The 55,077-nt window shown below is 69.3% G+C and carries 28 protein-coding genes; 12 read left to right on the top strand and 16 right to left on the bottom strand.

All coding sequences use genetic code 11. The features are described 5' to 3' along the window. From ACSVDM_RS28150 to ACSVDM_RS28140, 3 genes are all read right to left on the bottom strand, one after another. Positions 1-5,558: amino acid adenylation domain-containing protein (locus tag ACSVDM_RS28150; protein WP_439268802.1), on the bottom strand; the 5,558-nt coding region annotated here is incomplete at its 3' end. 406 nt (positions 5,559-5,964) lie between these two features. Further along, the gene (cobM, locus tag ACSVDM_RS28145; RefSeq protein WP_439268801.1) at positions 5,965-6,714 is read right to left on the bottom strand and encodes a precorrin-4 C(11)-methyltransferase; all 750 of its coding nucleotides are present in this window, start codon (positions 6,712-6,714) and stop codon (positions 5,965-5,967) included. A 28-nt stretch (positions 6,715-6,742) separates the two neighbouring features. Next, positions 6,743-10,210, bottom strand: a complete 3,468-nt coding sequence (locus ACSVDM_RS28140; RefSeq protein ID WP_439268800.1) for an Ig-like domain-containing protein — start codon at positions 10,208-10,210, stop codon at positions 6,743-6,745. A gap of 242 nt (positions 10,211-10,452) precedes the next feature. Between ACSVDM_RS28140 and ACSVDM_RS28135 the strand changes: the two genes are divergently transcribed. Both ACSVDM_RS28135 and ACSVDM_RS28130 read left to right on the top strand, forming a co-directional pair. Beyond that, positions 10,453-11,634, top strand: a complete 1,182-nt coding sequence (locus tag ACSVDM_RS28135; RefSeq protein ID WP_439268799.1) for a TerD family protein — start codon at positions 10,453-10,455, stop codon at positions 11,632-11,634. A gap of 167 nt (positions 11,635-11,801) precedes the next feature. Beyond that, positions 11,802-12,518, top strand: a complete 717-nt coding sequence (locus ACSVDM_RS28130; RefSeq protein ID WP_439268798.1) for a DUF3105 domain-containing protein — start codon at positions 11,802-11,804, stop codon at positions 12,516-12,518. Between the two features lies 1 nt (position 12,519). On the opposite strand, the gene ACSVDM_RS28125 is transcribed toward ACSVDM_RS28130, so the two are convergent. Further along, positions 12,520-12,945, bottom strand: a complete 426-nt coding sequence (locus ACSVDM_RS28125; RefSeq protein ID WP_439268797.1) for a PPOX class F420-dependent oxidoreductase — start codon at positions 12,943-12,945, stop codon at positions 12,520-12,522. Between the two features lie 84 nt (positions 12,946-13,029). Here ACSVDM_RS28125 and ACSVDM_RS28120 point away from each other — a divergent pair, with 84 nt between their 5' ends. Next, a complete protein-coding gene (locus ACSVDM_RS28120) occupies positions 13,030-13,392 on the top strand; it encodes a hypothetical protein (RefSeq protein ID WP_439268796.1) in 363 nt (120 codons plus the stop codon). A gap of 90 nt (positions 13,393-13,482) precedes the next feature. On the opposite strand, the gene ACSVDM_RS28115 is transcribed toward ACSVDM_RS28120, so the two are convergent. Further along, a complete protein-coding gene (locus tag ACSVDM_RS28115; protein ID WP_439268795.1) occupies positions 13,483-14,085 on the bottom strand; it encodes an SACE_7040 family transcriptional regulator in 603 nt (200 codons plus the stop codon). A gap of 90 nt (positions 14,086-14,175) precedes the next feature. Here ACSVDM_RS28115 and ACSVDM_RS28110 point away from each other — a divergent pair, with 90 nt between their 5' ends. From ACSVDM_RS28110 to ACSVDM_RS28080, 7 genes are read left to right on the top strand one after another with little or no spacing between them, the layout of a single operon-like run. Beyond that, entirely contained in the window at positions 14,176-15,783 is a 1,608-nt protein-coding gene (locus tag ACSVDM_RS28110; protein WP_439268794.1) for a carboxyl transferase domain-containing protein, read from the top strand. A 5-nt stretch (positions 15,784-15,788) separates the two neighbouring features. Further along, complete coding sequence (locus ACSVDM_RS28105; protein WP_439268793.1) at positions 15,789-17,981, top strand: acetyl/propionyl/methylcrotonyl-CoA carboxylase subunit alpha; 2,193 nt, start codon at positions 15,789-15,791, stop codon at positions 17,979-17,981. Beyond that, positions 17,978-19,138 carry an acyl-CoA dehydrogenase family protein gene (locus ACSVDM_RS28100; RefSeq protein ID WP_439268792.1) on the top strand — a complete coding sequence of 387 codons (1,161 nt, stop codon included), beginning with the start codon at positions 17,978-17,980 and terminating at the stop codon, positions 19,136-19,138. The genes ACSVDM_RS28105 and ACSVDM_RS28100 overlap by 4 nt, the downstream gene beginning before the upstream one ends. Beyond that, on the top strand, positions 19,135-19,614 hold the full coding sequence (locus ACSVDM_RS28095) for a MaoC family dehydratase (protein ID WP_067485249.1): 480 nt from the start codon (positions 19,135-19,137) through the stop codon (positions 19,612-19,614). The genes ACSVDM_RS28100 and ACSVDM_RS28095 overlap by 4 nt, the downstream gene beginning before the upstream one ends. Continuing rightward, positions 19,611-20,426 carry an HpcH/HpaI aldolase/citrate lyase family protein gene (locus ACSVDM_RS28090; RefSeq protein ID WP_439268791.1) on the top strand — a complete coding sequence of 272 codons (816 nt, stop codon included), beginning with the start codon at positions 19,611-19,613 and terminating at the stop codon, positions 20,424-20,426. The genes ACSVDM_RS28095 and ACSVDM_RS28090 overlap by 4 nt, the downstream gene beginning before the upstream one ends. A 19-nt stretch (positions 20,427-20,445) precedes the next feature. Further along, on the top strand, positions 20,446-22,389 hold the full coding sequence (locus ACSVDM_RS28085; protein ID WP_439268790.1) for an acetoacetate--CoA ligase: 1,944 nt from the start codon (positions 20,446-20,448) through the stop codon (positions 22,387-22,389). Positions 22,390-22,401: 12 nt separating this feature from the next. Then, positions 22,402-23,613, top strand: coding sequence for a TetR/AcrR family transcriptional regulator (locus tag ACSVDM_RS28080; RefSeq protein WP_439268789.1), 1,212 nt, complete (start codon positions 22,402-22,404; stop codon positions 23,611-23,613). A 35-nt stretch (positions 23,614-23,648) separates the two neighbouring features. Here ACSVDM_RS28080 and ACSVDM_RS28075 read toward each other — a convergent pair whose 3' ends face one another. The 8 genes from ACSVDM_RS28075 to mftA all read right to left on the bottom strand — a co-directional run bounded on the left by ACSVDM_RS28075 (position 23,649) and on the right by mftA (position 51,140). Further along, positions 23,649-23,873, bottom strand: a complete 225-nt coding sequence (locus ACSVDM_RS28075) for an MbtH family protein (protein ID WP_439268788.1) — start codon at positions 23,871-23,873, stop codon at positions 23,649-23,651. Further along, positions 23,870-26,413, bottom strand: a complete 2,544-nt coding sequence (locus ACSVDM_RS28070; protein WP_439268787.1) for an AMP-binding protein — start codon at positions 26,411-26,413, stop codon at positions 23,870-23,872. Before ACSVDM_RS28070 ends, ACSVDM_RS28075 begins: the two co-directional genes overlap by 4 nt. After that, entirely contained in the window at positions 26,413-44,703 is an 18,291-nt protein-coding gene (locus ACSVDM_RS28065) for a non-ribosomal peptide synthase/polyketide synthase (protein WP_439268786.1), read from the bottom strand. The genes ACSVDM_RS28070 and ACSVDM_RS28065 overlap by 1 nt, the downstream gene beginning before the upstream one ends. 433 nt (positions 44,704-45,136) lie before the next feature. Then, a complete protein-coding gene (locus ACSVDM_RS28060) occupies positions 45,137-46,507 on the bottom strand; it encodes a GAF domain-containing protein (protein ID WP_067485228.1) in 1,371 nt (456 codons plus the stop codon). 105 nt (positions 46,508-46,612) lie between these two features. Then, a complete protein-coding gene (gene mftG, locus ACSVDM_RS28055; RefSeq protein ID WP_439268785.1) occupies positions 46,613-47,992 on the bottom strand; it encodes a mycofactocin dehydrogenase MftG in 1,380 nt (459 codons plus the stop codon). 10 nt (positions 47,993-48,002) lie between these two features. Then, a complete protein-coding gene (gene mftF / locus ACSVDM_RS28050) occupies positions 48,003-49,400 on the bottom strand; it encodes a mycofactocin biosynthesis glycosyltransferase MftF (protein WP_357148357.1) in 1,398 nt (465 codons plus the stop codon). A 142-nt stretch (positions 49,401-49,542) separates the two neighbouring features. Continuing rightward, positions 49,543-51,033 (bottom strand): mycofactocin radical SAM maturase, encoded by a 1,491-nt coding sequence (gene mftC / locus ACSVDM_RS28045; RefSeq protein ID WP_084457342.1) that lies wholly within the window; start codon positions 51,031-51,033, stop codon positions 49,543-49,545. A 2-nt stretch (positions 51,034-51,035) separates the two neighbouring features. Further along, entirely contained in the window at positions 51,036-51,140 is a 105-nt protein-coding gene (gene mftA / locus ACSVDM_RS28040; protein WP_067641832.1) for a mycofactocin precursor MftA, read from the bottom strand. A 163-nt stretch (positions 51,141-51,303) separates the two neighbouring features. Here mftA and mftR2 point away from each other — a divergent pair, with 163 nt between their 5' ends. After that, entirely contained in the window at positions 51,304-51,942 is a 639-nt protein-coding gene (mftR2, locus tag ACSVDM_RS28035; protein ID WP_067485219.1) for a mycofactocin system transcriptional regulator MftR2, read from the top strand. Positions 51,943-51,979: 37 nt separating this feature from the next. Continuing rightward, positions 51,980-53,035 (top strand): 2Fe-2S iron-sulfur cluster-binding protein, encoded by a 1,056-nt coding sequence (locus ACSVDM_RS28030; protein ID WP_439268784.1) that lies wholly within the window; start codon positions 51,980-51,982, stop codon positions 53,033-53,035. On the opposite strand, the gene ACSVDM_RS28025 is transcribed toward ACSVDM_RS28030, so the two are convergent. From ACSVDM_RS28025 to ACSVDM_RS28015, 3 genes are all read right to left on the bottom strand, one after another. Continuing rightward, positions 53,032-53,772, bottom strand: coding sequence for a DNA alkylation repair protein (locus ACSVDM_RS28025; protein WP_439268783.1), 741 nt, complete (start codon positions 53,770-53,772; stop codon positions 53,032-53,034). The genes ACSVDM_RS28030 and ACSVDM_RS28025 overlap by 4 nt on opposite strands. 80 nt (positions 53,773-53,852) lie before the next feature. Beyond that, positions 53,853-54,617: a glutamate racemase gene (locus ACSVDM_RS28020; RefSeq protein WP_439268782.1), complete on the bottom strand. Its 765-nt coding sequence runs from the start codon at positions 54,615-54,617 to the stop codon at positions 53,853-53,855. A 41-nt stretch (positions 54,618-54,658) separates the two neighbouring features. Continuing rightward, positions 54,659-54,838 (bottom strand): hypothetical protein, encoded by a 180-nt coding sequence (locus ACSVDM_RS28015; RefSeq protein ID WP_439268781.1) that lies wholly within the window; start codon positions 54,836-54,838, stop codon positions 54,659-54,661. Positions 54,839-55,077 lie beyond the last annotated feature (239 nt).

The raw sequence follows: 55,077 nt of genomic DNA, 5'->3' as shown, positions 1-55,077 counted from the left end.
ACCGTGGTCTCGGTGATGCCGTACATGTTCACCAGCGTCGGCGACGAATCACCGTGGCGGGCAACCCAATCCGACAGGCGACGCAGCTCGAGCGCCTCACCGCCGAACACCACGTAGCGCAGGCTCAGCGGCTCGACGCCGGGACCGGCATTGCGGTCGGCCTCGGCCAGCTGATAGAAGGCCGACGGGGTCTGGTTGAGTACCGTCACACGCTCGGTGCGCAGCAGATCGAGGAACTGCTCCGGGGAGCGTGAGGTGAAGTAGTCGACGACCACCACGGTGCCGCCGAACAGCAGCGGGCCCCACAGCTCCCAGACGGAGAAGTCGAAGGCGTAGGAGTGGAACAGCGTCCACACGTCGTCGGGACCGAAACCGAAATCACGATCGGTGTTCGCGAACAGCCGCACCACATTCCGGTGCGCGACGGCGACACCCTTGGGGCGACCGGTCGAGCCGGAGGTGTAGATGACGTAGGCGACATTGTCCGGCGACAGCGGCGCCAGCCGGTCGGCGTCGGTGAGCGGCGCGCCATCGGCGTCGTCGAGCTCGCCGAGCACCAGCACGGGCAGGTCGTCGGCCAGCTCCACCTCGGAGTCGGCATCGATCACCACGCTGGTCGGGCGCGAATCCTCCAGCACATAGGCGATGCGCTCGGCCGGGTAGGTCGGGTCGACCGGCACATAACCGGCACCGGTCTTGACCACCGCGAGCAGGGCGACGACCAGATCCAGCGAACGCGGCAGGATCACCGCGACCAACGATTCCGGGCCCGCGCCGTCGGCGATCAGCTTGCGCGCCAACGCATTCGCGCGGCGGTCCAGCTCGGCATAGGTCAGCGACTCCGCGCCGTAGCGGGCCGCGACATTGTCCGGATGCGCCGCGACGGCGGATTCGAACAGGTCGACCAGGGTGGTCGACCGGTCGGCGAACTGCCCGGTGCCACCGTCGGGGGCCAAACTGACCCACTCGCGCGACACATCGAGGCGTTCCTGCTCACCGAGCAGATCGATGTCACCGACGGCCACCGACGGGTCGACGGTGATCGCGCGCAGGATCGACAGCAGCCGGTCGATGAACGACTGCACGGTCTCGGCGTCGAACAGATCGGTCGCGAACTGCGCGACCGCCGCGAGACCCTGCGGGGCACCACCGCTGCTGTGCTGTTCGGTGATGGTCCACTGCAGGTCGAACTTGGCGATCGCGACCTCGAGCTCGTCGGCGCTCACCGTGAGACCGGGCAGCTCCAGCTCGCCGTGCGCCATCTCCTGGAACGACAGCATCACCTGGAACAGCGGGTGGCGCGCCTGGGAGCGGGTCGGGTTGAGCACGTCGACGAGACGCTCGAACGGCACATCGGCATTGCCGAACGAGGCCAGGTCGGTGTCGCGGGTACGCGCCAGGAAATCGGCGAACGACAGGCCGGGATCCACGTCGGAACGCAACACCAGGGTGTTGACGAACATGCCGATCAGGTCGTCGAGCGCCTGCTCACCACGACCGGCGATGGGGGTACCCACCGCGATGTCGCGAGTGTTGGACAGCCGCGACAGCAGCACCGCGAGCGCGGCGTGCAGCACCATGAACAGCGTGACGCCCTTGGCACGGGCCAGGGCGATCAGGTCCGCGTGCAGGTCGGGGTCGATGTCGAAGGCCAGCTGCGCGCCACGGAAACTCTGCTGCTGCGGGCGGATCCGGTCGGCGGGCAGGTCGAGCTGGTCGGGCAGGCCGTCCAGCGCCCGGCGCCAGTAATCGATCTGGCGGGCCGCGATGGACTCCGGGTCCGACTCCGCACCGAGCAACTCACGCTGCCACAGCGTGTAGTCGCGGTACTGCACCGGCAGCGGTTCCCACGCGGGAGCCAGGCCCGCCGCGCGGGCGAGGTAGGCGGTGGCGACATCGCGGGCCAGCGGGCCGAAGGAGAAACCGTCGGCGGCGATGTGATGGACGACGAAGGCGACCGCGTATTCCGGTGTGCCATTGGTGGTTCCGCCGGTGACCCGGTAGATCCGCACCCGAATCGGCAGTTCGAGGGTGACGTCGAAACCCCTCGAAGCGAAGTCGACCAGCTCGGCGGCCAGCTCGGCCTGATCGATCGAGGACACGGTGATGCCGAGATCGAACTCGTCGGCGCCGAGCACCTGCTGGAAGCCGCCGTCGGCGTCGGGGAAGATCGTGCGCAGCGACTCCTGGCGCACCACGACGTCATTGAGCGCCGCGATGAGCGCGTCGACCTCGACACGGCCCTTCATCTGCACCACGAAGGGCAGGTTGTAGGTGGGCGCGGCGGGGTCGAACTGGTTGATGAACCACATCCGCTGCTGAGCCAGCGACAGCGGCACCCGATCCGGATGCTCCTGGGCGACCAGCGGCGGGCGAGACGAGATCTCGGCGGGTGCAACGGCTTCCGCCCGCGCGGCCAGGCCGGCGACGGTCGGGGTCTCGAACAGGGCGCGCACGCCGAGCTGGATCCCGAACGCGGCGCCGATGCGAGCCACGACCTGGGTGGCGACCAGCGAGTTGCCGCCGAGTTCGAAGAAGTTGTCGTCGGCGCCGACCCGTTCCTGGCTCAGCACATCGGCGAAGATGCCCGCCACGATCTGCTCGGCCGCGGTGCGCGGCGCGCGGAAATCGCCTGCGGCCGCGGTGAATACCGGCTCGGGCAGGGCCTTGCGGTCGAGCTTGCCGCTGGTGTTGAGCGGGAACGCGTCGAGCACCATGATCGACGCGGGCACCATGTAGCTCGGCAGCTTCTCGGCGACGAACCTGGTCAGGGTCGCCGGGTCGGCGGACTGACCGGGCGCGGGCACCACGTAGGCCACCAGCTGCTGACCGGTCGCGGTGTCGACCACGAGCACCGCCGCCTGGCTGACGCTCGGGTGCGCGAGCAGGTCGGTCTCGATCTCGCCGAGCTCGATGCGCTGACCACGGAACTTCACCTGGAAGTCGGTGCGGCCGATGTATTCGAGGACGCCGTCGCTGTTCCAGCGCACCAGGTCACCGGTGCGGTACATGCGCTCGCCGGGGCCACCGACGGGGTTGGCGACGAAGCGGTCCGAGGTCAGGTCGGGGCGGCCGCGGTAGCAGCGGGCCAGCTGGCGACCGGCCAGATACAGCTCACCCGGTGCCCCGATCGCGGCCGGGCGCAGCCGCGAATCCAGCACGTAGACTCCGACATTCCATTCGGGGATACCGATCGGCACCGTGACGGTGTCGGCTTCGGTTGCCTCCCAATAGGTTACGGAGACGGCGGCCTCGGTAGGGCCGTACAGGTTGTGCAGGCCCGCGCTGGAAATGGCGCGCAGACCGGCGGCGGTCTCCGGCGGCAGCGCCTCACCGATCACGAAAACCGCACGCAGCGAAGCACATTGGGCGGCGGTGGCGTGCGAGACGAAGACGGTGAGCATGGACGGCACGAAATCCGTCACGGTGACGCCGTGGCGTTCGATCATGTCCGCGACATACAGCGGGTCGCGGTGCCCGTCGGGCGAGGCGATGACCAGCTTCGCGCCGACCATCAGCGGCAGGAAGTACCCCCACAGCGACACGTCGAAGGTGGTCGCGGTCTTCTGCAGGTACACGTCGTCGGCGGTCAACCGGTACTCGTCGAGCATCCACAGCTCTTGGTTGACGATCGCGTGGTGGGTGACCGCGACGCCCTTGGGCCGGCCGGTGGAACCGGAGGTGTAGATGACGTAGGCGGTGTTGTCCGGGCGCAGCGGGGCGAGCCGGTCGGCATCGGACACAGGTGTGGCGTCGAAACCGGTGGTGTCGAGTCGATCGATCTCCACCCGCGCGACATCGGCGGGCAGGTCGAGCTCGTCACGGCTGGTGGTGAGCACGCAGACCGGTGCCGCGGATTCGAGGATGTAGGCGGTGCGGTCGGCCGGATGATCCGGGTCGATCGGCACGTACGCGCCACCGGCGCGCAGCACGGCGTGCATGCCGATCACCAGCTCCAGCGAGCGGCGCATGCCGAGGGCGACGAGGGATTCCGGGCCGACACCGTCGGCGATCAGGAAACGCGCGAGCCGGTTCACCCGGTCGGCGAACTCGGCGTAGGTGAGCGTTTCACCCTCGAAGTCGAGGGCGATGTTGTCCGGCGTGCGCGGGACCTGGGCGTCGAGCAGGGCGGGCAGCGTGGTCGCGGGGACCTCGTGCGCGGAATCGTTCCACTCGGTGAGCGAGCGTTCCAGCTCCTCGGCGCCGGTGACGGGCAGCGCCCACACGGGCAGTTCGGCGTCGGCGGCGAGGAAGCGGTCGAAGAACTCGAGGAAACGGGCGTGGTGGGTGCGCGCTTCCTCGGCCGAATACAGGTTCGGGTTGGTCTCGAAGTCGATGTGGGAGCGGGTGCCGCCGTGCGACTGATAGAAGTTGACGCCCATGTCTTCGATGGACCCGGTGGACAGCACGTTGAGCGTGCCCTCCATGTCACCGAAGCGCAGCTGGTTGTCGAACAGCATGATGTTGACCCACGGGCCGAAGAACTCCGTGGAGACCATGCCGTCGCCCGCCGAATCACGGCGGATGTCCTCGTGCCGGTAGCGCTGGTGACGCAGCGCGCCCGACACCTCGGTGGTGACCGAACGCAGCAACTGGGCGACCGTGGTGTCGTGGCCGACGCGCAGGCGCAGCGGCACGATATTGGAGGTCGCGCCACCGGAGCGGCGCATGGTCGCGGTGGTGCGGGCGGTGACCGGCAGGCTGAGGATGACGTCCTCGGTGCCGGTGATCTGGGCCAGGTAGGCGGCGAAGCCGGCGATCAGCAGCGGGGCGGCGGTGCTGTCGTGGCGGGTGATCGCGGCGGCGAGCAGGTCGTCCTGGTCCTGTGACAGCGCGGCGCTCGTGATGTCGTTGACCGGCGACGGCGGCGCCGACCGACCGGTGAGGCTGCTGCCCTCCTCCAGGCCCGCGACACGCTGGGCCCAGTGCTCCTTGTCGGACTGGAATCGGGTGCTGTCGCGGTAGGCGATCTCGGACTCGTAGAGCGAGCGCAGATCGGCGGCCTTGTTCGGCGGGGCCGGGATGCCGGTGACCTCGGCGGTGTAGAGCTGTGCCGTTCGATTGACGAAGTTGTTGGCGCCGAAACCGTCGAGCACGATGTGGTGGACGCGGGCGTACCAGTACCAGCGCTCGTCCTCGAGCTGCAGCGCGGCGGCCTGCACCAGGCGGTCGGCGACGATGTCGAGCGGGCGGCTGTACTCGGCGCGCATCCACTCGGCGGCGGCGGCCTCCGGGTCGGCCTCGCCACGCAGATCGACATAGATCAGCGTCGCGTCCTGGGTGGGGTCGATGGTCTGCATCGGCTCGCCGTCGATCTCGACGATGCGCAGCCAGCCCGATTCGAGGTCGGTGGCGGCACCGGCGCTCGCACGCTCGAGCGCGGCCACATCGAGGCGGCCACGCAGGTCGACGTACTGGGCGATATTGATCGGCACCAGCGGGTCGACGTGCTGCGCGTACCAGATACCCAGCTGTGCGGGCGAGAGCGGGAAGTACTCCGAAGAGCCTCCACGTCCGTCACCAGTTTCGCCGTTTCCGCCGAAATCCAGCCGGTCCAACCCAAACCTCGCTTCCGGAACACCCGTTCCAGGCGCTCCCCGACGACACCGGAACGCAGACGCCCAGCCAGAACCAGCGGTGGCGCCTGCGTCTCGGGTTCAATTCTCGAAATCAATCAGGCAAAAAATGTCCATAGGCACTATCTGTCGGCTCAGCCGATCTCGTTACATGGCCGAGACCATGCTTCGGACCGTCCGGCCGACCGCGCCGGTGTGCTCGTCGCAAACCATCGCACCAATCTACCGGTGCCGCTGCCCCGCAACCAACCACCTCCATAGCTGGCGGGCATCGACCCAGGTAGATCCGTTGCACCCGGTTTGCTGACTGTTCCGTGCACCTCACATCCCGACTCTCGCGGTCGTGCGCGCGAGCGATTGAGTGATGGGTCACATGCCCGGGCGCGGATCACTCACCGCGCTGACGGGCCGGGTCGTAGAGGTGGGACTGGGCGCAGGTGGCGGGGACGTTCATCGCACGGCCGACGAGGATGACGGCGGCTTGGCGCAGACCCGCCGATTCGACCTGGGCGGCGATGTCGGCGAGGGTGCCGCGCAGGACCACTTGTTCGGGCTGACTGGCTCGGTAGACGACGGCGACCGGGCAGGTGGGGCCGTATTCCTCGGCCAGTTCGTCGGCGAGGGTTGCGATCCTCGTGATGGCCAGGTGCAGAACGAGGATGGCGCCGGTGGCGGCGAAGTTCGCCAGGGCCTCGCCCTCGGGCATCTTCGTCGAGCGGGCCTGGGTGCGGGTCAGGACGACCGACTGCACCACCTCGGGGATCGTGAGTTCGGTGCCGAGGATCGCCGCGGCCGCCGCGTAGGCGGGGACGCCGGGGGTGATGTCCCAGGGGACGCCGTGTGCGTCGAGGCGGCGGGTTTGTTCGGTGAGTGCCGAATAGATGGACGGGTCGCCCGAGCACAAACGGGCGACATCTTTACCCGCCTCATGGGCCTGCACGAGGTGGGCGGTGATCTGGTCCAGGTCAAGGCGCTGGGTGTCGATCAGTTCCGTGCCGGGCGCGCAGTGGGCCAGTACCTCGGGGTCGAGGTAGGTGCCCGCGTACAGGCAGACCGGGCTGTCGCGCAGGAGGTTCACCGCGCGCACCGTGAGCAGGTCGGCAGCGCCGGGGCCCGCCCCGATGAAATGCACCGTCATGGCAGCAGCGTAGAACGCCGAGAAGGTCTCAGCTCATTCGCGCCCGGACAAAGGTCGAGGCGAGGTGCAGGTTGTCGGCCGGGTTCATATCGGTGCTCGCACTCGACGCGTGCAGGAACGAGGTGATCAGCGCCAGGCGCTGTGGCGCTTCGAGGACGACGGTGAAGGTCCGCGTCTCACCCGCTTGCAGGGTGGGGAGCCGGAATCGCACATGCGTTGGCCGCACCTCACCGCCGCCGGGATCGACCAGGCGGTGCCAGCCCTGGGTCGACAACCGGGCTTCGACGTCGGCGGCTTGTCGTCCGCCGACATTGGTGACGGTGACGGTCGCGGTCACCCGCTGGCCAGGGTCGGCGGTGCGGGGTAGGTCGAGGTGCACGCCGACATCGCTGGGGTGGTCGCCGGGCGAACCGCCGACCTTCAGGACCCAGAGCGTCATCGTGCCGCGGCTGGGCGCCACGCCGGAGTCCGCGTCGCCCGAGTAGTCGGCGGTGATCAGATGGGTGCCGAAGCCCAGGTGGGAGACGTCGACATCACGGGCGATGGCGAGCCCGGCGTCGACCGGGACCGGTGCGCCGAGCGGCTTGCCGTCTGCGGAGAACTGGACGGTGCCGGTGTCGATCTCGCCTGCGGGGTCACGGGTGACCGTCGCGGTGAGATGGAGTTGCTCGAAGTAGGTGACCGGGTTGTGGCTGGCGCTCACCTTCGTCGTCGAGGTGGCGGTGTACACGGTGAGTTCGGCCCGGCCGGTCGACTGCTCGTAGACCTCGTCACCGGAATAGTGCGCCTCGACCGTGCCCGAGCCTGCCCGCAACGGCGGTGAACTCGCCGTGCCGTCCGGGCCGAGGCTCGCCGGATCGCCCAGTGCGGAACCGTTCTGGGAGAACTGAATGGCGCCGGTGGGTTTCGGCGCGTCCGGCTTCGGTGCCGGCACGGTGACGGTGGCGCCGACGACCGCACCGGCGAGCACCGGCGGTGGTGGGAGGGTCAGATGGACCTCGGTGGGCACCTTCACCGTCTGCACCAGCACTCCGACACTGCCGAAGACGGGTGCGAACACCCTGGTCGGGTCGTCGGCCAGATAGGTCGCGAGCACGTGGTGGGTGCCGGGTCGCAGGCCGTCGACCGGCGGCAGGGTCGCCACCCCGTCGACCAGCTCGATGGGTCCCGGTGTCGCGACACCGTCGATCTCGAAGCGCACATGCCCGGTGGGTGTCCCGAACGCCGGTGTGGTTCCCGGCTTCTGGGTCACCTTCGCGCTGAAGCCGACCGGTTCACCGACCTGGGCGATGTGGTTCGGCGCGGTCGTCGTCACCTCGATCTCGGTCGGTACCTGGTCGTCGTGCAGCCGGAACACCGCGCCGCCGATCAGGTGGGCCGGATCGTCGGTGGCCGACGCGTCGACCAGGAAACCGCCGGGCAGTTCGCCCTGCCGCGTCGCGGGCAGCGCGGTCAGGTTCACCTGGGCGTAGCCGTCGGCGTCGGTGGTCGCCCGGATCGTGTCGCGGCCGTTGTCGAACACGGCGGCGGGCGGCTGATCGGCGGGCATGGCGAAGGTGATCGATTTGCCCGCCTGCGGTCCGTGGATGGCGTCGACGAAGCGCACCCGCAGCGGTTCGGCGAACGGCTGTCCCGAGTAGGCGCTCTGGCTGTTGCCGGAGATCAGTTCCACCCGACTGCGTTTCGACGGGATGGGGACGATCAGCTGGACCTTGCCGTCGTTGAGCCGGTCCCGATTGCCGTGACTGCCGTCGGGCCCGTTGTAGAAGTGCGGTGGCTGGTTCGCGACGCTGTCGACGATCGACTCGCCGCCGCCCCCACCGCCACCGCCGCCGTCGTTGCCGTCCTGCGCGCCGTGGCCCTTGCCGCCGCCGTGACTGCCGCCGCCACCGCCACCGCCCCCACCGCCGGTTGAGCTGCCGGTGGCGTGGCCGCCGTGCACGCCACGCTCGCTGCCGCCCGCACCGCCGAAGCCGCCACCGAAGCCGCCACTGGTGCCGTCACCGGGCTGGGGACCGCCGTCGCCACCGTCGCCACCGTCGGCGCTGAAGCCGTTGCCACCGCCGCCGCCACCGCCCCCGGCGACGATGATCGGCCGGTTGTCGGAGGACGGTCGCGTGCCGCAGTCGGCGGCGTTCTGGCTCACCGCCGACGCACCACCACCGCCCGCCCCGCTGTAGGACGCGCCGGAGTCGGCGGTGCCACGCGCCCCGCCGGTTCCGTATCCCCATCCGCCGCCGGGCCCGCCGTAATGCCCGACATCGATCTTCAACTGTTTGCGTTCCTGCACCGCGATCACCGCCTGCACACCGCTGCCCGCGCCACCGGTGCCCACATCGCCGAAGTCGTGACCGCCGCCCGCGCCGGACCCGCCGAGTACGTCGGCGAAGATCTCGTCCACGCCGTCGCCGACGCAGTAGTACTGCGCGGATTCGCCGTGCACACCGAAGGTCGTCGTGCGGACACCGTCGGCCGAGGTGAGGAACAGGACGTAGCCGTCACCGGAGACCGACGCGGTGGTCACGCTTGCCTTCGAAAGGCTCGGCGACGCATACGAAGTCCCGCCACCACCACCCGCGCCACCGGCGCCCGGCGCGGCGTGCGGACCGTGCGTGATCGGTGTCTCCGGTGCGGCCGCTCCGCCGCAGCCGCCGCCCTGCCCGGCTCCGCCCAGGTAGCCGCCGCCCCCGCCGCCCCCGCCACCACCGCCGCCGGTCTTGTCGAAGGTGTGGCCCGCGCCGCCCGCTCGGGTGCCGCCGCAGGTCAGGCCGCTCGGCGTGGTGCCCGCCGGGTTGTTCTCCCCCGCTCCGCCGGTCCACGGCGGGCCTTCCTGCCAGCCGACCGCCGCGCTGCCGTCGCCACCGTCACCGCCGTCGCGTCGGGAGCCGCCACCGCAGTAGAAGAACGTCGAATCCTGCACGGGCGACACGGAATAGCAGTCCGGGGCGTTGCCACCCGCGCCGCCTCCGCCGCCCGCGACAAGCACGGGCTCGTTGTCGGGCCCGAGCACGGCCGACGCGCCGCCACCACCACCGCCGTCCCAGCCGCTCGAGTAGACCGTGCCGAAATTCGTGAGCTGGTCGACCGCTTCGCCCCTGGCACCACCGGAGGCGTACGGCGAGAAGCCGCCGTTCTCGCCACCCGCGCACCCGACCTGGACCTGGAACTCCTGCTGCGGGCTCACCCGCAGACCGCCGCTGACCTGGCCGCCGAGCCCGCCGATGCCGGTGAAGTTCGGGTTCGGTGTCTGGCCCTGTCCACCGACGGCCTCGATATAGAGGCTCGTCGTGCCCGCTGGGACCCGGTAGGTCCGGGTTCGGTCGCTGCAATAGAACACGTCGATCGACAAGCCGGTTTCCGAATCCTCGAAATGGTCGGACAGGCGCTGGTCGGATGGGCCAGGTGGCTGGGATCGCGCGAGCGTCGTCGTGCCGAGCACGAGCACCACACCGAGAAACGCGGCGACCCACGCCTGGGCCACAGTCCGTCCGGCCATGCCAGAACTCCGTTCGCCAGCGTCGTTGCTTACGAAACTTGTCGAAACGGTAGCCCTGGTTGTCGCCTCAACCTGCCAGCGACGCGCGTATTCCTGCTGGTCATCGTGGTTGTCGATGGGTCGGGCCCGGGGCGCGGCGCCGGTTTCCTGGCGTGTGCTCGGCTGGCTGCCCGCCGGGCACGGCAGTAGGTTCGGTGACGACGAAGGCCGTTGCGGGCTCCGGAGACGAGTTGAGGTAGACCATGGAATTGTCCAAGGGCGCGAACGCACCGGTGCCGTCGAGCGAAGTGCGGATCACGGTGGCGGCCGCTACGGGAGCCGACCTCGCCGCACTGTTGCTGACCGCCGCCGGAAAGGTGCGCTCCGACAGCGATTTCGTCTTCTACAACCAACCGGTCGCCCCCGGCGTCGAGGTCGTCTCGGCCGAGGCCGTCCAGGTGTCGTTCGGCGCGGTGCCCGCCGACATCGACCGGATCGCCTTCACCGCCAGCCTCGACGGCACCGGGCCCGCCGATTGGGGCCGGGCCGAACCGCCCCGGATCACGGTGACCGACGAATCGACCGGCGCCCAGCTCGCCGCGTTCACACCGACCGGACTCGGGTCGGAGACCGCGTTGATCGCCTGCGAGCTGTACCGGCGCGGGGACGGGTGGAAAGTCCGCGCGGTCGGCCAGGGGTACGCGCAGGGGTTGGCGGGTATCGCAACCGATTTCGGCATCACCGTCGACGACGAACCGGCCGAGGTTCAGCCGTCACCCGCCGAGATTCAGCCTGCCCCACCGACCGAGGTTCGATCGGCGCCCACGACCCCCGCCGAACCACCGCGGTTCGGACACCCGACGGTCGACCTGTCGAAAGGCCATGTGACCCTTCGCAAGAGCGAAACCGTGTCACTCACCAAGACCGGTGCACCACCGCTCGCCCGGGTGCGAATGGGCTTGGGCTGGGACCCGGCGACGCACGGCACCAAGGTCGACCTCGACGCCTCCGTCATCGCCTACGACGACCGGGCCAAGAAACTCACCAACGTCTGGTTCCTACGTCGCGAGGCATTCGACGGCGCCATCGAACACTCCGGTGACAATCTGACCGGCCACGGTGACGGCGACGACGAAGTCATCACCGTCGACCTGACGGCCCTTCCCCCGGAGGTCTACGCCCTGATCTTCACCGTGAACTCCTTCGCGGGCCACAAGTTCGACCAGGTCGGCCGCGCACACTGCCGCCTCCTCGACGACCACACGGGCGCCGAACTGGTCCGCTTCGAACTGTCCAAGGGCGAACCGACCACGGGCGTCTTCCTCGCCATGCTCACCCGCGCCGCCCACGGCTGGAATATGACCGCGCTCGGGGAGTATTCGAAAGGCGCGACCGTGCGCAAGATGGTCGACCCGGGCAAACAGTTCGTGCTGTCTAGTCGATAGTCGGCCCGGAGACCCCTCCCGCGCGGCGGAGTCGGCCGCGTGGACCATGTGGTCGCCGTATCAACAGTAGGGTCGACTTCGGTGGCCGACCGATGCGATCGGCGGGTTCCAGCAGTAGGTTCGGTCGCGGACGGCGTGTGCCGCCAGGACGAGGAGGAGCGGCCGCCATGCGGGTTCGGGTCGAGTTGGGTGTGAGTCTGATAGTGGTCGCGGCTGCCGCGCTGACGGGGTGTAACGAGACCAAGACCGGTCATCCGACGACGGCCATGGACAGCTTCGCGCCCTCCGAGGACAACCAGGACCCAGCGAAGGACATCCCCGGTGTCGTCACCGCCGAATACCCGCTCGGCAATCATGTGCCGAGCACGCAGCGGGTGGCGTACACGTCGATCCCGCCGATGGGTGGCACGCACGATGCGGTGTGGGCGGCCTGCGACGGTGTCGTCTATCCCGAGGGCATCCGGACCGAGAACGCGGTGCACTCGATGGAACACGGCGCGGTGTGGATCGCCTACGACCCCGCGCGGGTGAGTGCCGACGATCAGGCGACGCTGCGGAACAAGGTGCAGGGCAGGACATACACCTTCATGTCGCCCATCCCGAACATGGCCGATCCGATCTCGCTGCAGTCGTGGGGCCACCAGCTCGTCCTCGACAGCGCGACCGACGCGCGCGTCGACCAGTTCATCACCGCCCTGCGCAACAACCCTTACACCACACCGGAACCCGGCGCTTCCTGCAGCAATCCGATCTTCGACCGCGATCCCGCGCCGTACGACCCGTCCACTCCCGGCCCGGACGCCGCACCGATGGACAACGAGCCCGTCTTCCCGACCGAAGTACCCGTCCTCCCGCCCGAACCGGATGTGCCCGCGCCCCGTTGACCTACCCGGTCATGTCGAAATGCGCGATGATCTTCGTCGGCCGCACCCGCACCACCAGCTCCCCCGGCACCCCGTTGCGCTTGCCGAACTCCTCGGCCCGGTCCGCACCCATGTACCGGGCGGCGATCGCGGTCGCGGTCCGCACCAGTTCCGCCGGATCCTCCGACAACTCGACCGTCCCCTGCACCTCCACCAGCCCATAGGGTGGCTCTTCCAGATCCACACACACCGCAACCCGGGGATCCCGCGCGAACGCGCGCCCCTTCGCGGTCTCCTTCCCGGTATTGAACACCAGCTCATCGCCTTCCACGATGAACCAGATCGGCGTCACCAACGGCCGCCCGTCCTTGGCCGTGAACGCCACCTTGCCCGTCCGTGTGCCGTGGGAAAGGAACTCTCGCACCTGAGGATCCGTCAGGGAAGTCATGTGCCCCAGCGTAGGCCCCTCCCCTGCCGCCACCCAGGAACCCGCGAGGCCTGTCGCTCCTCGCGGGAGGGGCAGACTGGGCTGATGGACCAGCTGATCGTCGTCGATGCGGCAAACGTCATCGGTTCGCGCCCCGACGGGTGGTGGAAGGACCGTGCCGGTGCCGCACGGCGATTGCTTGCCGAACTCGCCGGCCTCACCGACACCACCGATGTCATCGTGGTGCTCGAAGGCGCCGCGAAAGCAGGCGCGGACGCGGCCTCCGCCCCGCTGAAAGCCGTTCTCGCCGAAAGGTCGGGCGACGACGCGATCGTCGACGTGGTCGCCACCTCGGACTACGACACGATCATCGTCGTCACCGCCGACCGGGAGTTGCGCGCAAGGGTCGCAGCGCATGGCGCCGAGACCGTCGGCCCGAGCTGGCTGTGGACCCGCATCGCGGAGTAGTCGGCGGCGCTGGTCGTCCACCGGCTCCGGAGCCGGACGTTTCGGTTGACTCGCGGGCTGTACCCGACCTTCCGCGCGCGATTGATCCAGTCAGCTCTCGTAGCCGGCCGTCAGTGCGGCCAAGGCCATCTGCCGCAGCACCGGTCTGGCTCGGGACGCACTCGCGGCCGACGCGCTGTGCGGCGTGGAATTGATGAGGCCGAAGGCGGCGTGGGCCTGGATGCGGGCTGTCTCCTCGGCGAGGCCGGGGCGCAGTTCGCGGAGGACTTCCACCCAGACTTCGACGTATTGACGCTGGGTGCGGCGCAGGACGCGGCGTTCGGGGGTGGGGACCTTGTCGAGGTCGCGGTCCTGGATGCGGATGAGTTCGGGGTTGCCGAAGGCGAAGTCGAGGTGGAAGTCGACCAGGCCGGCGAGGGCTTCGGCGGCCGTCGACGATTCGGCGACCACGGCGCGGCCGCCGGCGAGCAAATGCTCACTGATGCCGACGAGCAGTTCGACCAGCAGTGCCTCTTTGTTCGCGAAGTGCCGGTAGACGGCGGGTCCGCTGATGCCGACAGCGGCGCCCAGGTCGTCGAGGCGCACACCGAGGAAACCCCGGTCGGCGATCAAGCGAGCGCCTGCCGTGAGCAACTGCTCTCGGCGCTGCGCCTTGAGCTGCTCGCGCCGGGTCGCCTGGACGGGTTCGGCCACCGGCGCTCCTTCCACCTCTGGACAACTTGGTTAATCAACATTAACCTGAATTTCAGTTATTGGCGATTAACCGGATGGCAGGATGGCCCGATGACGGTGACACACGACCTCGGCAATGACACCGAGGCCGCCACGAGCAATCGAGACGCGCACCTCGCCCTGGTGGCGGACCTGCGGCAACGGCTGGCCACGACCGCGCTCGGCGGCCCGCAGAAGTCGCGCGAACGCCACGTCGCCCGGGGCAAGCTCCTCCCCCGCGACCGCATCGACGAACTGCTCGACCCGGGCAGCCCCTTCCTCGAGCTGGCGCCGCTGGCGGGCAACGGCATGTACGACGACGAATGCCCCGGCGCGGGCGTGATCGCGGGCATCGGCCGGATCGCGGGCCGGGAATGCCTGGTGCTGGCCAACGACCCGACGGTCAAGGGCGGCACCTACTACCCGATCACGGTGAAGAAGCACCTGCGCGCCCAGGAGGTGGCCGCGCAGAACAACCTGCCGTGCGTGTACCTGGTGGAGTCCGGCGGCGGGTTCCTGCCCCGCCAGGACGAGGTGTTCCCCGACCGCGACCACTTCGGCCGCATCTTCTACAACCAGGCGAACATGAGCGCGCGCGGCATCGCGCAGATCGCGGCGGTCCTCGGCTCGTGCACCGCCGGTGGCGCCTATGTGCCCGCGATGGCCGACGAGGCCGTGATCGTGCGCGACCAGGGCACCATCTTCCTCGGCGGCCCGCCGCTGGTGAAGGCCGCGACCGGTGAGGTCGTCACCGCCGAGGAACTGGGCGGTGGCCTGCTGCATTCGCGCACTTCCGGCGTCACCGATCACCTCGCCGACGACGACCGCGACGCGCTGCGCATCGTGCGCAATATCGTCTCGACGCTCGGCCCGCGCCCCGAGGCCCCGTGGGAGGTGCTGGCGAGCACCCCGCCCGCCAAGCCCGAGGACGAGCTCTACGACGTGGTCCCCGTCGACCCGCGCACACCGTACGACGTGCGCGAGGTGATCGACCGGATCGTCGACGGCGAGAGCGGTTTCCAGGAATTCAAGGCCGAATACGGCAAGACCCTGGTCACCGGTTTCGCCCGCATCCACGGTCATCCGGTTGGCATCGTCGCCAACAACGGCGTGCTGTTCAGCGAATCCGCCATGAAGGGCGCGCATTTCATCGAACTGTGCGACAAGCGCAAGATCCCGCTGTTGTTCCTGCAGAACATCACCGGCTTCATGGTCGGTCGCGACTACGAGGCCGGCGGTATCGCCAAGCACGGCGCGAAGATGGTCACCGCGGTGGCGTGCGCGCGGGTGCCGAAGCTGACGGTGGTGATCGGCGGTTCCTACGGCGCGGGCAACTACTCCATGTGCGGGCGCGCGTATTCGCCGCGCTTCCTGTGGATGTGGCCGAACGCCCGCATCTCGGTGATGGGTGGCGAGCAGGCCGCCTCGGTGCTGGCCACGGTGCGCGGCGACCAGCTCGACAGCGCGGGCAAGCCCTGGTCGGCCGAGGATCAGGAGGCGTTCAAGGCCCCGATCCGCGAGCAGTACGAAACCCAGGGCAACCCCTACTACGCGACGGCACGCATCTGGGACGACGGCGTGATCGCCCCCACCGACACCAGAACCGTGCTCGGACTTGCCCTTTCGGTGTGTGCGCAAGCGCCACTCGAACCCGTTTCCTACGGCGTCTTCCGGATGTGAGCGACATGCTGAACAAATCCCAACCCGTCGAATTCGACACCGTCCTGGTCGCCAATCGCGGTGAGATCGCGGTGCGCGTCATCACGACGTTGCGTGCCATGGGCATTCGTTCCGTCGCGGTGTACAGCGACGCCGACAAGAACGCGCGCCATGTGCGCGAGGCCGACGTCGCGGTGCGACTCGGCCCGGCGCCCGCGCGCGAGAGCTACTTGTCGATCGAGAAGGTCGTCGACGCCGCTGTGCGTTCCGGCGCGCAGGCGGTGCACCCGGGTTACGGCTTCCTGTCGGAGAATTCGGCGTTCGCCGCCGCATTGGCCGACGCGGGCATCGTCTTCCTCGGACCGCCCGCCAAGGCCATCGAGGTGATGGGCGACAAGATCACCGCGAAGAAGACGGTGACGGCGTTCGGGGTGCCGGTGGTTCCCGGCATCGCCGAGCCCGGCCTGACCGACGACCAATTGATCGCGGCCGCAACCGATATCGGCTACCCCGTGCTGGTGAAGCCGTCGGCCGGTGGTGGTGGCAAGGGCATGCGCCTGGTCGAGCGGGCCGAGGACCTGCCCGCCGCGCTGGTGAGCGCCCGTCGTGAAGCCGGTGCCGCCTTCGGCGACGACACCCTGTTCCTGGAACGTTTCGTCACCCGGCCACGGCACATCGAAGTACAGGTGCTGGCAGACGCTTTCGGCAATGTGGTGCACCTGGGTGAGCGCGAGTGCAGTTTGCAGCGCAGGCATCAGAAGGTCATCGAGGAAGCACCCTCGCCGCTGCTCGACGCCGCCACCCGGGCCCGGATCGGCACCGCGGCATGCAATACCGCGCGCAGCGTCGACTACGTGGGCGCGGGCACCGTGGAGTTCATCGTGTCCGCCGACCGGCCCGACGAGTTCTTCTTCATGGAGATGAACACGCGACTGCAGGTGGAACACCCGGTGACCGAGATGGTCACCGGCATCGACCTGGTGGAATGCCAGGTCCGGGTGGCCGCTGGGCAGAAGCTGGCGCGCACCCAGGACGAGATCCACCTGGTCGGGCACGCGATCGAGGCCCGCGTGTACGCCGAGGACCCGGGCCGAGGATTCCTCCCGACCGGTGGCACGGTGCTCGCCCTGACCGAGCCGGAAGGCGAAGGCATCCGGGTTGATTCGGGGCTGTCCGTGGGAACCGTGGTCGGCAGCGACTACGACCCGATGCTGTCGAAGGTGATCGCCCGCGGCAACACCCGCGCCGATGCGCTCGCCGCGCTCGACCGGGCGCTGGAACAGACGGTGCTGCTCGGTGTCACCAGCAATATCGAGTTCCTGCGCTTCCTGCTGGCCGACGACGACGTACAGGCGGGTCGCCTCGACACCGCGCTGCTCGACCGCCGCGTCACCGACTTCGCCCCCGCCGAGCCCACCGATGACGAATTCATCGCCGCCGCCACGTATCACTGGCTGCGACGCTGGCCGAAGCCCGATGCCGACCTGTGGTCGATTCCGTCGGGCTGGCGACTCGCAGCGCCGGCGCCGACCGCGATCCGGCTCGCTTCGGGCGATCAGGTGCGCCACGTATTCATCACGGGCACACCGGATTCCGCGCACGTGCGGCTGGCGAACGACGACGCCGCTCCATCGGGCGCGGGACAACACCGAGGCGACACACAACACCCAGCCGCGCCACAACACACGGGTACGACGCAGCACCCTGGCGATCCGGTAACGACCGTCCGAACACACTCGGAGGAGCCCGCGGATCCAGGGACCAGCTCACTGACCGGCGCCCTGCTCGAAGACGGCCTGGTCTTCACCATCGACGGCCTGCGCCGCAAGGTGCGGGTGGCCGAATCCGACGACCAGCTGTGGGTGAGCGGCAACGGGCGCGTCTGCGTGCTGCGCGAAGTGGCGGAGGCAAGCGTTCGTGGCGATGCCGCCCACGTCGGCGACGCCGAAATCCGCAGCCCCATGCCGGGTTCGGTGATCGCGGCGCCGGTCGCGAACGGTGCGACGGTCGCCGTGGGCGATCCGGTGATCGTGATCGAAGCCATGAAGATGGAGCACACCCTCACCGCACCGGTAGCGGGCACGGTGGAGGTGCTCGCCTCGCCTGGCACCCAGGTGAAGCTGGACCAAGTCCTGGTGCGCGTCGTCGCCCATCCCGCCGAAACCGACGACGCGAACACGGCCGACGCCGATACCGAACGTGAAGGAACCACCGCATGACCGACTACCTGTCCACCGGTTCCCTGCCGGAGGAATACCGTCAGCTCGCCCGCACCGTGCGCGACTTCGCCCAGCAGGTCGTCGCCCCGGTGTCGGCGAAACACGATGCCGAGCACAGCTTTCCGTACGAGGTCGTGGCAGGCATGGCCGACATGGGCCTGTTCGGCCTGCCGTTCCCCGAGGAGTTCGGCGGCATGGGCGGCGACTACTTCGCCCTGTGCCTCGCGCTGGAGGAACTCGGCAAGGTCGACCAGAGCGTGGCCATCACCCTCGAGGCGGGTGTGTCGCTCGGCGCCATGCCGATCTACCGGTTCGGCAACGACGACCAGCGCGCGGAGTGGTTGCCCCAGCTCACCAGCGGGCAGGCGCTGGCCGGTTTCGGCCTCACCGAGCCCGACGCGGGCAGCGACGCCGGTGGTACCAGGACCACGGCCGTGGAGGACGGTGACAGCTGGGTGATCAACGGCAGCAAGCAGTTCATCACCAACTCGGGCACCGACATCACCCGCCTGGTCACCGTCACCGCGGTGACCGGCAACAACGGCGGCAAGAAGGAGATCTCCACGATCCTCGTGCCGACCTCGACGCCGGGTTTCGTGGCCGAGCCCGCCTACAACAAGGTGGGCTGGAACGCCTCCGACACCCATCCGCTGAGCTTCACCGATGTGCGGGTGCCGCGCGAGAACCTGCTCGGTGAGCGCGGTCGCGGTTACGCCAATTTCCTGCGCATCCTCGACGAGGGCCGCATCGCCATCGCCGCGCTCGCGGTCGGCGCCGCGCAGGGCTGTGTGGACGAGAGCGTGCGGTACGCGGGCGAGCGGCAGGCGTTCGGCCAGGCCATCGGCCGCAATCAGGCCATCGCGTTCAAGATCGCCAGGATGGAGGCCCGCGCCCACACCGCGCGCACCGCCTACTACGACGCGGCCGCCCTCATGCTGGCGGGCAAACCGTTCAAGAAGCAGGCCTCGATCGCGAAGATGGTGGCCAGTGAGGCGGCCATGGACAACGCCCGCGACGCCACCCAGATCTTCGGCGGCAACGGGTTCATGAACGAGTACGTGGTGTCCAGGCACTACCGTGACAGCAAGATCCTGGAAATCGGTGAGGGCACAACGGAGGTGCAGCTGATGCTGATCGCAAGGGAGCTCGGACTGTGACCGAGAAGCGCGTGGTGCAGCGCGGCCTGTGGTTCGAGGAGTTCGAGATCGGCACGATCTACGAGCACCGGCCCGGCCGCACCATCACCGAGGCCGACAACGTCCTGTTCACGACCCTCACCATGAACACCCAGGCCCTGCACCTGGACGCGGCGTTCGCCGACGCCCAGCCCCCGTTCAACCAGCGGCTGGTGAATTCGATGTTCACGCTGTCGACGCTGGTGGGGCTCTCGGTGGCCCAGCTCACCCAGGGCACCCTGGTCGCCAACCTCGGTTTCTCCGAGATGACCGTGCCCGCCCCGCTGTTCCACGGCGACACCATGTACGCCGAAACCCTGGTCACCGGCAAACGCGAGTCCAAGAGCCGTCCCGGCGAGGGCATCGTCAGCCTCACGCACACCGCACGCAACCAGAACGGCGTGGTGGTGGCGACCGCGGTCCGGCAGACCCTGGTACGCAAGGCGCCGACCACATGAGCGCCTGGCAGCCGACGGGCCCGGCCTGGCTGTTCTGCCCCGCCGACCGTCCCGAACGCTTCGCCAAAGCCGCCGCGGCCGCCGACGTGGTGATCCTCGACCTCGAGGACGGTGTGGCCCCCGCCGACAAGGCCGCCGCTCGGCAGGCACTGCTCGACACCCCACTGGACCCGCAACACACCGTGATCCGCGTGAACGCGGCGGGCACCGACGACCACACCGACGACCTGGCGGTGCTCGCCAAGACCGACTACCGGCGGGTGATGCTGCCCAAGTGCGAGTCCGCCGAGCAGGTGCGCAACCTCGCCCAGTGCGAGGTCATCGTGCTGGTCGAATCACCGCTGGGCGCGGTGCGCGTCGCCGAAACGGTGCAGGTGGACAACGCCATCGGGGTGATGTGGGGTGCGGAGGACCTGATCGCCGGGCTCGGCGGCAATGCCAGCAGGCACGCCGACGGCAGCTACCGCGACATCGCCCGGCACGTGCGTTCCACCAGCCTGCTCGCCGCCAAGGCGTTCGGCCGGTTCGCGCTGGATTCGGTGTATCTGAACATCAAGGATCTGGACGGCCTTGCGGCGGAGACGCTCGACGCGGTCGCGGTCGGCTTCGACGGCAAGGTGGCCATCCACCCGAGTCAGGTTCCGGTGATCCGCGCCGGGTACGCGCCTTCCGAGGCCGAAACCGACTGGGCGCGGCGGGTTCTCGCCGAAGTCCCGAACCACCGTGGCGTATTCGCCTTCGAAGGGCGCATGGTGGACGCACCGGTATTGCGTCATGCCGAGCAGATCGTGCGCCGCGCCGACCTGTCCTGAACCGAGGAGGACCACGCCAGTGCAACCACAATGGGTACCGACCGACGACGACATCGCGGCTGCCCGGATCACCGATTTCGCCGCGTTCGTCACCGCCCGCACCGGCGTCTCCTATCCGGACTACCGGACCCTGTGGCAGTGGTCGGTCGACGACCTCGAGGGGTTCTGGCAGGCGCTGTGGGACTACTTCGAACTCGGTGAGACGGCGGGGGAGGTCCTCGGTTCCCGGGAAATGCCGGGGGCGCAGTGGTTTCCGGGCACCCGGTTGAACTACGTCGACCAGATCATCCGGATGGCCCAGTTCGGCAGGCCCGCGATCATCGCCCTGCACGAGGACGCCGAACCACGCGAGATCCTGTGGTCGGACCTCATCGAGCAGGTCACCGTTTTCGCCCGCACCCTGCGCGAACAGGGGGTCGAGGCGGGTGATCGGGTGGTGGGTTATCTGCCCAACATCCCGGAGGCGGTCGTCGCCTTCCTCGCGACCGCGAGCATCGGCGCGGTGTGGAGCGCCTGTGGACAGGACTACTCCGCCAAGGCCGCGCTCGACCGGCTCGGACAACTGGACCCGACGGTGCTCGTCACCGCCGACGGCTACCGTTTCGGCGGCAAGGACCACGACAAGCGAGCCGATATCGCCGCGCTGCGAGAAGGGCTGCCCGGTCTGCGCGCAACCGTCGTCGTGCCTCAGCTCGGTCTCTCGGTGCCGGACGCACTGGCCTGGGCCGACACGGTCACCGACGAGAATTTCGGCATCATCGAAACCACCCCGGTGGATTTCGATCATCCACTGTGGATCGTGTTCTCCTCCGGCACAACGGGACTGCCCAAGGGCATCGTCCACGGCCACGGCGGTGTGCTGCTCGAACACCTCAAAGCGGTTGCGCTGCAATCCGATATCGGCACCGATGATGTCTTCTTCTGGTACACCAGTCCGAGCTGGATGATGTGGAACTTCCAGGTCGCCGGGTTGCTGGCAGGCGCGACCATCGTCACCTACGACGGAAGTCCCACCGCGGGCGGCCCGGATGCGCTGTGGCGCATCGCCGCCCAGGTCGGTGCCACCGTATTCGGCACCAGCCCAGGGTATGTGCTCGGCTGCATCAAGGCCGGTGCGGTGCCGCGCACCGATCACGACCTGTCCGCCCTGCGCACGGTCGGCATCACCGGTTCGGCGCTGCCGGAGACGAGCGCGCTGTGGCTGAGCGAGAACGTCGGCCCGCGTGTGCAGGTGAGTTCGATCAGCGGTGGCACGGATGTGGTGTCGGCCTTCGCCGGTGGCGCGCCGACCGTACCGGTGTGGCCGGGTGAGCTGTCGGCACCGTATCTCGGGGTGGCTCTCGACGCGTTCGACGAACAGGGCAAGCCGGTGCGCGGCGAGGTCGGTGAGCTCGTGGTGACCGAGCCGATGCCGTCGATGCCGGTCCATTTCTGGCGTGACGAGGACGGAAAGCGTTATCGCGACGCCTATTTCGATACCTATCCCGGCGTGTGGCGCCACGGCGACTGGATCACGCTCACCGAACACGGCAGCGTGGTGGTGCACGGACGCTCCGACTCCACCCTCAACCGGCACGGAATCCGCATGGGCAGCGCCGACATCTACCAGGTGGTCGAGCAGTTCCCGGAGATCGCCGAGGCCCTGGTGATCGGCGCCGAACAGCCCGACGGCGGCTACTGGATGCCGCTGTTCGTCGTGCTCGCACCCGGCGCCGAACTCACCGACGACCTGAAAACCCGGATCAATGCCGCCATCCGGAGCGAGGTCTCGCCCCGGCACGTGCCCGACGAGATCCGCGAGGCGCCGGGCATTCCGCACACCCGCACCGGCAAGAAGCTCGAGGTGCCCATCAAGAAGCTCTTCCAGGGCGCCGATCCGGCTCGCGTGGTGGAACGCAGCGCGGTCGACGACCCGGCACTGCTCGACTGGTATGCCCGGATCACGCCCTCCGACACCGTTTAATACACTTCGGGTATGAATGTCGGCGAGTCTCGTGTGGCACGTGGGTCGGTAGTCGATGGTGTGCGGCGCAGGCCGAAGAATCGGCGCGCCCAGATCGCGGCCACTTCGGCGGCGGCGTTCGGGGCCGCCGGGTATCACGGGGTGAGCATGGAGGACATCGCGGCCGCGCTCGGCATCAGCTCGGCCGCGCTGTACCGGCACTACCCCAGTAAGTACGCGTTGTTCCGGGAGGAATTGCTGCGGGTCGGCCAGGCTTTCACCACGGCCGTCGAGGTACCCGCCGAGGTCCGTTCGGCGCCGGAACGGTTGCGGCACAGGCTCGCCGGGCTCATCGGCGCCACCCTCGAGAACCGGGCGACCGTCACGCTGGTGCGCTGGGAGGGTCGCTATCTCGAGCCCGCCGACCGGGCGGTTCTCGATCGGCAGCAGAGTTCCGTCCTCGCCGGGTTCGACCGTGAACTCGCCGTCCTGCGCCCGGAACTGAGTGCCGAGGAGCTACGGCTGGTGTCCACGGCCATGTTCGGCGTGGTCACCAGCCTCGCCGACCACCACGCCGCCCTCCCCGCGCGGGCCGTGCACAAGCTGCTCGGCTCGGCGTGCATGTCGTTGCTCGAGTGTGAACTCCCGCCTGCCGCAACGGCTTCCGAGCAGTCGGTGCGGGCACAGATTCCCGCCGCGTTCAAACACGAACTGCTGCTGCGCAAAGCGGTCGAGTTGTTCCACGAGCGTGGCTACCCGAACGTGAGTGTGGAGGACATCGCCTCCGCCGCCGGGCTTTCCGCCGCCTCGGCGGTCTACCGCTTCTACCGTGGGAAGAGCGACATCCTCGCCGCCGCGTTCCGCCGCGCCGCCGACCGGGTCTCCGGCGCCATCGGTCCCGCCGTCGCGAGCACCCCACACAGTGCCGCCGCCCTCGATGTGCTGATCGACCAGTTCGTCGCCGACACCTTCGACGAACGCGCCCTCGCCGTGGTCTACTACGCCGAATTCGGCCACGTCCCCGCCGAGGAACGCGCCGTCCTGCGCAATATCCAGCGCCTCAGCGTCCAGGAATGGGCCCGCCTCGTCCGCGAGGTCCGCCCCGCCCTCACCCCCGCCGAGGCCCGCTTCCTCGTCCACGCGGCCTTCGCCATGGTCATCGACCTCGGCCAAGCCTTCGGCAACACCCCCCTGGCCGGCCGCGCCCGAGTCGGCTTCCTCATGCGCCGGGTACTTCTCGGCTAGTTGTCCCGCCGCAGCCTGCCGCGACGGTGACGGACCTATTCGGGGCGGGGGTCGTTGGCCATGGCGGCGATGAGGGAATTGGGGCGCATGTCGAGCCAGTGGGATTCGACGTAGTGCAGGCACGAGGTGCGGGGGGCGGCGCCGAAGGCAACGGTCCAGCCGCCGGGGACGGCGGCGAAGGTCGGCCAGAGGGAGTGTTCGCCTTCGGAGTTCACGAGGACGTAGAACTGGGCGCTGTCGTCGTCGAACGGGTTGGTCATGGGAGTGCCTTCCTGGTGGGGTTGTTAGTGCCGAGGCGGACCAGAGCGGCGGTGGTTCCGTCGATTTCCCAGCGGGCTCGTTCGCCGGTGCGGAACATGCGTTCGCCGGGGATGCCGAAGGGGTTGGCGACGAAGCGTTCGGCGGTGACGGTCGGGTCGTCGCGGTAGCCGCGGGCCAGTTGTGCGCCCGACAGGTACAGCTCGCCCGCGACGCCGGGGCTGGTCGGGCGCAGTCGTGCATCGAGCACGTAGACGCGGCGGTTCCATTCCCGAACCCGGACCGGCGGGGGTTCACCCAGGTCGGCGCGGGGTTGTTCGGGGTAGGTGAGGGTGACGGTCGCCTCGGCGCGACCGTAGTCGTGGTGCAAGTGCGCGGCGGAGACGGCGGCGAAGTCGCGGATCTGTGCGGCGGTGAGCGGGGCGCCGAGAACGACGGCGCTGCGCAGAGTCGGCACACCGTCGGCGGCGCCGGTGAGGTGCTCGGTGAATCCGGTGAGTCGCTGCGGGGTGAAGTCGGCGGCGGTGATGCCGTAGGTGGCGATCAGGTCTGCCAACCGGGCCGGATCAGGAGGTTCGGTGAGGACAACGGTGGCGCCGACACGCAACGGCAGCACATATCCGTGCCACTCGGTGGCCTGGTGCAGGTACACGTCGCGACCGGTGAGCCCGTGCCTGCTCTGCATGGCGGTGATCCGGTGCACCGCCGCCGCGTGACTCACGGTGACACCCTGCCCGGCGCCACGCGGATACAGCACGAAGGCGGGATGCTGCGGAAGTACGGGCGCGCGCCGCTCACCGGGCGTGATGGGTTCGTCGGGGTAGTCCGACAGCGTCACGTCGTCGATGACCACCCGCGGAATGTCGTACACCGCAGTGTGTTCACGCCCGGCCACGGTGACGATCAGCGCGGGACCGACGACCGGCGGCAGCACCCCGGCCTCGACCGGCACCACCGCGCCACCCGCCTTCAGCACGGCGTACACACCGACGACCAGCTCGATCGAGCACGGAATATCCACCAGTACCGGGCATTCCGGTCCGATGCCGAGCGCGGCCAGGTGTCGGGCGAGCTGATTGGTCCGCCGGTCGAGGTCGCCGTAGGTGATGATCGAACCGGAACCCGCCGCGTGGACGACGGCCGGATCGAAAGGCGTCGCGGCGGCCTGGGCTTCGAACTCGTCGAGCAGGAGTTCACCGGGCAGCCCGCCACGTGCCGGGACGACCGCGTACCGGTCGGCGCGATCGTCCACCCGCCCGACGTATTCGAGTTCGGCGGCCCACCCCTCCCCCGGCGGCCTGCGGCGCACCAGGTCGCCGGTGGCGAACATGCGGTCGTCGACGGGTCCGATGGGGTTGGCGAGGAAGGTCGCTGCGGTCGCCTGCCTGCCGAGGTAGCCGCGCGCCAATTGCACGCCGGAGATGTACAGTTCGCCCACTTCACCGTCGGCGACGGGTTCGAGATGTTCGTCGAGAACGAGCAGTTCCACGTCGTCGGCGGCGCACCCGAGTGGCACCACTTCGAGGTCGGCGCCGGTCACCTCGTGGGCGACGACCTCGCCCGCGGTTTCCGGTCTGCCGTACACCTGCCACAGGGTGGCGCCACTCACCGAACGCAGGGCCGCGGCGGTTCTCGCCGGGAGGGTCGCGCCTCGGGCCAGTACCACGCGTAGCGAGTCGAGTAGTTCCTCGGCATCGGGTAGCTCGGTCAGTTCCGCGAGCTGGACCGGGTCGAACGCGGCTGTGGTCACCCGGGTTTCGGCGATCGCCTCGGCGAGGGTGTCGCCGACCGGCAGGACGAGTGCCGCGCCCGATTGCAGGGCGAGCAGGAGTTCACCGATCGCGGCCTGGGAGCCGAGCGGTGCGTGCCACAGCACGGAATCGCCTGCCCCGATGCCGCACATCCGGTACCGCCAGACCGAATTGGCTTGTGCCGCACGGTGTCCGATGACGACGGCCGTCGAGGCGGTCGGGTCGACGACGAGGTAGGCGGGATTGTCGGCACCCGGACCGGGAAGAGCACGGGAACCTTCAGCAGGCGGGTTGTCCGCGCCTGTCAGCACCTGAACCGAAACACCGTGTTCGACAACAGCATCGGTTGTGGAGCCGGTATCGAGACCCGGGTCGGCGGACGCGGGAACGGTCCCGGTGAGCAGCAAGGTGGGCGCCGCCAGCGCAAGGGTGCGGGCACGCAGGTCGGCGGGTGCGTCGGGATCGAGCAGAACGAACGCCGCCCCCGAGGCGATCACGGCGTGCACGGCCACCACCAGTTCGGCGGAACGTGGCAGGCACACCGCGACCGTGGTCTCGGGTCCGGCACCGCGTTCCACCAGCACCGCCGCCAGCGCCTCGGCGCGGTCGGCGACCTCGGCGTAGGTGAGGGCGCGTTCGCCGTCGACGACAGCGAGCGCATCGGGGTCGTCGGCGACCTGGTCGATGAATGCGGCGAGCAGGGTCGCCGGGTCACGCCCGTCTTCGTTCGGGAGCTCACGCCCCAGCGTGTCGAACGGGACGGCGGCCGTGACCGAATTCGTGTGCGACATCAGAGTTGTCCTTCCGAGTCGTCAGCCGACCCCGCCCCGGCGATCACCGCGGCGGCATCGGTCACCAGTGTGTGCAAAGTGGTGGCTAGACCCGCCGCGCCGAGGGCGCCGAGCACACCGGGCACCAGCCCGGCCAGCGCGACGTTGATCAGCGCTTCGGGTTTCATCTTCGCGCCCATCGACCGGCTCACGGCGGTGAGCTTGGCGTCGAGCTCGGCGAAGGAGATGGCGTGCTCGCCGTGGACGAACGCCACGGTCGCCGGCGCCACACGGGCCGCCGAGCCGATCAGGCTCGGCAGGTCGGCGGTGGTCGGTGCGGTGGGTGCCTGCTCGGCGTCGGTGCGCACGTCGATGGCCCGAACCACCACGGCGGGATCGGCGGCGACGGCGGCGAGCACCTTGCGGAATCGCTCGGTGAGCACCCGGATGGTCTTCTCGTCGAAAAGGTCTGTGGCGTAACCGAAATGTATGTCGATGCCGTCGAGCTCGCCGTCGGAGTCGTAGCGCTGCACGGCGGTCAGGTGCAGGTCGAACTTGGCTTCGGTCAGGCCCGGGTCGAGCGGCTGCACCCGTAGGCCGGGTAGGTCGATGCTGCCCGGTGGCATGTTCTGGAAGGTGAGCATCACCTGGAACAGCGGCGTGTAGGCGCCCGATCTGGTGCGCCCGAGCGCGTCGACCACCTGCTCGAACGGGACATCGGCATGCGCGATGGCGGCCAGGTCGCGGCGGCGGGCCTGGGCGAGCAGGTCGGTGAACGGGGCACGGGAGTCGACCTCGGTGCGCAGCACGACGGTGTTGACGAACATGCCGACGAGATCGTCGAGTTCGCGCGCACCGCGACCGGCGACAGGGGCACCGACGGTGATATCGCTGCTGCCCGACTGCTTGGCGAGCAGCACGGCGAGGGCGCTGTGGACGACGGTGAACAAGGTGGTGTTGTTGCTGCGCGCCACCTCGTCGAGGCGGCGGGTCAGTGCCGAATCGACCGCGAATTCGACAGCCGCGCCGTGTGTCTCGCGTCGCGTGGATCGGGGGCGGTCGGTCGGGAGCGACAGTAGTTCCGGTGCGCCCGCGAGCTCCTGCGACCAGTACCGCAGCTGCTGGGACACCACACTGTCCGGGTCGGTCTCGTCACCGAGCATGGTGCGCTGCCAGACGCTGAAGTCGCTGTACTGGATTTCCAGTGGCGCCCAGCCTGGTTCGGTGCCCTGAGCACGGTCGACGTAAGCGCGCACCAGATCCCGGGTGAGCGGAGCGATCGAGTAACCGTCGCCACTGATGTGGTGGACGACGACGACCAGTACGTGCTCGTTCTCACCCAGTTTGTAGAGCGCCACGCGAACCGGCGGTGCGGCGGTGATGTCGAACGGCTGGGCGACCAGGGCGGCGATCCGGGCCTCGACGTCGTCGGCGGCGACCGGGATGGGCGTCAGGTCGACCGCCGACGACCACGCGGGCAGTACCTGCTGCACCGGTCCGTCCGGGGTGTCCGGGTACCGGGTGCGCAGGCTCTCGTGGCGGGCGAGCAGGTCGGCGATCGCGGCCTGCAGGGCCGCCAGGTCGAGCTCGCCGGTGAGGCGGATGGCGGCGGGGATGTGGTACGCCGACGACCGCGGGGACAGCTGGTGCAGCACCCACATGCGCTGCTGCGCGGGTGCGAGGACGGCGGGTCCGTCCTCGGTACGCCGAGTGAGCTGCGGGCGCGCGCCCGTGCGGTCGGCGGCGGCCAGCCGCTCGGCGAGGGCCGCGACGGTCGGTGCCTCGAAAACGGCCGCGACCGGCACCTGGGCGCCGAGTGCCGCACCGAGCCGGGCGGCGAGCCGGGTCGCCATCAGCGAGTTGCCGCCGAGTGCGAAGAAGTCGTCGTCCAGGCCTGCGCTCGGGCAGTCGATCACCTCGGTGAAGACCTGTGCGACAAGCTGTTCCAGCGCGGTGACCGGTGCGCGGAAGGCCGCCTCGGTGAAGGCCGGTTCGGGCAGCCGAGCTCGGTCGACCTTGCCGTTGGCATTGAGCGGCAGGCTGTCGAGCACCACCACGGCGGCGGGGACCATATAGGCGGGCAGGTGACCCGCGAGTTCGCCACGCAGGCGCGACGCGATGGTCTGCTCGTCGCCGGGTGTCGGGTCGGCAACCGCCGCGTAGGCGATCAGGCGGGTGCCCGCGCGGTCGTCGTCCTTGGCGATCGCGACCGCCGCACGCACATCGGTGCAGCGCAACAGGGCTGTTTCGACCTCACCGAGCTCGATCCGGAAGCCACCGATCTTGACCTGGAAGTCGGCGCGTTCCAGGTATTCGAGGGTGCCGTCGTCACGCCAGCGGACGATGTCGCCGGTGCGGTACATACGCGCCCCGGCCGGCTCGAAGGGGTTGGCGACGAAGCGATCGGCGGTCAGGGCGTAGCGGCCGTGGTAGCCGCGGGCCAGCTGGGCGCCGGCCAGATACAGCTCGCCCGCCACCCCGATCGGCACGGGGTTGAGCTGGGTATCCAGCACGTACACCGCGCTGTTCCACTCGGGCGAGCCGATCGGAACCACATGCGAAGGGCGCTGCGCGACTTCGTGTTCGGTGATCGAGACAGCGGCCTCGGTCGGCCCGTACAGGTTGTGCAGACGAGCCGAGGTGCCGGACGCCAGGAACTGGGTGGCGGTCGCGGCCGGCAGCGCTTCACCGATGGCGAGGACCGCGCGCAGCGACAGAGGCAGGGTCGTCGCGGTCGGGGCGTCGACATCGGCACCGGCGAGGAGCATGCCGATCAGCGATGGGACGGCGTGCAGCACTGTGACGCCGTAGCGGGTCATGATGTCGTGCAGGCGTTCCGGCTCGCGTTCGTCACCCGGGCGGGTGACGATCAGCGCCCCACCGCTGGTGAGGGGGGACCAGAATTCCCAGACGGACAGGTCGAAGGTGGCCGGTGTCTTCAGCAGGACACGGTCGGTGCCGGTCATGGTGAAACGGTCGTGCAGCCAGGCCAACTGGTTGACGACGGCCGCGTGCGGGACGGTGACACCTTTGGGCAGGCCGGTGGAGCCGGAGGTGAAGATGACGTACGCGGGGTGCTCCGGGCGCAGCCGGGTGATGCGCTCGGCATCGGTGATCGGCTCGTTCGTCACTTCCTCCAGCGCACGATGATCCAGCTCGAAGACGGGAACGTTCACCGTGACGGGCACACCGTCCGCAACGGTGGTGAGCACACACATCGGTGCGGCGGTCTCGATGATGTAGGCGATGCGGTCGGCCGGGTGGTCGGGGTCGATCGGCACGTACGCGCCACCGGCACGGACCACCGCATGCATGGCGATCACCAGGTCGAGCCCTCGGCGCATGGCGAGCACCACGGTGCGTTCCGGGCCCACACCTTCGGCGATGAGCAGGCGGGCGATGCGGTTCACCCGGGCGTCGAAGGTGCGGTAGTCCAGGGATTCCCCGGTATCGGCGTCGATCAGGGCGGTCGCGTCCGGGGTCCGCGCCGCTTGCCGGGCGCCGAGATCGGCGAGCGTGGCCGGGACGATGGGGTGGGCGGTGGCGTTCCATGTCTCGAGCACGCGAACGCGGTCGGCGCCGAGCAGGTCGAGGTCGCCGACGCGGGTTTCCGCTGCGGCGGTGACGGATTCGAGGATGCGGTGCAGCGACCGGGCGAACCGCTCGGCGGTGGTGTCGTCGAACAGGTCGGTCGCGTAGCCGAGCACCATGTCGATGCCCGAGGGCGACCCGTCGGCGGTGTAGTTGTCCAGGGCGAACAGGTGCAGATCGAATTGCGCGACGCCGGAATCGAATTCGATGTCGGTCACGGTGAGGCCGGGCAACTCCAGGTTTCCACGATCGTGGTTCTGGAAGGAGTAGCCGACCTGGAACAGCGGGTGCCGGGCGGTGGAGCGGGCCGGGTTGAGGACCTCGACCAGCCGCTCGAACGGCACATCGGCGTGGGCGAAGGCGGCGATGTCGGCGGTGCGGGCAGCGCTCAGCAGCTCGGTGAACGGTGCCGCGGGCGTCACCGGGGTGCGCAACACCAGGGTGTTGACGAACATGCCGATGACCTCGTCGAGTTCGGCCTCACCGCGACCGGCGGTCGGGGTACCGACGGCGATGTCGCCGGTGCCGGAGAGCCGCGCGAGCAGGGCGGCGAAGGCCGCGTGCACCACCATGAACAGGGTGGCGCCGTGTGCGCGGCCGAGCGCGGCGAGCCCGGCGTGCAGGTCGGCATCGACGGTGAAGGTCACCTTGTCGCCGCGCAGGCTCTGCCGGGGCGGGCGCGGACGATCGGTCGGCAGTGCCAGCTGATCCGGGAGGCCCGCGAGCTGTCGCTGCCAGAAGGCGAGTTGCTGGGCGGCAACCGATTCGGGGTCGCTGTCGTCGCCGAGGAGTTCACGCTGCCAGAGGGCGTAGTCGGCGAACTGGACGGCGGGCGGCGTCCAGCCGGGCGCGGTGTCGGCGAGCCGGGCAGTGTAGGCGCGCATCAGATCGGCGACGAACGGTGCGACCGATGAACCGTCGGCGGCGATGTGATGCAGGACCGCCGCCAGCACGAACTCGGATTCGCCGAGGCGGAAGAGCCGCAACCGGACCGGGATTTCGACGGTGACATCGAAGGTGGTTTCGGCCAGCTCCCGAACAGTTTGCGGCACAGACTCATCGGTGATGTCCACCGCGACCAGCGCCGGGATGGCTCCGGCCCGCGCAGGAGTCGAATCGACGGTCGCGGCTGCGACGTGATCGGCCGCCGGGGCGATGCGGGTCTCGATCGCTTCGAACGGCGCGGCGGCTGGGAGCCCGTCGGCGGGGGTGATCGCTTGCGCGGCGGGGACGATCGACTGGACGGGGGTGCCGTCGACCTCGGGGTAGATGGTGCGCAGGGATTCGTGCCGGGCGATCAGATCGGTAACAGCCGCTTGGAGTGCGGGGATGTTCAGGTCGCCGGTGAGGCGGAGGGCGAACGGGATGTTGTAGGCCACCGAGGAGCGGTCGAAGCGGTTGAGGAACCACATGCGCTGCTGGGCGGGTGAGAGCGGTAGGCGGTCGGGGCGTGCCCGCCCGACCAGCGCGGGACGGTCCACCTTCGCCTGGGCGTCCACGGCCGCGGCCAGGTCGACGACGCGCGGCGCCTCGAACAGGGTGCGCACCCCGACCCTGCGGTCGAGTGCCGCGCCGATACGGGCCACGGCCTTGGCGGCCAGCAGGGAGCTGCCGCCGAGGGCGAAGAAGTCGTCGTCCGCGCCGACCGGCTGGTCACCGGTGCCGAGTACCTCGGCGAAGACCGCGGCCACGATCTCCTCGGTGACGGTGGCGGGCTTGCGGTACACGGTGGCCTCGAAGACCGGCGCGGGCAACGCGGCCCGGTCGAGTTTGCCGTTGACCGTCAGCGGAATCCGCTCGACAGGCACGACCGCGGCCGGAAGCATGTGCTCGGGCAGTGTGCGCGACAGTTCCTGGCGCAGCGCAGCGGCATCGATGTGCGTCGTGCCCGGCACGAGGTAGGCCACGATCCTTGGCTCGTCGACGAGGTCCGTGCGCACCAGCACCGCGACTTCGCGGGGCGCCGCCGAGCTGTTCAGCAACGCCGCCTCGATCTCACCGAGTTCCACCCGGAAGCCGCGCAGGTTCACCTGCTGGTCGGCACGACCGAGGTACTCGAGGTCGGCGCCGTCACCGGTCGCCTTCCACCGGGCCAGGTCGCCGGACCGGTACGCGAGGGCACCGGGCGGGCCGTACGGATCGGCGACGAAGCGGCTCGCGGTCAGGCCGGGACGGTTCAGATAGCCGCGCGCCAATTGCGGACCGGATACGTAGATCTCGCCCGGCACGCCGGCCGGGACCGGGCGTAGCCGCGAATCGAGCACGCGCACAGTGAGTCCCGCGATGGCGCTGCCGATCACGCTGGCGGAGCCGGTGTCAGGGGTGATCTCGCGGTAGGACACATGCACGGTGGTCTCGGTGATGCCGTACATATTCACCAGTCGAGGCGCGTGCGGATGGCGGGCGAACCAAGCATCCAGTCGCTGCGGTTCCAGCGCTTCACCGCCGAAAATCACCGCGCGTAGCGCGAATTCGGCGGGAGCGCCCTCGGCCGAGCCACGCAGACCCTGCGCATTCGCCGTGGCGCGGTCTGCCCTGCCGCCCGCGGGAAGCGCATCCGGGTCGGCGTCCCCACTGACGGATTCAGCACCGGCGGGCGGGTCACACGGCCGGTCCGCATCGGTGGCGCATGCGACCCCATCGGCGGCGATGGCTGGGGTGTCCAGATCGGCGGCGATGAGCTGATAGAAGGCCGACGGGGTCTGGTTGAGGACAGTGACCTGTTCGCGGATCAGGAGTTCACGGAACTGCTCGGGTGAGCGGGAGGTGTAGTAGTCGACGAGGACGATCGAGCCGCCGTGCAGCAACGCGCCCCACAGTTCCCAGACCGAGAAGTCGAAGGCGTAGGAGTGGAACATCGTCCACACGTCCGACGGTCCGAACGCGAACTTCGCGGCCGTATTGTCCAGCAGTGCAAGCACGTTCGCGTGCGGCACCTGCACGCCCTTGGGGCGGCCGGTGGAACCGGAGGTGTAGATGACGTAGGCCGTGTGCGCGGGTGCGAGCGGGGCACGACGATCGGCGTCGGTGAGCGGTTCGGCGCCGAAGTCGGCCAGGTTGCCGCAGTTCGGGTCGATCACCGGCCCGCCGAACCAGTCGCGTGGCAGGCCGGTCTCCGCATTGGCGACGGCGCACAGCGGGCGGGCGTCGTCGAGGATGTACTCGATGCGGTCGGCGGGATAGTTCGGGTCGATCGGCAGGTAGCCGCCACCGGCCTTCAGCACCGCGAGCAGCGCGACGGTGAGTTCGACAGTGCGCGGAAGAGCCACGGCCACCAGCGTTTCCGGGCCGACACCTGCCGCGATGAGACGCCGGGCGAGGCGGCTGGACCAGGCATCGAGCTCGGCGTAGGTGAGCTGCCGTTCCCCTGCCTTCACCGCGACGGCCCGCGGATCGATGAGGGCGGCGCGGGCGAACCGGTCGACCACGGTGTCGCCGGTCTCGGCCACCGCTGCCTCGACGCTCGCCCAGTCGTGCAGGGTGCGCTGCTGTTCCTCGGCGCTGAGCAATTGGATGTCGCCGACGACGACGGTCGGGTCCGCGACGACAGCGGCCAGCACCTGGGTGAAGCGGCGGGCGAGGACAGCCACGCTGGATTCGTCGAACAGGTCGGTGGCATAGGCGATCTCGATCGCCATGCCGTCGGCGCGACCGTCGATGTCGTCGGATTCGCGCAGGGTGAACTGCAGGTCGAACTTCGCGACGGCGGCGTCGAAATCGACGGGGGCCGCGTGCAATCCGGCCGCGTCGAGTGCGGGAACGGTGAAGTTCTGCAGGACGAGAGCCACCTGGAACAGCGGGTGCCGGTTGCGGGCCCGTGCCGGGTCGACGGCCTCGACGACCTGCTCGAAGGGGACGTCGGCGTGGGAGAGGGCGTCGAGGTCGCCCGCGCGCACGGCATCGAGGGTGGTTTCGAATTCGGCGCGCGGGTCGACCTGGGTGCGCAGGACGAGGGTGTTGACGAACATGCCGATCAGGCCGTCGATGGCGGCCTCACCGCGGCCGGCGACCGGGGTGCCGATGGCGATGTCACCGCTGCCCGACAGCCGCGCCAGCAGCACCGCCAGCGCCGCGTGCACGGTGCTGAACAGGGTCGCCTCGTGCTTGCGCGCGAGTTCCCGCAGCTCACTGTGCAGATCGGAGTCGATCTGGAACCGGTGCACGCCGCCGCGGAAGCTCGAATCGGCCGGACGTGGCCGGTCGGTCGGCAGTTCCAGCTGTTCGGGCAGACCGGCGAGCGTGCGCTGCCAGAAGGCGAGCTGGGTGTGGGCGAGCGAGCCGGGGTGGGCGGGGTCGCCGAGGGCCTCGTCCTGCCAGAGGGCGTAGTCGGCGTACTGGACCGGCAGTGGCGACCAGGTGGGGGCGATGCCGTCGCGGCGGGCGGCGTAGGCGGTCATCAGGTCGGCGGCCAGCGGGCCGAGGGAGAAACCGTCGGCGGCGATGTGGTGGACGACGAGGACGAGGACGTGCGCGTCGTCCGTCGCGAACAGTGCCGCGCGGAACGGGATCTCGGTGGTCAGGTCGAAGCGCACCGCGGCACATGCCAGCAGGCGGCCGGGCAGTTCCCGCTCGGTGACCGGCTCGGGTGTCAGCGCGAGCGGGGCGGCGGCGGCGATCCGCTGCTCGGCGCCGTCAGGGCCCTCGGGGTAACTGGTCCGCAGGGTTTGGTGCCGGTCGATCACATCGGCGAGCGCCGCCTCGAGCGCGGCGATATCGAGGTCGCCGGTGAGGCGCAGGGCGACCGGGATGTTGTCGACGGCGTCGCCGGGACCGTCGGCGTCGGCGAGGAAGCGATTGAGGAACCACATGCGCCGCTGCGCGGGCGAGAGCGGAATATGTTGCGGGCGTGTGCGAGTCGTGAGCGCTACCCGGCCGCCGGTGCCACGCAGAGCCGCGCATCGTTCGGCCAGTGTGTGGACCGTCGGCGCGTCGAAGAGCAGACGCACGGGGACCTGGGTGTCGAGGGCGGCACCGAGCCGGGCGACGACCTGGGTGGCGGTGAGCGAATTGCCACCGAGGGCGAAGAAGTCGTCGTCGAGACCGACCTGCCGATCGGCCGGGAAGCCGAGCACGGCGGCGAAGGTGGCGGCGACGACCCGCTCCACCTCGGTCGACGGCGCACGGAATGCCGCGGCCTCGAAAACCGGTGCGGGCAGCGCCTTCCGGTCGAGCTTGCCGGAGGCGTTCAGGGGGAACTCGTCGAGCACCACGAACGCCGACGGGACCATGTAGGCCGGGAGGGTGCGAGCCAGCGTCGACTCGACGGCCTCGAGATCCGGGGCGCCCACGAGATAGCCGACCAGCACGTCGTCGCGGACCAGAACCGCAGCCTGGGCAACCTCGGGCACCCTCGACAGCGCTGCCTCGATCTCACCGAGTTCGATCCGGAGCCCGCGCAGCTTGACCTGGAAATCGGTGCGGCCCAGGTACTTCAGCTCGCCACGTGCACAGCGCACCGGCGCACTGTCCACGTCTCCTCCGACGCGGCTATCGGTGTCGTCCGAGGAATCAGCACCACTGGTGCGGGCGCCGATGTGCGACACACTCGCTGCCGGGTCGCTGTCGGCGAGGACCGTCCAGCTCACCAGATCGCCGGTGCGGTACATGCGCTCGCCGGGGGTGAACGGGTTGGCGACGAAGCGGTCGGCGGTGAGGTCGGGGCGACCCGCGTAGCCACGCGCCAACTGAATACCGGCCAGGTAGAGCTCACCGGGGACGCCGGGCGGGACCGGGCGCAGGCGGGCATCGAGGACGTAGACCTGGGTGTTGTGGACCGGGGCGCCGATCGGGACGGCGACCTCGTCGGCGTCGACGACCTCGTGGAAGGTCACGTCGACCGCGGCTTCGGTGGGACCGTACAAGTTGTGCACAGCCGTACCGGTGAGGCGGCGCAGCGCCTGGGCCGGGGCAGGTGCCAGCGCCTCACCCGAGGCGAACACCAGCCGCAGCGAGTCGCACCGGGCCGAGGCATCCGAGTGGGCATCGAGGTTTGTCGAGGGGGCAATGCCCGAAGCTGTCGCGGTCGGCGCGGTGAGGTCGGCACCCAAGGCCGCGACGAACACCGTGAGCATCGAAGGGACGAAGTGGGCGACGGTGACGGCTTCGCGGTCGATGAGGTCGGCGAGGTAGGCCGGGTCACGGTGACCGTCGGGGGCGGCCAGGAGGAGCCGGGCGCCGATCTGCAAGGGCCAGAAGAACTCCCACACCGAGACGTCGAAGGTGGCGGGTGTCTTCTGCAGGACGGTGTCTGCGGGGGTGAGGCGGTAGGCGTCCTGCATCCAGATCAGTCGGTTGACGATCGCGGCGTGCGAGACGACGACGCCCTTGGGCTTGCCGGTGGAGCCGGAGGTGAAGATCAGGTAGGCGGCATTGTCCGGGGTGAGGGTGGCGAGGCGATCGCCGTCGGTGACCGGATCGGCCGGGTAGTCGGTGGTGTCGACCTGATCCAGGTCGAGGACGACAGCGCGCTCGGCGCGGGCCAGGTCGAGGCCGTCCGCCTCGCGGGTGAGCACGCACACCGGGTCGGCGGCGTCGAGCACCTGCGCGAGGCGCTCGGCGGGGTGGTCGGGGTCGAGCGGCACGTACGCCCCGCCTGCGGTGAGCACCGCGTACATGGCGACCACCAGGTCGGTGCCGCGGCGCAGTCCGAGGGCAACCGTGCGGTCGGGGCGCACACCGATCGAGATGAGCAGGCGGGCGAGCCGATTCACCCGCTCGCCGAACTCGGCGTAGGTGAGGGACCGACCCTCGAATGTCACCGCGGTCGCACCCGGGGTGCGGGCGGCCTGTGCCTCGAACAGCGAGACCAGGTTCGCCCCCTCGATCACCGGGAACACGGTGTCGTTCCAGGTTTCGAGCAGCAGGGTGCGCTCCGCGGCACCGAGCAGGTCGATGTCGCCGATCACGACGTTGGGATCGGCGCTCACCGTATCCAGCACCCGTAGGAGGCGGGTGCTGAAATCTGTGATGGTCCGCGCGTCGAAGAGGTCCGTGGCGTACTCGAAGCGGGCGAGCAGGCCGTCGGAGGTTTCGCGCAGCGTCAATTGCAGGTCGAATTTGGCTGTGTGGGTGTCGATCTCGATTTCCGTCGCGGTGAGGCCCGCGAGTTCGAGTTCGGTCCGGGTGGTGTTCTGGAAGTCGAGCATCACCTGGAAGAGAGGGTGGCGGGCGGTCGAGCGTTGTGGGTCGACCACCTCCACGAGCCGGTCGAAGGTGACGTCGGCGTTGGCGAGTGCACGCAGGTCGGCGTCGCGGACGGTGCCGACGAGTTCGGTGAAGGTGGCATCCGACGGAATCCGGGTGCGCAGCACGAGCGTGTTGACGAACATGCCGACGAGCCGGTCGAGAGCCTGGTCACCGCGACCGGCCACGGGTGTGCCGACCGAAATATCGTCCTGGCCCGCGAGTTTCGCCAAGGTGGTGGCGAACGCGGCGTGCAGCACCATGAACAGCGATGCGTGGGAGTCGGTCGCCAGCGCGCGCAGGCGGTCGGTGATCGTCGCGGGAATCGAGAAGGCGTGGCGGGCTCCGCGACCCGATGCCACGGCCGGACGTGGGCGGTCGGTGGGGAGCGTCAGCAGGTCGGGCAGGTCCGCGAGTTCTGTTGTCCAGAAGTCGATCTGACGGGCCATCGGCGACGACGGGTCGTCCTCGGCGCCCAGCGCGTCCCGCTGCCAGATGGCGAAGTCGGCGTACTGCACGGGCAGCGCGGTCCACTCCGGATCGGTGCCCACGCGGTGGGCCGCGTAGGCGAGCATCACGTCGTGGGTGAGCGGCGCCACCGACCAGCCGTCGGCGGCGATGTGGTGCACCACGAGCACCAGGACGTGCTCGTCGGCGGCGGTACGCAGCAGGCGCAGGCGGACCGGCGGCTCCTGATCCACCGCGAACGGCACGGCGGCGAGTGCGCGGACGCGATCGTCGAGCGTCGCGGGATCGATGTCCTCGGGCTCGAGGGCGACGGAGAACCGATCGAGAACCTGCTGGAACGGGATACCGTCGACGGCCGGGTAGCGGGTGCGCAGCGCTTCGTGCCGGGCGATCACCGCGTCGACTGCCGCGGCCAGCGCGGCCTGGTCGAGATCACCGGTCAGACGGATGGCGGCGGCGATATTGTCGGCCACCGACTCCGCGTCGAACTGGTTGAGGAACCACATCCGCTGCTGCGCGTAGGACAGCGGAATTCGCTGCGGCCGTTCACCTGCGACGAGTGCGGGCATCGCGGCGGTCTTCTCGGCACCGGCCAGGCGGGCGGCGAGCGCGCTGACGGTCGGCGCTTCGAACAGCGTCCTCAACGGCACACCGGCACCGAGCGCGGCCCCGAGCCGGGACACGACCTGCGTGGCGACCAGGGAATTGCCGCCGAGGGCGAAGAAGTCGTCGTCCGCGCCGACCGGCTCCACGCCGAGCACGTCGCCGAACACCTGAGCCACCACGGTTTCGATACCAGGCGCGGGTGCGCGGAATGCCTTCGCGGCGAACACCGGCTCCGGCAACGCCCGCCGATCCAGCTTCCCGTTCGGGGTCAACGGCAACGCATCGAGCACCACGAACGCGGACGGCACCATGTGCGCCGCCAACCGACCACGCAGCGCTTCGGCGATCCTCTCCGGGAACGCTTCGGAGCCCTTGTCCGACGGTGTGGCCGGCACGAGGTAGGCGACGAGCTGGTCACCGCGATGGGCATCGCGGCGGACCATCACGACGGCCTGGCGAACCGAGGCGTCGGCGAGGACGGCGGATTCGATTTCGCCGAGTTCGATGCGGAAGCCGCGCAGTTTCACCTGGTCGTCGTTGCGGCCGACGTAGACGAGGGTGCCTTCGGGGGTCCAGCGGACCAGGTCACCGGTCCGGTACATGCGGGCGCCCTGCTCCCAGGGGCAGGCGACGAAGCGGGTGGCGGTGAGGGCGGCGCGGTCGCGGTAACCACGGGCGAGCTGGGCGCCCGCCACGTACAGCTCACCGGTGACGCCCGCGGGCACCGGGCGGAGCCTGCTGTCGAGCACCCACTGGGCGATGCCGCGCAGCGGAGTGCCGAGGGTGAGCGGGGTGTCGGCGGTGAGGGGTGCGCTGATGTTGGTGGCGACGGTGGTCTCGGACGGGCCGTAGGCGTTGACGAACACGCGGCCCACCGGGCCCTCGGTCCAGCGGGCGACCAGCTCGGGCGGGCACGCCTCGCCACCGACCATCACCATCCGCAGGTGCTCGAGCCGGGCGGGATCGAGCACGGCCAGCGCCGACGGCGTCATGAGCGCGTGTGTGACCCGCTGCTCCGAAAGCAGTTGCGCCAGTTCGTCACCGACGTGCCGCCCGGGCACGGCGAGCACCAGGGTGGCGGCCGAGTTCACCGCGAGCAGGAACTCCATCACCGAGATGTCGAACGACGGTGAACCCACCTGCAGCACCCGCGCGTCCGGCGAACCGACCATGCGATCGGTCTCCTCGGCGGCGAATCCGGCGATCCCGGCCTGGGTCACCAGCACGCCCTTGGGCAGACCGGTGGAACCGGAGGTGTAGATGACATAGGCGAGGTGCTCGCCCCGCAGCGGACGCACCCGGTCGAGGTCGGTGACGGGTTCGCTGGAACGCGAGGCGCATTCGGCCATCAGCTTGAGCTCGTCGAGCGCCAGCCATTCGATCGAGGTGGGCAGTGCGGCGGCCGACCCGTCGACGGTCAGGCCGAGGCGGGCACCGGAATCGGTGACCATGTGGTTGATCCGGTCCAGCGGGTAGCTGGGGTCGACGGGCAGCCACGCCGCACCCGCCTTCGCGACCGCCCACACGGCGAGCACCGATTCGATGGAACGCGGAATGCCGACGGCGACGACGTCGTCCGGTCCGACACCGGCATCGATGAGCACCCGGGCCAGTCGCGACGAGGCCCGCTCGAGCTCCCGGTAGGTGAGGCTGCGGTCGCCGTCGGTGACGGCCTCGCGTTCCGGGTCGGCCGCGACGGCGGTGGCGAGCAGGTCGGGCAGCAGACCGGTGGCGGTGACGGGTGCGCCACGCATGCCGGTGAGCCGGGCCTGTTCTTCCACCGACAGCAGCGGCAGGTCGCCCACGGCGGTTTCCGGTGCGGCCGAGGCGGCGGCGAGCAGACGCACGAAGCGCGCACCGAGGTCACGGATATCGGTTTCATCGAACAGATCGGTGGCGTACAGGACGACGGCCTCGATGCCGTCGGCTTCGCCGGTGGTGGAACGCTTTTCGCCGAGGGTGATCTGCAGATCGAACTTGGTGATGTCGAGTTCGATCTCGTGCACGGTGACCGGCGAGCCCGCCAGCTCGAAGGTGGTGTCGAGCACCGCCTGGAAGTTCAGTGCCACCTGGAACAGCGGGTGGCGTGACTGCGAGCGCGCCGGGTTCACCACATCGACGAGCCGGTCGAACGGCACTGTGGTGTGCGCGAACGCGGCCAGGTCGGTCTCGCGCGTGTGCTCGAGGGCGGCCGCGAAACTGGCGGCCGGGTCGACCTCGGTGCGCAGCACGAGCGTGTTGACGAACATGCCGATCAGGTCGTCGATGGCCCGGTCGCCACGTCCGGCGACACCGGTGCCGACGGCTATGTCGGTGGTGCCCGACAGGCGGGCGAGCAGCACGGCCAGCGCGGTGTGCAACACCATGAACAGTGAGGCACCCGCCTGCTGAGCCAGGTCGGCGAGTTGGCGGTGCAGCCCGGGGTCGATGGTGAAGCTCACCCGCGCACCGCGCATGCTCGGCTCCACCGGACGCGGCCGCGCCGACGGCAGTTCGAGCTGATCGGGCAGTCCCGCCAGAGCCCTTTCCCAGAAGGCGATTTCGCGTGCGGCCAGCGAGTTCGGGTCGCTCTCGGCGCCGAGGAGTTCACGCTGCCACAGGGTGTAGTCGGCGTACTGCACGGTCAGCGGCGACCAGTCGGGGTCGACGCCGTCGGTGGCGGCGCGGTAGGCGGTGAGCACATCGCGGACGAGCACCTGCAGCGAAACACCGTCCGCCGCGATGTGATGCAACACGACGGCGAGCACGCATTCACCGCCACCCGCACCGACCGCGGCGCCGTTTTCGTGACGGGCTTCGGGGCCGAGCTCGTCGGAGTCCGTGTGCGGTTCGCCTCGCGCGGCGGTGTCGGCCACCACGAACACCCGCGCGCGGAACGGCGCCTCGCGCTCCAAATCGAAACCCGTGGAGGCGAATCGGGTGAGCTCGGCATCCAGTTCGGCGGCGGCCACCTCGGTCGGCGCACCGATACGCACCAGCCCGGCCGGGCACACCACCTGCTCGGCCACCTCGCCCCCCGTGGCGACAGCCGGGAAGATGGTGCGCAGGGCCTCGTGCCGGTCCACCACGGACTCGAGCGCGCTCAGCAGCGCGGGGAGATCCGCAGTGCCGCGCACACGCACCACGAAGGGCATGTTGTAGCCGGGCGCGGCCGGGTCGAATCGATTCAGGAACCAGATGCGTTGCTGTGCGGGGGAAAGCGGAATCGTCGACGGGCGCGGTCGTGCGGCGAGCACCGGCAGCTGGGCGCTCACACCGGCGTCGGCGCGCTCGGCGATCACCGCGGCCAGCCGCGCCACCGTAGTGGCGCCGAACAGGTCGCGCACCGTCAGACCGCAGCCGAGATCGGCGCCGAGGCGCGCCGCGACCTGGGTGGCGACGAGGCTGTGGCCACCCAGGGCGAAGAAGTCGTCGTCACGGCCGATCCGCTCGAGGCCGAGCACCTCACCGAACACCCGCGCCACCGTCTCCTCCACCGGCCCGGCGGGCTCGGTGTAGGCGACGACGGTGCGAGCGGGAGCGGGCAGGGCCCTGCGGTCGAGCTTGCCCGAAGCGTTCACCGGCAGCTCGTCGAGCAGCACGAACGCGGCGGGAACCATGTAGGCGGGTAGGGCGCGCAGGGCGGCCGCACGCAGCGCGTCGACGGTGACGGCACCGGCCTCGGCCACCACATACGCGACAAGTTGTTCGCCGACACCCGCGTCGTCACGAACGACGACAACCGTGCGCGCGGCGCCCTCGACGCCGTCGAGGATCGCTTCGATCTCACCGAGTTCGATGCGCAGGCCACGCAACTTCACCTGGAAGTCGGTGCGGCCCAGGTATTCCAGTTCACCGTTGGTCGTCCAGCGCACGAGGTCGCCGGTGCGGTACATGCGTTCGCCCGCCGCAGCCGGGTCGGCCACGAACCGGCCCGCGGTGAGCTCGGGGCGGCCGACATAACCCCGGGCGAGCTGTACCCCCGACAGATACAGCTCACCCGGAGCCCCGACCGGAACCGGCCGCAGCCGCGAGTCGAGAACATGGAGCCGGGTATTGAACACCGGCGCGCCGATCGGCACCGTCACCCGGTCGGCGTCGGTCACCTCGTGGAAGGTGACGTCGACGGCGGCCTCGGTGGGACCGTAGAGATTATGCAGCCGGGCCCCGGTGAGCAACCGCAACCGCTGCGCCAGCGGGGCGGGCAGCGCCTCGCCCGAGGCGAAAACCAGTCGCAGCGAGCCACGTTCGGCGATCTCCTGCTGGGCGAGGAAGGCCTCGAGCATCGACGGCACGAAATGCGCGACGGTGACCCCGTATTCGGCGATCACCCGGCGCAGGTAGGCGGGATCGCGGTGCCCGTCCGGCTCGGCGAGCAGCAGTGTGGCACCGATCTGCAAGGGCCAGAAGAACTCCCACACCGACACGTCGAAGGTCGTCGGCGTCTTCTGCAGCACCGTGTCCACGCCGTGCAGGCGGTAGCTGTGCTGCATCCACACCAGCCGGTTCACGATCGCGGCGTGCTCGACGGCCACGCCCTTGGGCAGACCGGTGGAGCCGGAGGTGAAGATGACGTAGGCCGGATGCTCCGGTCGCAGCGGGGCCGTGCGGTCGGCATCGGTGAGCGGCTCGTCGGCGTACCAGCTCAGGTCGATATCGTCGACCGCGAGTACCGGCACGTCCGTGTCGAGGGACGCCTCTCGCGTGGTGGTGAGAACCGCGGCGGGCGAGGCGGTTTCGAGAATATGGGCGATGCGATCGGCCGGGTGGTCCGGATCGATCGGTACGTACGCCGCACCGGCGGCGAGCACCGCGTACATGGCGATCACCAGGTCGGTGGAACGCCGAATACTCAGCGCCACCAGGGATTCCGGGCCGATGCCCTCCGCCCGCAGTCGACGCGCCAGCCGAGCGACCCGCTGCGACAGTTCGCGATAGGTGAGCACCTCACCGGAACCGGCCATCCGGACGGCGACGGAATCGGGCGTCCGCAGAACCTGCGCCTCGAACATCGCGGGCAGCGTCGCCGACGCCACCGCGCGCTCATCGAGCGCCGCCGTCACATCGAAGCCGGTGGCATTCCAGATCTTGGTGCTGACCTCGAGTTCCAGCTCGGTGGCCACCTCGACGGCGCCGACCGGGGTATCCAGGTCGACAGCCGTCAGCCGCTCCAGAAAGCGCAGGAAGCGGCAGTGATGCCGGGCCAGCGAATCGGCGTCGTAGAGGTTGGGGTTCGCCTCGAAATCGACATGCACCCGGTCGTGATCGCCGTAGTACACATTCAGGCTCAGATCCTCGATCGGACCCGTCGACAGCACCCGGTAGCGCCCGGTGGTGTTGCCGAGCAGCAGGCTGGTGCGGAACAGCATGAAGTTCGCGAGCGGACCGAACAGCGCGCGCCGGGCCGGGCGACCGTCGTCCTCGGCGTCGCGGCGGATGTCCTCGGCGCGGTAGCGCTGATGGCGCAGCGCACCGGCCACCTCCACCCGGGCCGCGCGCAGCAGCTCACCCCAGGTGGTGCTCGCCCCGGCCGCGCCGGTCGGCAGGCGCAGCGGAACGATATTGGACAGCATGCCCGCCGAGCGCCGCATGACAGCGGTGGTCCGAGCCGTAACAGGCAGGCTCAGCACCGCGTGCGGCCGGTCGGTGAGCCGGCCGAGGTAGGCGGCGAACGCGGCGAGCAGCACCGCCGACAGTGTCGAATCATCGCTGGCGGCAATGGTTTCCAGGCGCTGCACCAGTTTGTCGGTGAGTCTGCCGCCGGTGACCAGGTTGATCGCCGAGCGCGGCGCGGTGCGCGGGTCGAGCGCGGTCGGGCTGTCCAGGCCCGCGATGCGCTCGGCCCAGTGCTCACGATCGGCGGCGAAACGGGTGCTCTCGCGGTAGCGCTGTTCGCCCTCGACGAGTTCGGCCAGGTCACCCGGCACCACCCGCGACGGCTCGAAGTCGAGCACCCGGGCGGTGTAGAGCTCCGCGATGCGCTGCGACAGGGTGAACGCGCCGTACCCGTCGAGCACGATGTGGTGTCCGCGCAGGTACCAGAACCAGCGCTCCGCACCCACCCGCAGCACCGCGCCCGCGACGAGGCGGTCGGTGAGCAGGTCGAGCGGGGCGCCGAATTCCGCGCGCATCCATTCCTTGGCCGCGGCGACGGGGTCGTCGTGGTGGCGCAGATCGATCAGCGGGAGCTCGTTCTCGATCGGGAGCGAGTGGTCGACCACCTGATACGGAACACCGTCGCGCTCACCGATGCGCACCAGCGGCGAACCGTAGGTGTGTGCCGCCTCGGCCGTAACCGCTTGCAGCACATCGGGATCCAGCTCACCGGTGATGTCCACGTACTGGGCGATGGTGATCGGCACGTCGGGGTCGAGCAGCTGCGCGTACCAGACCCCCAGCTGAGCTGGGGTCAGCGGAAACGGTGCCGACGCACCCTCCGCTTCCTGCGGTCGCGCGCTGAACCCACCCAACTCCGTACCGTGCACCAGAGCCTCCTCGTATCGCGAAAAAACAGCAGTCCGAACGTTTTCGGGCAGCACGAAGACACCTGAGGTACCTCGTGGTCGCCGATGGGTCCGGCCAAGAGCGCGATGGGCACAACGCCACATCCGCGCAGATCCCCGACAGATCATGTGGACGAGAGCGGCGATCCTCCTCGGACCGCCTGCGGCGGCGGACAGATCGTCGGCCGCGGTTGGTCTAGCTGTTGATCGTTCCTCCAATGTCGCCTACATCACATGGCGCCTGTCCATGCAGTGCCGACACTAGGCGTTCAGTTAATAAAAAGGAACTTATTCCGATAAAAAAGTCAGACGGGCGTCCAGTCGGTTTCTGGAGCTGGGCGCGACCTGGCCATGAGTGTGTGCTCCAACACATCGGCTACAGATATGTGAGCTAGCACACTTTCAGAACGGGAGACTAGGAGCCGAAACGTTGCATCTGCGTTGCATCGGCACCGAGGCGCCGATCGAGCACCCGGATCTTGGCTTCGATCTGCGCATACAGGGGTGAATCGCGATCGACGGTCGCCCGATAGGCGGCCCAGGCCGCGGCATCGTCGCGCCCTTCCTGACACGCGGTCCACCGGCGCAGCACGGCCGGGTCGGCCGAGGCGAGCACCGCGGTACGCAACCGCACCCGCAACTCGTCGCGGAGGTCGCAGATGCCCGGCGCCGAGGAACGCGGCAACACCGGACCGGCGTACAACCGTAATGCGGATTCGATATCACCGGAATCCAGCGCGGCCCGCAGCGCCTCCACATCGGTTGCGACATGCACCTGCAACCGGTATGGGCGCGAGGCGACCACCGTCGCGCCGACCACCGCGCGCAACCGGGACATGGCGGCGCGGATCGTGCCGTTGTCCAGATCGGTGTCGTCGAGCAGCAGCGCGAGATGATCCGAACCCAGACCCTCGGGATGTTCGGTGAGCAACAGCAGGATCTCGGCATGACGTTGCGACAGCGGTACCCGTTCCCCCGCCACGCTCAAGTGCGGTTGCCCGAGTCCGAGCACATCGAGGGCCAGCCTGGCCTGTTCGGGTTCGGCCGCCGGGTCGCTTCCGCGCACCGAGCCGGTTTCGCCTCGGCCCGCCCGCATGGCTCGCAGCACCAGATCCATCTCGGCGGCGGTGGCGGCGGCCTTGACCAGAGCGAGGATTTCCGGCTTGGCCACCCGCATCCCGCCGGCAATCATCAGCACCCCGACGAGCCTGCCGTCCGGCTCGTGCACGGGTGCCGCCGCACCGGTGATCTGGTGCATGCGGTGCAGGAAGTGCTCGGGCCCGTGGATCCAGGTGGCCCGGCCGGTGCGCACGACGAGGCCGACGGCATTGGTGCCGATCCGCCGTTCGCTGAGGTCGTCGCCTTCGCGCAGACCGATCTCGGCGGCCGCGGCGACCTGGTCGGGATGACCGTGCACGCAGAGCACCCGCCCGAACTGGTCGGCGACGGTGACGATGAGTCCCGCCCGCGCCGCGTCCTGGACCAGCAGTTTGTCGATCAACGGCATGAGGGCGGCGATAGGGTGGGCATCGCGATACCGCACCAGGTCGGCGCCGCGCAGACCGCGGCCGTCGACCATATCGGTGGGATCGATCCCACCGCGTACGCTGCGTAACCAGGACTCGAGAACGAGCGGACGCAACAGACCGGCCAGCTGGGTCAGCTGTTCACCACCGGCACTGAGAAAACCATGGGCCTGTGCGGCATAGGCTTCCAGAGCACCGAGCTGCGCGCCCGCCTCCGTAGCCTGCCGTGGGGGCCGCCCACCTGCAAGATTGCTGACCATTTGCCTTTCTTTCCCGCTACAAACTGTACCGGGCAGTTATCGGGCCAAACGCCAGAAGTGCGGGTTTGTCCCGCAGGTCACATTGTGCTAGCAGATGTCACTCCGTCACACCGTGTAGCACGCCGCTATGGCTGCGGCGAGCGTCACTACCGTGGCCTGCGGACCCCGCGTCAGCGGCACCGGGACGACCGAAAGGTCGGCAATACTCAATCCTTCGATTCCGTGCACGCGACCGAGCTCGTCGACGACCGATTGCTCATCGTTCGCCGGACCCATCCGGCAGGTACCGGACAGATGCTGGGACGTCCCACTATTGGCACGTAGCCAGTGGTCGTCGACGGGGCCGAACCCCAGGTCGAACAGTTCGCACGCCAGCTCGACGCCCGCGCGCAGGTTTGCCCGGTCCGCCGCGGTGAGCAGCCGGCTCTGATCGATGTGGGCGGGCACGGTGGGGTCGGCCGAACGCAATGTCAGTTCGGCGGCGCCGGTCGGCCGCATGTGCGCCACCCCGAGCCTGCGCAGACCAGGTGTGAACACAGGTGTGTACGGGCGGAATTCGAGGTCGTCGTGTTCGAGCACGTATTCGAGGGCGACGGTCGACGCGGCCGGTTCGGGGCGGGGGAACTCGACGCCGACCTCGGGATGGTCGGTGCACCACGCCCCGACGGGGGCGGGCCGGACCACCGGAATGCCGAGTGCGCGCAGTTGCCGCTCGGGTCCGATACCCGAGCGCAGCAGCAAGGCGGCCGATTCCACGGCGCCCGCGCAGAGCACGATCCGGTCGGCGTCGGTGCGTCCGTGTTCGTGGCCGCGCACCCATTCCACACCGACGGTCCGGCTGCCGTTCATGACCAGGCGCATCACCGTCGTTTCCCCGACGACGGTGAGGTTGGGGCGGTCGAGGACCGGATAGAGATGGGTGATGCCCGGTCCGGCGCGCCGGTTTCCCGAGATCGCGAGCGGTACCCGCCCGAAGCCGTCCGGTGCGTCGAGTGCGTTGAGGTCGGCGACCTCGCGCAATCCGGCTGCCGCGCATCGTTCGGCGAATTCGGCGCTGAACGGAGTGGGATCGGTGGCCCGGACAACCGGGATCGGGCCGTCGGTGCCGTGGCCGGGGTCGGTGCCGTGATCCAGGTCGTTCTCCAGGCTCCGGAAGAACGGTAGCAGCGTGTCGAAGGTCCATCGCTCGCTGTTCCAGTCCGTGAAGCCCGCGGCGGGCGGCCGGATGAAATAACTGCCGTTGATCGCCCCGGATCCGCCGATCAGCTTGCCACGCATCAGGTTTCCCGCGTAGCGCCAGAGCACCGCCGACTCCGGCCCGACCGGGAGATGGCCGGGGTCGAGCAGTTCGGCGGGAATGTCGGCCGTTCCGGGCCACACCTGTCCCGCCTCGAGCACCAGCACCGTGTGGGCCGGGTCGTCACTGAGCCGAGCCGCGAGCACGCACCCCGCCGAACCGGCCCCGACCACCAGCGTGTTGGGCAACGCGGACAACTCAGTTCGGCGGAACGTGCGGCTTCAGCGCTTCGAAGCTGCGTGCCCGGATGACGCCGAGCCACAGCCCGGTGCCGTAGGCGACATCGTCGAGCCGCTTGTAGGCCACATAGCGCAGCGGATCGAGGCCACCGGAATCGCGGTGGGTGAACCAATCGGCCAGTCCGTCGGCCAGTGCCATGGTGACCGCGATCTTCCTGATCCGCTTCGACGCGAGCACCGCCAACAGCGTGACCGGCCAATAGTCACGACACATCGCCGAGGCCAATCGCCAGAGCCCGGCGAAGAATCCGCGCGCCAGATACACCGCCGCGATGCGGGTGGGGTTGTCGAGTTCGGCGAACACCCGACGCATCCGGACCAGCGCCGTCGCCAGGGTGACCAGCCCGCCGAGCAGCCCCCATTTCGACAGGGTGGCGAACAGGATCGCGGCGAGCACCGTCCACTTCGGCACGCTCAGCGGCGAGACCATCTCCCCGTGCCGCTTGCCGAGCGGCGCGGCGCCCGTGCCGTAGAACAGCTTTCGCGTGAACCAGGCCCGGAACTCGACCCGGTGGTCGTGGGCGACGTGGGCGGCCGGTTCGTAGCGCAGCCGCCAGCCTGCCCGCTCGAGCCGCCAGCACAGGTCGACATCCTCGGCCACCTGCATGGATTCGTCGAACCCGCCCTCGCCGAGCAGTGCCGCGCGCCGGGCGAGCAGCGCCGCGCTCGGCACGTACGACACGATGCCGCGCGCGTGCACCGCGGCCTCGCGCCTGCCCAGATCCAGCGAGGAGCGGGTGTGTTCGTAGCGGGCCAGCGCGTTGGACTCCGAATCCAGGGCGACGATGCGCGGGGCGACCAGCGCCACCTGCGGATCGCTGAAATGCCCGAGCATCACCTCGAGCCAGCCGCTGCGCGGCACCACATCGGAGTCGAGGAACGCGACGAAACCCGTTGACGCCGCCCGCAACCCGGCATTTCGGGCGGCGGCCGGGCCGAGTGGGCGCTCGTGGCGCAGCACCGTCACCTGCCCGCGCCCCGGCCGGGGTGGGATGCGCACCGGTTCGTCGGAACCGTCGTCGACGACGATCACATTGTGTCCGCGCAGCGAGCCGAGCAGCCGCACGAGTCCGTCGGCGTTGTTGTAGAGCGGGACGACGACCGTGACGTCGTCGGGTGAGGGCAGCAGCCGGGGTCGCGGGTTGGCGACCCCGGAATCGAGGAGTCTGCGGGCGACGATCGCGGACTTGGTATCGGTGACCTCGAGGTACCCGTCGCCGATCAATTCGGCGGCCTCGGGTGCCAGGCGCAGCATCCGTGCGGGCGATCCGCCGATCAGGATCCGACCCCCGGAAAATGCGCGTACCCGTGGATCGATCCGTACCCCGAAGCCGTCGGGCAGACGATCATGGCGCATTCCTCGCATGCTATTCGCACTTGGCCCGCCAAACATCATCACCCCAGAAAAAAGGAAGAAACTCCGCTCGAAATGCCGCTCCGACCGCTTGGATGACGTGTCGAGCAAGATCGGCAGCGCACCGCTGGCAACCGCGACGCGACTACCCGAGTGGACTCTCGTTGCACGCCTTGGCCGGTGGCTGACGCACGGTCAGCGGCAGCGACACCCGGGTGCGGGCGCGCACCGGCCGCGAGTGGTCCACAGCCGGGCGCGGAACGACGCGGCCCGGTGCCGACAAGGCCGCCTCCCCGTACCCCTGCACACACTCCGGGTCGGGTCCGTTGGCGGGCAGCCCGGTGAAGAATTTGGCGGCCATGCACCCGCCACGGCAGGCGTCGTAGTGGCTGCACTTGGTGCAGGCGCCGCCGTCGACCGGCTCGCGCAGTTCGGCGAACAGTTCGGCGTTGGTCCACACACCGTCGAAACCGCCGTCGGTGAGGATGTTTCCGGCCTTGAACCGGTCGTGGATGGCGAACGGGCAGGCGTAGACGTCACCGACCGGGTCGACCAGGCACACCACCCGGCCCGCACCGCACATGTTCAGGCCGGGCAGGGCCGAACCGAAGGCCGACAGGTGGAAGAAGGAGTCGCCGGTGAGCACGCCCTCGCCGTTGCGCACGAGCCAGTCGTAGAGCTCGCGCTGCTGTTCGGGCAGCGGGTGCAGCTCGTCCCACACGTCGGCGCCACGGCCCGACGGGCGAAGCCGGGTCAGGCGGAGAGTGGCTCCGTAGCGGTCGGCGATGGCCTTGAATTCGTCGAGCTGGGCGATGTTGTGGCGGGTCGCGACCACCGAGAGCTTGGCGTCACGGAAGCCCGCGTCGGCCAGGTTCGACAACGCCTTGATGGCGGTGTCGTAGGAGCCGGGACCGCGCACGGCGTCGTTGACCTCGGCGGTGGCGCCGTCGAGGGAGATCTGCACGTCGACGTAGTCGCTGGCGGCCAGCCGAGCGGCGACCTGCTGGTTGATCCGGACCCCGTTGGTGGAGAACTTGACCCCCACGTGGTGGGCCGTGGCGTAGTCGACAAGCTCCCAGAAGTCCGGGCGCACGGTCGGCTCACCGCCACCGATGTTGACGTAGAAGATCTGCATGCGTTCGAACTCGTCGATCAGCGCCTTGCACTGCTCGGTGCTCAGCTCGTTCGGGTCGCGGCGACCCGACGACGACAGGCAGTGCACGCACGACAGGTTGCACGCGTACGTCAGCTCCCAGGTGAGACAGATCGGCGCGGCCAGACCGGACTCGAAACGGTCGATCAGCCGTCCGCCCTGTGGGGCGCCGACCGGGGCAGGCGGGCTCGGCTCCACCGGCGTGACCGGGCCCGGCGCGGGCACGATCATGTCGGTGCGGGCCAGCTGGTCGAGTGCCTCGACATATGCCGTCGAAGCACTGAAGCCCTTGGCATGCAGCGCTTCCCGCACGGAATGGTGTGCGGGAAGCGACCGGACCACATCGACCAGCTCGCGGCTCTTGAGGAACGAGAGCTTGCGGGTGCCGAAGTGGTACAGCAGCGCACCGAAGGACTCCGGACGCAAGGAGACCCGGGGATGCAGCGCCCATCGGGCATCGAGATCGAGCACGCCTGCCGCCATGGTCAGTACACGCCGCACATGCCGTCGATGCTGACCTCTTCGATCAGCGTCTCGGCGATCAGGTCCTCGCCGGTGTCCTCGTTCGCGGGTGCCGGGTTCTCGGCCATGACTACCTCCCATGTGTTGACGGTCACTCGCGACTTTAACGTCAGTCACTGCCATAAAGGCGGGATTCGGAAAAACTCACTGGACGGGCCACGACATCTAGACTTCCGGGAGCAGGACGGAAGGGGCCCGAGAGCCCAGCGGCAGTAGAGGTGAGGCAGAGGCTTGCGTAACCACGGTGGGGTCGGCAGCGGCGCGAATTCGACACTCTCGGAAGCGGAGATCGTCGAGGCGGCGCTGCGCGTAGTACGCGAGGACGGCGTAGAGAAGCTGTCCATGCGCAGGCTCTCGCGTGAGCTCGGGGTGTCACCGATGGCGCCCTACTACTACGTCGCCGACAAGCGCGAACTCCTCGACCTGGTCGCGAGCGCGGCGCTGGTGGGCGTGCGGAAGCCGCCGCGCGAGTCCGGCCCGTGGCAGGTACGCCTGCGCGATCTGATCGATCAGATAGACGATAAACTGCGCAGGCATCCCGGCCTGGGCGACATCCTGCTCGAGCAGATGCTCGGCAAGCAGCTCGACCTGATCGAAGCGGTGATGGAGATCCTGTTCGACGCGGGATTCTCCGATCGCAACGTGCTGGCCGCCTACGCGACCATTCACACCTACCTGTTCGGCCGCAGCAGGGTGAATCCGCGCGACCGCTCCGCCCCCGCGGACGTGCTGCTGCCCGAAGCGGTGGCCCGTGCCACGAAGTACATGTCCGACCTGCGCGGCAAGTACTCCTACGACTTCGGGATGGAGGTGCTCGTGGCCGGGCTCGAGGCGCAGCTTGCCCTGCAGGCGCGTCCGGACTTAGCATGAAACTGAAACACGTTCTAGTTTTGCCCGAGAGGACGACATGACCACAGTCGAGGTTCCGCACGGCTCGCGCTCGGTGGTACTGCGGGTCGCCGCAGTCATCGCCGAAACGACCGACACCCGCTCCGTGGTCTTCGAGGTGCCCGACGAGCTGCGTGAACGGTTCGCCTACCAGCCCGGGCAGTTCCTCACCCTGCGCATCCCCAGCGAGCTCACCGGTTCGGTGGCCCGCTGCTACTCGCTGGCCAGCTCGCCGTTCACCGACGACCTGCCCAAGGTGACCGTGAAGCGCACCGAGGGCGGCTACGGGTCGAACTGGCTGTGCGACAACATCAGCGCAGGCGACGAGCTGGAAGTACTCCCACCGTCGGGCGTGTTCACCCCCCGCGACCTCGACACCGATCTGCTGCTGTTCGCGGCGGGCAGCGGCATCACCCCGGTCATCTCCATCCTGAAGTCGGCGATCGCCAAGGGCAGCGGCAAGATCGTGCTGGTCTACGCCAACCGCGACGCCGGCTCGGTGATCTTCGCCGACGAGCTGCGCGAACTGGTCGGCAAGTTCCCGCAGCGGCTCAGCGTCATCCACTGGCTCGAACCGCTGCTCGGCCTGCCGACCGCCGACATGCTCGCCCGCCTGGTGAGCCCCTACACCGCCTACGAGGCGTTCATGTGCGGGCCGAAACCGTTCATGGACCTCGTGCACACCGCGCTCGCCTCGCTCGACGTACCGCGCAGCCGCACCCACGCCGAGATCTTCAACTCGCTGGCCGGTGACCCGTTCGCCGACCACGCGCCCGCCGAGGTGTCCGAGGAAGAGGCCGCCGACGCCGCGACCGTCGAGGTGGAGCTCGACGGGCAGGTGCACGAGCTGAGCTGGCCGCGCAAGCAGACGCTGGTCGACATCATGCTCGACAAGGGCCTCGACGTGCCGTACTCCTGCCAGGAAGGCGAATGCGGGTCGTGTGCCTGCACGGTGCTGGAAGGCAAAGTGGAGATGGAGAATTCGGAGATCCTCGACCCCGAGGACATCGAGAACGGCTACATCCTCGGCTGCCAGGCCCGGCCGGTGACCGACCACCTGAAAATCCAGTTCTAGCGCATCGCCCGATACGCGGCGCGCTGTTCCTTGTCGAGGTGTTCGGTCGCGTAACCGAGTGCGGTGCGGCCCATTTCGCGTGCGTTGGCATCGAGGAAGCCGGTGAGTAGCGCGGGGTCGACCTTCTTGCCGACCTCGCGCAGCATCCACCCGAGGGCTTTCTGGATCAGGTCGCGGTGATCGTCGAGCAGCTCCTCGGCCAGGGTCAGGGTGGTGCTCGCGTCGCCCGCGCGGATGAAGGCGAAGGTCGACAGCAGTGCGACTCTGCGCTCCCACAGCGAATCCTGGTGTGCCAGTTCGAAAAGCAGGGTGCGGTCTTTGTCGAGCAGCCAGGCGCCGAGGATGTATTCGGCCGACGAGTCGACCAGGTCCCAGTTGTTCACCCGGCCCCGGCACACGGAGGCCAGGTAGCGGTCGACTATCTCCTCGCGCGCCTTGTCGTCACGGGTGCGTGGTTTCGATGCGAGGGCGAACTTCGCGCCGAGGACGAACAGGGCGACGAGGCGTTCCTCGTGGACCGGGCTGTCGAGGAGTTCGTCGACCTGGTCGAGCGGCAGCGCGGTGAATCCTTTGGCGACCCTCCGGCTGACGGGCACGCGGACGCCGAGGAACACGTCACCGTCGCCGTACTCGCCGGGTCCGGTTTTGAAGAAGCGTTGCAGGTGTCGCGCGTCGGCCGGGTCGGCGTGTTCGGCGAGCGCGGCGCGTACGTCGTCGGCGGTGGGAGCCTCGGTCACAACGCACCTCCAGGATCGGTTATGCGCATTCAACACCACAGGACACCCTGCCCGGTCACCGCACCACCCGGACCGGAACGTCAGAGGCCGACGGCGCCCAGCAGGCGGCCCGACTCGAAAGTCGCTGCGCTGGTAGGCAATTCCCCCGGTTCACCGCTGGTGCGGACGATGACTGTTCCGGTGCCGGTGGTCGGCCTGCCGAGTTCGTCCATTTTGCGGACGGTCTGGGCGGCGACGGCTTGGGCGCTGTCGAAGAGGCGGACGCCGTCGGGTAGCGCGGCGACGATGGCGTCGATGACCAGCGGGTAGTGAGTGCAGCCCAGGACCACGCCCTCCACGTCGGCGGGGGTGCGGGCCGCGGCGGCGGCGATGGAGGCGTTGATCGCGGGCACGTCACCTCGGTCGATGGCATCGGCCAAGCCGTGGCAAGCCACCCCCACCACCTTCGCATCGCCACCGAAGCGGGCGATGAGGTCGGCCTGATAACGGCTGGCCGTCGTCGCCGCCGTCGCCCACACCGCAACCGAACGACACTGCGCCGCGGCGGGTTTGATCGCCGGAACCGTACCGATCACCGGCACCGACTCCCCCACCTCCGCGCGCACCTGGGCCAACGCCGTCACACTCGCCGTATTACACGGCAGCACGATCACCTCGGCCCCCAGCGCCAGCGCCTGCCGTGCCGTCGCCAGCACCCGCTCGACCACCCACTGTTCCGGCTTGGGCCCCCACGGCGCGCCCTCGGGATCGAGCAGCAGCAACAGATCCACATCGGGTCGCAGTTTGCGCAGCCACGCGGCCGTCGGCAACAAGCCGAGACCCGAATCGATAAGCGCGACGATCACGGGTCCACCGTATTACAGACCCGCGAAGCCCCCCGTCCCGCCTACAGCAACTCGACCTCGTCGAACCCGACGGTCAACCGATGCCGATCCTCCCGCAGCACCCCACCCTCCCGGTGCGTGGTGCCAACGGCGAACTCCAGCCCGAGCGTCGACCGCCGGGTGTCGACGGACTGGACGACAGCACAGATACCGCCGAACGGACCGTGCGAAAAGACGACCACGTCGCCGGGTGCTTACTCAGAAATCCCCACGGCGCCAGAGTAATCCGATCCGCGTGCCGGAAGCCGAGTCATTTGCCTGCGCTGGGCAGCACCGCCAGTGATCCGTGCCCCCACCGGCAGTACGAACTCACGCACTCACTCGAGTCCGCCACCTACCGCACTCCCAGCTACACGGCACCACTTAAGTCCGCCACCTACCGCACTCCCAGCCACGCCGCATCACCTGAGCCCGCCACCTA

The sequence above is a fragment of the Nocardia sp. JW2 genome (genome assembly GCF_051843015.1).
GTDB classification, from domain to species: domain Bacteria; phylum Actinomycetota; class Actinomycetes; order Mycobacteriales; family Mycobacteriaceae; genus Nocardia; species Nocardia coubleae.
Note: the sequence above shows the minus strand (reverse complement) of the source record. Positions and strands in the feature narration are given on the sequence as shown.

What these genes read in the sequence shown, in the direction of transcription:
- ACSVDM_RS28110 (WP_439268794.1), top strand. Translation starts at nt 14,176, where the DNA reads ATGACGGTGACACACGACCTCGGCAATGACACCGAGGCCGCCACGAGC.
- ACSVDM_RS28030 (WP_439268784.1), top strand. Translation starts at nt 51,980, where the DNA reads ATGACCACAGTCGAGGTTCCGCACGGCTCGCGCTCGGTGGTACTGCGG.
- ACSVDM_RS28080 (WP_439268789.1), top strand. Translation starts at nt 22,402, where the DNA reads ATGAATGTCGGCGAGTCTCGTGTGGCACGTGGGTCGGTAGTCGATGGT.
- mftA (WP_067641832.1), bottom strand. Translation starts at nt 51,140, where the DNA reads ATGGCCGAGAACCCGGCACCCGCGAACGAGGACACCGGCGAGGACCTG.
- ACSVDM_RS28100 (WP_439268792.1), top strand. Translation starts at nt 17,978, where the DNA reads ATGACCGACTACCTGTCCACCGGTTCCCTGCCGGAGGAATACCGTCAG.
- ACSVDM_RS28070 (WP_439268787.1), bottom strand. Translation starts at nt 26,413, where the DNA reads ATGTCGCACACGAATTCGGTCACGGCCGCCGTCCCGTTCGACACGCTG.
- ACSVDM_RS28125 (WP_439268797.1), bottom strand. Translation starts at nt 12,945, where the DNA reads ATGACTTCCCTGACGGATCCTCAGGTGCGAGAGTTCCTTTCCCACGGC.
- ACSVDM_RS28075 (WP_439268788.1), bottom strand. Translation starts at nt 23,873, where the DNA reads ATGACCAACCCGTTCGACGACGACAGCGCCCAGTTCTACGTCCTCGTG.
- mftF (WP_357148357.1), bottom strand. Translation starts at nt 49,400, where the DNA reads ATGCGCCATGATCGTCTGCCCGACGGCTTCGGGGTACGGATCGATCCA.
- ACSVDM_RS28105 (WP_439268793.1), top strand. Translation starts at nt 15,789, where the DNA reads ATGCTGAACAAATCCCAACCCGTCGAATTCGACACCGTCCTGGTCGCC.
- cobM (WP_439268801.1), bottom strand. Translation starts at nt 6,714, where the DNA reads ATGACGGTGCATTTCATCGGGGCGGGCCCCGGCGCTGCCGACCTGCTC.
- ACSVDM_RS28060 (WP_067485228.1), bottom strand. Translation starts at nt 46,507, where the DNA reads ATGGTCAGCAATCTTGCAGGTGGGCGGCCCCCACGGCAGGCTACGGAG.
- mftC (WP_084457342.1), bottom strand. Translation starts at nt 51,033, where the DNA reads ATGGCGGCAGGCGTGCTCGATCTCGATGCCCGATGGGCGCTGCATCCC.
- ACSVDM_RS28090 (WP_439268791.1), top strand. Translation starts at nt 19,611, where the DNA reads ATGAGCGCCTGGCAGCCGACGGGCCCGGCCTGGCTGTTCTGCCCCGCC.
- ACSVDM_RS28140 (WP_439268800.1), bottom strand. Translation starts at nt 10,210, where the DNA reads ATGGCCGGACGGACTGTGGCCCAGGCGTGGGTCGCCGCGTTTCTCGGT.
- ACSVDM_RS28120 (WP_439268796.1), top strand. Translation starts at nt 13,030, where the DNA reads ATGGACCAGCTGATCGTCGTCGATGCGGCAAACGTCATCGGTTCGCGC.
- ACSVDM_RS28135 (WP_439268799.1), top strand. Translation starts at nt 10,453, where the DNA reads ATGGAATTGTCCAAGGGCGCGAACGCACCGGTGCCGTCGAGCGAAGTG.
- ACSVDM_RS28130 (WP_439268798.1), top strand. Translation starts at nt 11,802, where the DNA reads ATGCGGGTTCGGGTCGAGTTGGGTGTGAGTCTGATAGTGGTCGCGGCT.